The 55884-nt window shown below is 68.1% G+C and carries 51 protein-coding genes and 1 riboswitch (1 of these 52 only partly in view); of the genes, 25 read left to right on the forward strand and 26 right to left on the reverse strand.

Annotated elements, in window-relative coordinates; all coding sequences use genetic code 11:
• Positions 1-395: 395 nt before the first annotated feature.
• The 4 genes from AC5RWD_RS19135 (at position 396) to AC5RWD_RS19150 (ending at position 4643) form a co-directional block, all read left to right on the forward strand.
• Positions 396-1703, forward strand: coding sequence for a Re/Si-specific NAD(P)(+) transhydrogenase subunit alpha (locus tag AC5RWD_RS19135; protein WP_494021526.1), 1308 nt, complete (start codon positions 396-398; stop codon positions 1701-1703).
• Positions 1703-2068 (forward strand): NAD(P) transhydrogenase subunit alpha part 2, encoded by a 366-nt coding sequence (locus tag AC5RWD_RS19140; RefSeq protein WP_494021527.1) that lies wholly within the window; start codon positions 1703-1705, stop codon positions 2066-2068. The genes AC5RWD_RS19135 and AC5RWD_RS19140 overlap by 1 nt, the downstream gene beginning before the upstream one ends.
• Entirely contained in the window at positions 2065-3438 is a 1374-nt protein-coding gene (locus AC5RWD_RS19145) for an NAD(P)(+) transhydrogenase (Re/Si-specific) subunit beta (RefSeq protein ID WP_494021528.1), read from the forward strand. The genes AC5RWD_RS19140 and AC5RWD_RS19145 overlap by 4 nt, the downstream gene beginning before the upstream one ends.
• A gap of 149 nt (positions 3439-3587) precedes the next feature.
• Positions 3588-3758: riboswitch (cyclic di-AMP (ydaO/yuaA leader) on the forward strand.
• 3 nt (positions 3759-3761) lie between these two features.
• Positions 3762-4643, forward strand: coding sequence for a C40 family peptidase (locus AC5RWD_RS19150; protein ID WP_494021529.1), 882 nt, complete (start codon positions 3762-3764; stop codon positions 4641-4643).
• 91 nt (positions 4644-4734) lie between these two features.
• On the opposite strand, the gene AC5RWD_RS19155 is transcribed toward AC5RWD_RS19150, so the two are convergent.
• Positions 4735-5640: an ArgP/LysG family DNA-binding transcriptional regulator gene (locus AC5RWD_RS19155; protein WP_494021530.1), complete on the reverse strand. Its 906-nt coding sequence runs from the start codon at positions 5638-5640 to the stop codon at positions 4735-4737.
• A gap of 69 nt (positions 5641-5709) precedes the next feature.
• On the opposite strand from AC5RWD_RS19155, the gene AC5RWD_RS19160 reads away from it, so the two are divergent.
• The gene (locus AC5RWD_RS19160; RefSeq protein WP_494021531.1) at positions 5710-6315 is read left to right on the forward strand and encodes a LysE/ArgO family amino acid transporter; all 606 of its coding nucleotides are present in this window, start codon (positions 5710-5712) and stop codon (positions 6313-6315) included.
• A 12-nt stretch (positions 6316-6327) separates the two neighbouring features.
• On the opposite strand, the gene pdxR is transcribed toward AC5RWD_RS19160, so the two are convergent.
• Positions 6328-7767: a MocR-like pyridoxine biosynthesis transcription factor PdxR gene (gene pdxR / locus AC5RWD_RS19165; RefSeq protein ID WP_494021576.1), complete on the reverse strand. Its 1440-nt coding sequence runs from the start codon at positions 7765-7767 to the stop codon at positions 6328-6330.
• 72 nt (positions 7768-7839) lie between these two features.
• Here pdxR and AC5RWD_RS19170 point away from each other — a divergent pair, with 72 nt between their 5' ends.
• The 3 genes from AC5RWD_RS19170 (at position 7840) to AC5RWD_RS19180 (ending at position 11054) form a co-directional block, all read left to right on the forward strand.
• The gene (locus AC5RWD_RS19170; protein ID WP_494021532.1) at positions 7840-8739 is read left to right on the forward strand and encodes a dihydrodipicolinate synthase family protein; all 900 of its coding nucleotides are present in this window, start codon (positions 7840-7842) and stop codon (positions 8737-8739) included.
• Between the two features lie 11 nt (positions 8740-8750).
• Positions 8751-10040: an MFS transporter gene (locus AC5RWD_RS19175; protein ID WP_494021533.1), complete on the forward strand. Its 1290-nt coding sequence runs from the start codon at positions 8751-8753 to the stop codon at positions 10038-10040.
• A 96-nt stretch (positions 10041-10136) separates the two neighbouring features.
• Positions 10137-11054, forward strand: a complete 918-nt coding sequence (locus tag AC5RWD_RS19180) for a diacylglycerol/lipid kinase family protein (RefSeq protein ID WP_494021534.1) — start codon at positions 10137-10139, stop codon at positions 11052-11054.
• Between the two features lie 82 nt (positions 11055-11136).
• Here the strand turns inward: AC5RWD_RS19180 and AC5RWD_RS19185 are convergent, their stop codons facing one another.
• The 5 genes from AC5RWD_RS19185 to AC5RWD_RS19205 form a co-directional block, all read right to left on the reverse strand.
• On the reverse strand, positions 11137-11832 hold the full coding sequence (locus tag AC5RWD_RS19185; RefSeq protein ID WP_494021577.1) for a maleate cis-trans isomerase family protein: 696 nt from the start codon (positions 11830-11832) through the stop codon (positions 11137-11139).
• Between the two features lie 69 nt (positions 11833-11901).
• Positions 11902-13320 carry an amidohydrolase family protein gene (locus tag AC5RWD_RS19190; protein WP_494021535.1) on the reverse strand — a complete coding sequence of 473 codons (1419 nt, stop codon included), beginning with the start codon at positions 13318-13320 and terminating at the stop codon, positions 11902-11904.
• Positions 13321-13351: 31 nt separating this feature from the next.
• Positions 13352-14164, reverse strand: a complete 813-nt coding sequence (locus AC5RWD_RS19195) for an aspartate/glutamate racemase family protein (protein ID WP_494021536.1) — start codon at positions 14162-14164, stop codon at positions 13352-13354.
• Positions 14161-14844: a GntR family transcriptional regulator gene (locus AC5RWD_RS19200; protein ID WP_494021537.1), complete on the reverse strand. Its 684-nt coding sequence runs from the start codon at positions 14842-14844 to the stop codon at positions 14161-14163. Before AC5RWD_RS19200 ends, AC5RWD_RS19195 begins: the two co-directional genes overlap by 4 nt.
• A 67-nt stretch (positions 14845-14911) precedes the next feature.
• Positions 14912-16270 (reverse strand): MFS transporter, encoded by a 1359-nt coding sequence (locus AC5RWD_RS19205; RefSeq protein ID WP_494021538.1) that lies wholly within the window; start codon positions 16268-16270, stop codon positions 14912-14914.
• A gap of 293 nt (positions 16271-16563) precedes the next feature.
• On the opposite strand from AC5RWD_RS19205, the gene AC5RWD_RS19210 reads away from it, so the two are divergent.
• Positions 16564-17547 (forward strand): aldo/keto reductase, encoded by a 984-nt coding sequence (locus AC5RWD_RS19210; protein WP_494021539.1) that lies wholly within the window; start codon positions 16564-16566, stop codon positions 17545-17547.
• Here the strand turns inward: AC5RWD_RS19210 and AC5RWD_RS19215 are convergent.
• Positions 17529-18422: an amino acid-binding protein gene (locus AC5RWD_RS19215; protein ID WP_494021540.1), complete on the reverse strand. Its 894-nt coding sequence runs from the start codon at positions 18420-18422 to the stop codon at positions 17529-17531. The two genes, AC5RWD_RS19210 and AC5RWD_RS19215, sit on opposite strands and share 19 nt — an antisense overlap.
• A 244-nt stretch (positions 18423-18666) precedes the next feature.
• Here AC5RWD_RS19215 and AC5RWD_RS19220 point away from each other — a divergent pair, with 244 nt between their 5' ends.
• Together AC5RWD_RS19220 and AC5RWD_RS19225 are read left to right on the forward strand one after the other, a co-directional pair.
• Complete coding sequence (locus tag AC5RWD_RS19220) at positions 18667-19659, forward strand: SMP-30/gluconolactonase/LRE family protein (RefSeq protein WP_494021541.1); 993 nt, start codon at positions 18667-18669, stop codon at positions 19657-19659.
• Positions 19660-19799: 140 nt separating this feature from the next.
• On the forward strand, positions 19800-20876 hold the full coding sequence (locus AC5RWD_RS19225; protein WP_494021542.1) for an FUSC family protein: 1077 nt from the start codon (positions 19800-19802) through the stop codon (positions 20874-20876).
• 60 nt (positions 20877-20936) lie between these two features.
• Here the strand turns inward: AC5RWD_RS19225 and AC5RWD_RS19230 are convergent, their stop codons facing one another.
• Together AC5RWD_RS19230 and AC5RWD_RS19235 are read right to left on the reverse strand one after the other, a co-directional pair.
• Entirely contained in the window at positions 20937-21113 is a 177-nt protein-coding gene (locus tag AC5RWD_RS19230) for a hypothetical protein (RefSeq protein WP_494021543.1), read from the reverse strand.
• 12 nt (positions 21114-21125) lie between these two features.
• On the reverse strand, positions 21126-22487 hold the full coding sequence (locus AC5RWD_RS19235) for an MFS transporter (RefSeq protein ID WP_494021544.1): 1362 nt from the start codon (positions 22485-22487) through the stop codon (positions 21126-21128).
• Positions 22488-22684: 197 nt separating this feature from the next.
• Between AC5RWD_RS19235 and AC5RWD_RS19240 the strand changes: the two genes are divergently transcribed.
• The 3 genes from AC5RWD_RS19240 (at position 22685) to AC5RWD_RS19250 (ending at position 25843) form a co-directional block, all read left to right on the forward strand.
• Positions 22685-23434, forward strand: a complete 750-nt coding sequence (locus tag AC5RWD_RS19240) for an IclR family transcriptional regulator (RefSeq protein ID WP_494021545.1) — start codon at positions 22685-22687, stop codon at positions 23432-23434.
• 130 nt (positions 23435-23564) lie between these two features.
• Positions 23565-24749: a 4-hydroxybenzoate 3-monooxygenase gene (locus AC5RWD_RS19245; protein ID WP_494021546.1), complete on the forward strand. Its 1185-nt coding sequence runs from the start codon at positions 23565-23567 to the stop codon at positions 24747-24749.
• 62 nt (positions 24750-24811) lie between these two features.
• A complete protein-coding gene (locus AC5RWD_RS19250; RefSeq protein WP_494021547.1) occupies positions 24812-25843 on the forward strand; it encodes an FAD-dependent monooxygenase in 1032 nt (343 codons plus the stop codon).
• 15 nt (positions 25844-25858) lie between these two features.
• Here AC5RWD_RS19250 and AC5RWD_RS19255 read toward each other — a convergent pair whose 3' ends face one another.
• From AC5RWD_RS19255 to purB, 5 genes are all read right to left on the reverse strand, one after another.
• Positions 25859-26293, reverse strand: coding sequence for an acyl-CoA thioesterase (locus AC5RWD_RS19255; RefSeq protein ID WP_214852015.1), 435 nt, complete (start codon positions 26291-26293; stop codon positions 25859-25861).
• Positions 26294-26345: 52 nt separating this feature from the next.
• Positions 26346-26849 (reverse strand): GNAT family N-acetyltransferase, encoded by a 504-nt coding sequence (locus AC5RWD_RS19260; protein ID WP_494021548.1) that lies wholly within the window; start codon positions 26847-26849, stop codon positions 26346-26348.
• A 122-nt stretch (positions 26850-26971) separates the two neighbouring features.
• Positions 26972-31915, reverse strand: a complete 4944-nt coding sequence (locus tag AC5RWD_RS19265; protein WP_494021549.1) for an NAD-glutamate dehydrogenase — start codon at positions 31913-31915, stop codon at positions 26972-26974.
• 120 nt (positions 31916-32035) lie between these two features.
• Positions 32036-32701: a histidine phosphatase family protein gene (locus AC5RWD_RS19270; RefSeq protein ID WP_494021550.1), complete on the reverse strand. Its 666-nt coding sequence runs from the start codon at positions 32699-32701 to the stop codon at positions 32036-32038.
• Positions 32702-32830: 129 nt separating this feature from the next.
• Positions 32831-34273 (reverse strand): adenylosuccinate lyase, encoded by a 1443-nt coding sequence (purB, locus tag AC5RWD_RS19275; protein WP_494021551.1) that lies wholly within the window; start codon positions 34271-34273, stop codon positions 32831-32833.
• Positions 34274-34478: 205 nt separating this feature from the next.
• Here purB and AC5RWD_RS19280 point away from each other — a divergent pair, with 205 nt between their 5' ends.
• A complete protein-coding gene (locus tag AC5RWD_RS19280) occupies positions 34479-34802 on the forward strand; it encodes a hypothetical protein (RefSeq protein ID WP_494021552.1) in 324 nt (107 codons plus the stop codon).
• Positions 34803-36315: 1513 nt separating this feature from the next.
• Here the strand turns inward: AC5RWD_RS19280 and AC5RWD_RS19285 are convergent.
• Entirely contained in the window at positions 36316-36744 is a 429-nt protein-coding gene (locus tag AC5RWD_RS19285; protein WP_494021553.1) for a phage holin family protein, read from the reverse strand.
• Positions 36745-36803: 59 nt separating this feature from the next.
• Here AC5RWD_RS19285 and hisC point away from each other — a divergent pair, with 59 nt between their 5' ends.
• From hisC to AC5RWD_RS19310, 5 genes are all read left to right on the forward strand, one after another.
• Positions 36804-37922, forward strand: a complete 1119-nt coding sequence (gene hisC / locus AC5RWD_RS19290; protein ID WP_494021554.1) for a histidinol-phosphate transaminase — start codon at positions 36804-36806, stop codon at positions 37920-37922.
• A gap of 148 nt (positions 37923-38070) precedes the next feature.
• Positions 38071-39297 carry a pyruvate dehydrogenase (acetyl-transferring) E1 component subunit alpha gene (pdhA, locus tag AC5RWD_RS19295; protein WP_494021555.1) on the forward strand — a complete coding sequence of 409 codons (1227 nt, stop codon included), beginning with the start codon at positions 38071-38073 and terminating at the stop codon, positions 39295-39297.
• Positions 39297-40277: an alpha-ketoacid dehydrogenase subunit beta gene (locus AC5RWD_RS19300; protein ID WP_003805652.1), complete on the forward strand. Its 981-nt coding sequence runs from the start codon at positions 39297-39299 to the stop codon at positions 40275-40277. Before pdhA ends, AC5RWD_RS19300 begins: the two co-directional genes overlap by 1 nt.
• 90 nt (positions 40278-40367) lie before the next feature.
• A complete protein-coding gene (locus tag AC5RWD_RS19305) occupies positions 40368-41903 on the forward strand; it encodes a dihydrolipoamide acetyltransferase family protein (RefSeq protein WP_494021556.1) in 1536 nt (511 codons plus the stop codon).
• 96 nt (positions 41904-41999) lie between these two features.
• Complete coding sequence (locus AC5RWD_RS19310) at positions 42000-42629, forward strand: phosphatase PAP2 family protein (RefSeq protein WP_494021557.1); 630 nt, start codon at positions 42000-42002, stop codon at positions 42627-42629.
• Positions 42630-42676: 47 nt separating this feature from the next.
• Here AC5RWD_RS19310 and AC5RWD_RS19315 read toward each other — a convergent pair whose 3' ends face one another.
• The 3 genes from AC5RWD_RS19315 to AC5RWD_RS19325 form a co-directional block, all read right to left on the reverse strand.
• Positions 42677-43018, reverse strand: coding sequence for a hypothetical protein (locus AC5RWD_RS19315; RefSeq protein ID WP_494021558.1), 342 nt, complete (start codon positions 43016-43018; stop codon positions 42677-42679).
• A gap of 148 nt (positions 43019-43166) precedes the next feature.
• Complete coding sequence (locus AC5RWD_RS19320) at positions 43167-43598, reverse strand: universal stress protein (RefSeq protein WP_494021559.1); 432 nt, start codon at positions 43596-43598, stop codon at positions 43167-43169.
• 55 nt (positions 43599-43653) lie between these two features.
• Positions 43654-44949, reverse strand: coding sequence for an aminotransferase-like domain-containing protein (locus tag AC5RWD_RS19325; protein WP_494021560.1), 1296 nt, complete (start codon positions 44947-44949; stop codon positions 43654-43656).
• Positions 44950-45075: 126 nt separating this feature from the next.
• Between AC5RWD_RS19325 and AC5RWD_RS19330 the strand changes: the two genes are divergently transcribed.
• Positions 45076-45984 (forward strand): isocitrate lyase/PEP mutase family protein, encoded by a 909-nt coding sequence (locus AC5RWD_RS19330; protein WP_494021561.1) that lies wholly within the window; start codon positions 45076-45078, stop codon positions 45982-45984.
• Positions 45985-46011: 27 nt separating this feature from the next.
• Here AC5RWD_RS19330 and AC5RWD_RS19335 read toward each other — a convergent pair whose 3' ends face one another.
• Both AC5RWD_RS19335 and AC5RWD_RS19340 read right to left on the reverse strand, forming a co-directional pair.
• Positions 46012-46809: a GerMN domain-containing protein gene (locus AC5RWD_RS19335; RefSeq protein ID WP_494021562.1), complete on the reverse strand. Its 798-nt coding sequence runs from the start codon at positions 46807-46809 to the stop codon at positions 46012-46014.
• Between the two features lie 368 nt (positions 46810-47177).
• Complete coding sequence (locus AC5RWD_RS19340) at positions 47178-47744, reverse strand: NAD(P)H-dependent oxidoreductase (RefSeq protein ID WP_494021563.1); 567 nt, start codon at positions 47742-47744, stop codon at positions 47178-47180.
• A 124-nt stretch (positions 47745-47868) separates the two neighbouring features.
• Between AC5RWD_RS19340 and AC5RWD_RS19345 the strand changes: the two genes are divergently transcribed.
• Positions 47869-48501, forward strand: a complete 633-nt coding sequence (locus AC5RWD_RS19345; RefSeq protein WP_494021564.1) for a TetR/AcrR family transcriptional regulator — start codon at positions 47869-47871, stop codon at positions 48499-48501.
• A gap of 67 nt (positions 48502-48568) precedes the next feature.
• The gene (locus tag AC5RWD_RS19350; RefSeq protein ID WP_494021565.1) at positions 48569-49633 is read left to right on the forward strand and encodes a Gfo/Idh/MocA family protein; all 1065 of its coding nucleotides are present in this window, start codon (positions 48569-48571) and stop codon (positions 49631-49633) included.
• Positions 49634-49700: 67 nt separating this feature from the next.
• Here the strand turns inward: AC5RWD_RS19350 and ald are convergent, their stop codons facing one another.
• Entirely contained in the window at positions 49701-50819 is a 1119-nt protein-coding gene (gene ald, locus AC5RWD_RS19355) for an alanine dehydrogenase (protein ID WP_494021566.1), read from the reverse strand.
• Positions 50820-51052: 233 nt separating this feature from the next.
• On the opposite strand from ald, the gene AC5RWD_RS19360 reads away from it, so the two are divergent.
• Positions 51053-52270, forward strand: a complete 1218-nt coding sequence (locus tag AC5RWD_RS19360) for a PucR family transcriptional regulator (protein WP_494021567.1) — start codon at positions 51053-51055, stop codon at positions 52268-52270.
• 18 nt (positions 52271-52288) lie between these two features.
• On the opposite strand, the gene AC5RWD_RS19365 is transcribed toward AC5RWD_RS19360, so the two are convergent.
• From AC5RWD_RS19365 to AC5RWD_RS19375, 3 genes are all read right to left on the reverse strand, one after another.
• Complete coding sequence (locus AC5RWD_RS19365) at positions 52289-52588, reverse strand: hypothetical protein (RefSeq protein ID WP_494021568.1); 300 nt, start codon at positions 52586-52588, stop codon at positions 52289-52291.
• Positions 52589-52666: 78 nt separating this feature from the next.
• Positions 52667-52999 carry a hypothetical protein gene (locus AC5RWD_RS19370; RefSeq protein ID WP_494021569.1) on the reverse strand — a complete coding sequence of 111 codons (333 nt, stop codon included), beginning with the start codon at positions 52997-52999 and terminating at the stop codon, positions 52667-52669.
• A 327-nt stretch (positions 53000-53326) separates the two neighbouring features.
• Entirely contained in the window at positions 53327-53761 is a 435-nt protein-coding gene (locus tag AC5RWD_RS19375) for a helix-turn-helix domain-containing protein (RefSeq protein WP_494021570.1), read from the reverse strand.
• 48 nt (positions 53762-53809) lie between these two features.
• Here AC5RWD_RS19375 and AC5RWD_RS19380 point away from each other — a divergent pair, with 48 nt between their 5' ends.
• Positions 53810-54646: an alpha/beta fold hydrolase gene (locus AC5RWD_RS19380; protein ID WP_494021571.1), complete on the forward strand. Its 837-nt coding sequence runs from the start codon at positions 53810-53812 to the stop codon at positions 54644-54646.
• A gap of 145 nt (positions 54647-54791) precedes the next feature.
• On the opposite strand, the gene ptsP is transcribed toward AC5RWD_RS19380, so the two are convergent.
• On the reverse strand, positions 54792-55884 hold the 3' portion of the coding sequence (gene ptsP / locus AC5RWD_RS19385) for a phosphoenolpyruvate--protein phosphotransferase (RefSeq protein ID WP_494021572.1). The gene runs 593 nt beyond the window's last position; 1093 of the gene's 1686 nt are visible here — the last part of the coding sequence; its start codon lies off the right edge, out of view — the gene reads right to left on this strand; its stop codon occupies positions 54792-54794.

Consider the following 55884-nt stretch of genomic DNA (forward strand, 5'->3'; position numbering starts at 1 on the left):
GTCAACAGAGCAAGGCTGCGGTCAACCGCATCCAATCCGGAAGGAAGACTCTGAAGCGCGTTGGCACCCACAGACACCAGCCCGCCGGCACCGGGCCCTACGGACCGGTGTGCGGTGGATCCCCCAACGGCTTTCATGATCCCATTCTGGTTTGGGGGTCTGACATTATTAGCTGCTGCCGGCGACCAATCCCAAAGTTTTTCGGCGACGTTCTAGGCGACGTTCTAAAGGGGCAGTCCGAGCCATCGAAGCGAACTCGACGGGTCACCCTCCCGCCACGCGGTCTTGGGCCATAGACTCTAGCCAACTACGTGCAGCAGCGCCGCTCCGTGAACCGCCCGAAAGGGAACCGAGGGAGCAGAAGCGCCGCTGCACCCGTTGGAAGGACGTGGCGGGTGAAGCTGGGCATAGCGCGGGAGCGCCGGGAAGGCGAACGGCGGGTCGCTGCGACGCCGGAAACCGTAAAGCAGCTGGCCGGACTGGGCCTGGAGGTGCTGGTCGAATCCCGGGCCGGCGTCTCCGCCGGGCATGCCGACGATGAATACCGCCAGGCAGGCGCCCGCATCGTCGACGACCTCGATCCCGCCGGGCTGGATATCCTCGCCCACGTCCGCCCGCTGGAACTCCCGACGGCGACAGCCCTGAAGCCGGGCGCCGTCACCGTGGGTCTGGCCTCGCCCTCGTCCGAACTCGCCACCGTCAGGGCACTCGCCGAACGCGGGGTCACGTCCTTCGCGCTGGAACTCGTGCCGCGCATCTCCCGGGCCCAGTCCATGGACGCCCTCTCATCGCAGGCCCTTGTAGCCGGCTACCGCTGCGTCCTCGAAGCTGCCATCCGCCTGCCCCGCTTCTTCCCGCTGTACATGACAGCTGCTGGAACTGTCCCGCCCGCGCGGGTGCTGGTGCTCGGCGTCGGCGTAGCCGGGCTGCAGGCGATCGGAACGGCGAAGCGGCTCGGCGCCCGCGTCTCCGCCAACGACATCCGGCCCTCCTCCGCCGAGGAAGTCACGTCCATGGGCGGCACCTTCATCAAACTGGACCTGGAGACGGCCGAGGCGGCCGGCGGGTACGCCCGTGAGCTCAGCGCCGACCGAGGCGCCCTGCAGCGCCAGCTGCTGGCTCCGCACGTCGCCGATGCCGACGTGCTGATCACGACGGCGGCGGTTCCCGGCCGGCATGCCCCGCTCCTGGTGACCCGGGAGATGGTGCAGGGGATGCGCCCCGGATCGGTCGTCGTCGACCTCGCCGCGGAGTCAGGCGGCAACGTCGAGGGGTCCGTCCCCGGCCGGGACATCCATGTCCCCACCGCCGACGGCAAGGGGACCGTCACCGTCGTCGGCCTCAAGGACGCGCCGTCCGCCATGCCCACTGACGCCTCCCGGCTCTACGCGAAGAACGTGGCCAACCTGCTCGCCCTGATGACGCGGGACGGGACGGTGGCCCCGGATTTCGACGACGACGTAATAGCTGGTGCCTGCCTGACGCACGACGGCGTGGTGCGGCACCCGCCAACAGCCGACGCACTCGCGGCGCTCGCCGGAAACGACGCGCCGGGCAGCGCACAGGAGGGCGCGCCAGACGGCGGGCAGGACAACGCGCCGGGCGGCACAGAGGAAGATGCTGCCAATGAGGCAGACAGCGACCTTGCAGACCAGATGGCGAATGACCCGGTGAAGGCGTCGGAAAACGAAGGGGTGGTCTGATGGACGGCATCAGCCTGCTGACGATCACAGTGCTTGCGGTGTTTGTCGGCTTCGAAGTGGTGTCGAAGGTCTCCAGCACGCTGCACACGCCGCTGATGTCCGGCGCGAATGCGATCCACGGGATCATCCTGGTGGGCGCCATCATCGTCGCCGGCCAGGCGACGCACCCCTGGGTCCTTGCGGTGGCGCTGTTGGCGGTGGTTCTTGCGACGGCGAACCTGGTGGGCGGCTTCGTCGTGACGGACCGCATGCTTGAGATGTTCCGCGGCCGCAAGCCGGAGAGGCCGGTCAAGCCGGTGACGGGAGCTCCAGGGCAGAGCGTCCCGCAGAGTGAGACCCCGGAGAATACGGAGGCCACGCGGTGACCCTCCTCGACCCCAACGTCACCGCCCTGCTCTACCTCGCGGCCGCCGTCTTCTTCATCCTGGCGCTGAAGGGCCTGAATTCCCCGCGAACTGCCCGCCGCGGCAACCTCATCGGCGCCTTCGGTGCGCTGGTCGCCGTCGTGACGGTCTTTTTCTCAACCCGGCTGGACAACGTTCCCCTGATCCTCGGCGCCATCGCCGTCGGTTCCGGTGTGGCCGCCCCCGTGGCCCGGCGCGTCAAGATGACCCAGATGCCCCAGCTCGTCGCCCTCTTCAACGGGGTGGGCGGCGGCGCCGCCGGCCTCGTGGCGCTGCTGGAACTGCCGCATGCGGAGAATGCCTGGGTGCGCGTCGCCGTCGTTTTCACCCTGCTGGTGGGGGCGGTGTCCTTCGCCGGCTCAGCCGTGACGTTCGCGAAGCTGCAGGAGCTCATGACCACCCGGCCCGTGGTGTTTCCCGGCCTGCCGGTGCTCATGGGGGCGGTACTGCTGGCAGCCGTCGGTGCGGCGGCCGCCGTTGTGATGGGCGGCTCGCTCGTCCTGGCGCTGCTGCTCCTGCTGCTGGGCCTGGTGGCAGGCGTGCTGCTGGTGCTGCCGGTGGGCGGCGCCGACGTGCCGATCGTCATATCGCTGCTCAACGCGTTCACCGGCCTCGCCGTTGCCGCATCCGGGCTGGTGCTGGGCAACGTGCTGCTGGTGGTGGCGGGCACGCTGGTGGGGGCGTCAGGCACCATCCTCACCCGGGCGATGGCCGCGGCCATGGGCCGCAGCGTGGCCGGCATCCTGTTCGGCGCGTTCAAGGGAGGTTCGACGGCGGGATCCACCGCCGTGAGCGACCGTCCGGTCCGTTCGTCCAGCCCTGAGGACGTGGCAGTGCTGCTGGGCTACGCGCAGCGGGTGATCATCGTGCCGGGCTACGGGCTGGCCGTCGCGCAGGGACAGCACACAGCGGCAGAGCTGGCCCAGGCCCTGGAATCCCGGGGAATCCGGGTGGACTTCGCCATCCACCCCGTGGCGGGACGCATGCCGGGGCACATGAACGTACTCCTCGCCGAGGCCAATGTGCCCTACGAATCGCTCAAGGAAATGGGCGAGATCAACTCCGAGTTCCGCACCGCCGACGTCGCGTTGGTGGTGGGCGCGAACGACGTCGTCAACCCCGCCGCCAAGACCACCGCCGGTTCGCCCATCTACGGGATGCCGATCCTCGAGGTGGCGGACGCGCGTCAGGTGGTGTTCCTCAAACGCTCCATGCGGCCCGGGTTCGCCGGGATTGAGAACGACCTCATGTTTGAGCCCCAGACCACGCTGCTGTTCGGCGACGCGAAGGAGTCCCTGACGAAGGTGCTTGGCGCGGTGAAGGCCCTGTAGGGTGCTGGCTCTGCACCCCTTTCCTGCACTTTTCAGGAACGGTGCCGTTACCTAAATGTGACTTTGGTGCGTGGATGCGATAACCTCGGCCGGTGCCTTGGTTCCAATCAGGGCATTCCCGGGCAGAATGCCGAGCCCTGCCGCTGACCGGGATCCGTTCGCTATAACCGACAGGCAGGGACGGGGGAACCACCTTAGTACCGGCCTTGCGCGTCAAGGCCTTGGGGTTAAGTCCAGCGCTGCGCCTATTTGGCGGGCAGGACCGGGTGACTCCCATCCGAACCCGACAGCTCACCCCGCAGGCATGGGAGAGGCAATCCACCATGTCACGTAAGTCCACATCCGCGCGCCATCGCGCTACCCCCACGACGTCCATCGCCCTGCAGGGCCTGTCGTATTCCCTGAAGTCCAACGCTGCGTCGGTTGCCAAGCCGGCGGCTGCCGCCGCCGTCGCTTCCGGTCTCCTCTTCGGCGCCGGGGCACCCGCCCACGCAGGTGCCTACGCACCCGAGACGCCGGCTGGTCCGGCCGCTACCGCCCAGTCCGTCGCCAGCCAGGCGATCGCTGCCCCTGCCGCACCGGCAGTCCCGGCCCCGGCTGTTGCCGGTGCCTCGCACACCGTCGAGCCCGGCGACACCCTTGGTGCCATCGCAGCACGCCACGGTGTCAGCCTCGATGCACTTCTCGCAGAGAACGGCCTGTCCCTGGCTTCGGTTATTTACCCCGGCGACCAGATCTTCATCCCGGGGCCGGGCGCAGCCGCAGCTCCCGCGGTACCTGCGGCTCCGGCAGCACCCGCCGCGCCGGCAGCTCCTGCCGCGCCGACCGGCATGGGAATCTACAACGCCTCCGCGTCGATCACGCCGGCAGCATCAGCCGCTCCGGCAGCCAGCGGCGTGGGTGCAGCCATTGTGGCTTCGGCCCGGGCGCAGCTCGGTGCCACCCAGGACTGCACCATCCTGGTGGAACAGGCTCTGCGGTCCGTCGGCAAGTCCGTCGGCGATCTCGCGCCTGCGCAGTTCCACCAGTACGGCACTCCGGTTTCCGCCCCTCAGCCCGGCGACCTGATGATCAGCGCCGGACACGTCGGTGTCTACATCGGCGGCGGTCAGGCCATCAGCAGCGGCATGAACGGTGTCAACGAGACCATCGTGCACCCGGCCTCCTGGCTCACCGGCTCCACCTACGTGCGGGTGAACGCGTAACAACGGGAAAACTCCACACAGCAGCGGCGGGTGCATCGGCACCCGCCGCTGCTGCGTTTGGCGGCTTTCGCAGCACCGCGGGCCGCAGTGCCTAATTTGGGTGCGGCGGCAGTGTTTGGGCGGCGCGGACGACGGCGTCAGTCACCTCTTCAAGGCCCGGTGACTCCAGCGTCCACACCTGCCAGTAGAGCCCAAGGTCCTCGCTCCACGAGGGGTCGAGCTCCACGAGAGAGTGTTCCGGGTCCTGCTGGTCCGGCACCATGCCCCAGCCAAGGCCCGCGTGGACCGATTCGACGTACTGGACTGAATCAGGAATGAAGAGCTGCGGGGGTGTGGCGTCCGGCGCGATGCGGGCGAGGACAGCGAGCTGGTGGGTGTCCTTCCGGTCGTACTGCATGACGGGCGCTGCGGCGAGGGCCTCCGGGGTGGGGCCGTCGGGGAACCAGCGGGCCACGAACTCGCGCGACGCCTTGGCCCGGTACACCATGGTGCCCAGCGGCCGGATGGTGCATCCCTGCACCGGCCGGGGATCCGCGGTGATGGCGCCAACGGCATCGCCCGACCGCAGGAGGTCGGCCGTGGCGTGCTCGTCGTCGCGCAGCAACTCAAGGGCAACGCGGCCGCCGCGCGCAATTTCCCGGTAGGCCGCCGGCAGCCAGGTGGCGATGGAGTCCGCGTTGGCCACGATGGGAACCCGCAGCCGTTCGGCATGAGGCTGCCCGCCGTCGTCCCCCTCCGCGCGCCCCGTCCCCCGCAGGGCAAGGACCGCCTCGTCGGCGAGGAGCAGGAGCTGCCGCGCGGAACGGAGCAGCTGCTCGCCCGCCGGCGTAGGCCGGACCGGCTTGAGGCGCCGCACCAGAACGCTTCCCACGGAGCGTTCGAGTGCCTTGATCCGCTGGCTCACGGCTGAGGGGGTGAGCCGCAGTTCCCCCGCAGCGGCGTCGAAGGTCTCGTGGTCGACGACGGCGGCAAGCGCCCTGAGCTGATCCAGTTCCATGAAGATATTCTAATGGAACTATAGAAAAAGTGAATTGCTTTTCAGATTTCCGGCTCGTACCTTCGAAGAATGCTTTCCTTTCTGACCGGCCTCGGAGCTGGCCTCAGCCTCATCGTCGCCATCGGAGCGCAGAACGCATTTGTCCTGCGCCAGGGCCTCAAGCGCGAGGCCGTACTTCCGGTGGTCCTGGTGTGCCTCGCCAGCGATGCTGTCCTGATCCTGGCCGGGGTCGCCGGGATCGGCGCGCTCATCCAAGGCGCACCGGTGCTCCTCGCCGTCGTGCGGTGGTTCGGCGTCGCATTCCTTCTCGCGTACGGGGTTTTCGCCGCGCGGCGGGCAGTGCGGCCCGGGGCGCTCAAAGCGGTTGATTCCCCCGGCCGCGGAACCGTCTGGTCAGCTGTGCTCACCGCCGCCGCCATCACCTGGCTCAATCCCCACGTCTACCTCGACACGCTGGTGCTGCTGGGCTCGCTGGCCAACACCCACGGCGAACCAGGCAAGTGGCTGTTCGGGGCAGGGGCAGCCGCCGGCAGCGCACTCTGGTTTCCCCTCGTCGGCTACGGGGCACGCCGACTCAGCGGCTTTTTCGCGCGGCCGGTGTCGTGGCGCTTCCTCGACGGCGGTGTCGCCCTGCTCATGCTCACTCTGGCCGTCGTCCTCGCGACCGGACACTGACGCTCGCAACAGCTAAGGCGGGCCGCCGCCGATTCGATCCAGTAGCCCGGCGATGATGTCCAGCGCCCGGGCCAGCTGCAGATCGGTTGGCGCGCCATACCCGATGACCAGGCCGTTCTCCGGCGTCCGTTCTGCAAAATAGCTTGCCAGAGTCACCACCCGGACCCCCAGCCCCAGCGCTTCCCCGGCCAGGCGCTCGGCAGGAACATTAGCCTGGAGCCGGATGACGGCGTGCAGGCCGCCGTCCAGGGCCGCTAGCTGTACGTCTGTCCGGCCACCGAGGCGGTCGAGCAGCAGTTCACGGCGGTGGGCGTACTGGCGCCGTGCCCGGGCGATGTGCCGCGCGAGGCCTCCGCCGGCAATGTAGTTCGCCAAGGCAGACTGCATCACTCCGGGAACGGGCGTGCCGAGGTCAAGCCGCGCGTTCTTGAGGCGTTGCCCTGACGTGCCGCGCACCACGAGGTACCCGCATCGCAGCCACGGGCTCAGCGACTTGGAGAAGGTGCCCACCAAAACGACTTCGGCCGCGGAGGGCAGCGAGGCAAGGGCAGGCAGGGGCATCCTGCGGTGCCGGAACTCGCTGTCGTAGTCGTCCTCCAGGATGATCACGCGGTTGGCTTCGGCCCAGGCCAGCAGAGCCATCCGTTCCTTCACCGGCATCCGGCCGCCCAGGGGGTACTGGTGGCTGGGCGTCACCAGAATGGCGTCAGGATGGGGGCCGGGGGCCGCAAGCTGTGCCGCTTCCAGCCCGTCGTCGGAAACCGGAAGGGTTGCCACTGTGGCCCCGGCCGCGGAAAGCACGCGCCTGGCCGTGGGATAGCCGGGGTCCTCCATCAGGACGCGAGGCGGGCCGGCCGGGCAGCGGAGTGCTGCGACGATCAGCTGCAGGGCGTCACTGGTGCCCGCGGTGATGACGACGTCGTCAGCACTCACCGTCAGCCCGCGGGACGCGGCGAGGTGATCGGCCACGGCAGCGCGAAGGGCCGGGGTGCCAAGGGCGGCCGGAAGCTCAACCTCCACCGGCTCGGCCACGGCATTCCGCCAGGCGGCCCGCCAGTCGCGGTCACGGAACGGGGCGCCGGACGGCCGTCCGGGTGTGAGGTCGATCGTTGCGGTTTGCTCCATGCCTGATGCCGCCTGGGTGCCTTCGAACGCCATGCCGCGGCCGTCGGAGCGTACCGCCACACGGGTACCGCCGGAACCCCGGCTTTCCAGGTACCCCTCGCCAGCAAGCTGCTCGTAGGCGCGGACCACCACTCCGCGGGAGACGCCCAGTCCGGCGGCAAGGCGCCGCGACGCCGGGAGCGTGTGCTCCGGCCGCAGGGTCCCGTCCAGGATGGCTTCCCGCAGCCGGCCCACCAGTTGGGCGGCGAGCGGAACGCGGCTCTGGTGGTCAAGGACCAGCGGCAGTTCGGCTTCGATTTGGTCCTCCTGAATCGTGGATTCTTGGATCTATGCTAGGACCAATCCGGCTGTGAGCATGAAGGGAGAAACCAAAACTGACCTGAAGAGAGGACACCTTCCATGTTTGAAGGCCTTTGTGCGTTTCCCCTGACTCCGCTCGCTGGGGAGAGCGTCCACGAAGCCGCACTGGTGCGGCTGGTCGCCCGGTGCGCCGACGCGGGAGCGGACTCCATCGGTGTGCTGGGCTCGACGGGCATTTACACTTATCTGCTGCGCGAGGAACGCCGCCAGGTGGTGGAGGCGGCCGTTGAAGCCGCGCAGGGGACTCCCGTGGTGGCAGGTGTCGGTGCCCTGCGCACCCGTGACGTGCTGGACTGCGTCGACGATGCCCAGGCTGCGGGCGCCTCGGGCCTGCTGTTGGCGCCGGTGTCGTATCAGCGGTTGACCGAAGAAGAGGTCTACGGCCTCTACCGCGAGGTTTCGTCCGCATCCGATCTGCCGATCGCCGTCTACGACAACCCGGCCACCACGGGGTTCACCTTCTCGGATGAACTCCACGGCCGGATCGCTGAACTTCCCGGCATTGCGTCGATCAAGTTCCCGCCCCCTTCGCCGGGGCAGGCCCGCGGCCGCATCGCCCGGCTGCGGGCGGCAGTTCCTGGGGGCGTCACCCTGGGCATCAGCGGTGACTGGTCCGCAGCAGAGGCACTGCTCGCCGGTTGCGAGGTTTGGTATTCGGTCATCGCCGGGCTGTTTCCCAAAGCCGCCAGGGTGATCGTAGATCTTGCCCAGGCCCGCCAACCGTCCGGCCAGGGCGATCTGGCGCTGGAAGCATCTGCCGCGCTGGAGCCCGTGTGGGAGCTCTTCCGCGCGTACGGGAGCCTGCGGGTCGCTGCCACGATGGCCGAAGTGCTGGGCTTCGCGGAGGTGCCCTCCCTGCCCCGCCCACTGAAAAGCCTGGACGGTGAGGGCCGCAGCCGGGTCGAGGAAGCCCTGCGGCTCAGCGGCCTGGGCGCCTGAGCAGGTACGGCATGGGCAGCCTCGACCGCGGTACGGCGGAGCAGGAAGCACGGGTGGAGCAAGAAGCACGGGCGGAGCAGGACGGACAGGCGGATCAGGCAGCGCCGACGAAACAGGCCCCGGCCCGGGCCGGAGGATTGGGCCGCTACGTTGTGGCGGCGACGCTGGCACGCACGGCGGACGGCGGAGCCGTAGTTGCGATCGTACTCATGGTCACAGCAAGCGGGGCGCCGGGCTGGCTGGCCGGCCTGCTCGGTGCCTGCATCACGGCCCCGCACCTGCTGGGGCCGCTGATGGCACGGCGCCTGGATTCCTGCCGCGACGGCCGCGTCCTGATTGCTGGGGCATGCGTCGTCCATGGCGCTACCCTGGCGGCCGCGGTGCTGCTGTATCCGCTGACGTGGCCCGCGGTGACGGGTATTCTGCTGGTGCTGTCGGGGCTGGTCGGGCCGCTGCTGACCGGCGGCATCAGCAGCCGCCTTCCGGCGATCGCCCGCCCGGACCAGGCCAGCCAGCGCCGTGCCCAGGGCTGGGATGTGGCCACCTACGGAATCGGCGGGACCATCGGCCCGAGCGTCGTGGCCGCTGTCTCGGCCTGGGCCGGGCCCACTGCGGCCGCGCTGATCCTGGCGGCGGCCACCTTCGTTTCAGCCGCCGTCGTCCGGTTGCTGCCCTATGCTCCTCCCGCAGCAGTGGCAGCCGAGGTTCCTGGACCGGCCCAGACCCTGAGGCTCATGGCTGACACGGGCCGCCTTCGGAGGATGCTGTACTTGACCATCACGGTGGCGTTCGCCGTTGCGGCGCTGCCCATCGCGGCCGTCGCCTCCACCGCCATGTTCCAAGTACAACCGGCAGCCGCCGGTGTTCTGACGGCCGCGTACGGGCTGGGCGGCCTGGCCGGTTCGGCCGGAGTGATGTGCCGTCCGCTGCGGGGCGACGCCGACCGGCTGGTGACGCGCCTCGCGGGATTCGTCGCCGCGGCGCTGGCCGTCGCGGCCCTGTCCGGCTCCTTCGCGCCTGCCGTCGCGGCATACGCAGCCGCCGGGGTCACGAACTCGTACTTCTTCGCGGCAACCCTCGCCGCCCGCAGCGAGTTTGCCCCGCCGCAGGTCCGTGGCCAAGTGTTCGTTTGGGTTGGTGCCCTCAAAATTGCCGCCGGGTCCGCCGGAACAGCCGCGGCCGGCGTCGTCATCACAGGGGAGCCGCAGCTTCCGCTGTTCCTTGCCGCCGCACTCATCCTGGTCAGTGCAGGGGCGTCGGTCCTGGACCGTCACCGCGCCATCAGGACGACGGCGGCCTGAAGAAGGCGGGCTGAGGTTCGTGCCCATATCCCGGGAACACGGTTACGATTTGAGTTCCGGGGCTTTCGGGCCCGCCCGCAGCAGCCGAAGGACACCATGACAGCCCAAAATGCTTCATCGCCGCCACGGGCCGCCGTGATCGTCAATCCCGCCAAGGCTGTTGGCGCGGACCTCCGCGCCTCGCTGGTCCGGCTGTGCGACACGCAGGGCTGGGCCGAGCCGCTGTGGCTGGAAACCACGGTTGAAGACCCGGGCGTGGGCCAGGCCCGCGAGGCACTGGAAGCGGGGGTCGACGTCGTCATTGCCGCCGGAGGCGACGGTACGGTGCGGTGCGTTGCCGAGGTGCTGGCCGGCACCGAAACGCCGATGGGGCTGGTGCCGCTGGGAACGGGAAACCTGCTGGCCCGCAACATGGGCGTGGACATCTCGGACCCGGTCTCCGCCGCCTACGACGTTCTGAACGGCACCGACCGCACCATCGACGTCGCCAGAAGCACCTTTGACGGGTCCGACGACGAGAATGTCTTCCTGGTGATGGCCGGCGTCGGCTACGACGCCGCGATCATGGCGGACACGGTGGACGCGCTGAAGGACCGAATGGGCTGGCTCGCCTACGTCGAAGCCGGGATCCGCAAGCTCCCGGGTAAGCCGGTCCGGGCCACCATCAAGGTGGACGGCAAGCACCCGGTCAAGCGCCGAATCCGCAGTGTCATGGCCGGCAACTGCGGCAGGATCATGGGCGGCATCGAGATATTTCCGGAGGCGAAGGTCGACGACGGCGTCCTGGACCTGCTGATCCTCGCCCCCCGCGGGCGTTTCGGCTGGCTGGGCGTCGCGGCGGGCATCTTCGGGCGGAAGAAGAACCAGAAGGAATCCGCCGAGTATTTCCAGGGCAAGAGGGTCGAGGTCGCTTTGGACCATCAGGAGGAGTTCCAGCTCGACGGTGACCACGTGGGCCCCGTCAGGCAGCTGTCCATCTGGGTGGAACCCGGGGCGCTCAAGATCCGGATGTAGACCCGATCCGGGTTAGATCCCTTCCGGAGGGAGAGCGCCCCGGGCCTGGGGTGCCCGGACCTGTCCTATCTGGACAGGCGCGTCAGTCCCCGAGGAGCCGGCCCCACCTTGGTGCGAGCAAGGGGGAGCCGGCAAGTTTCAGGCAGTGCCACAGCGTCACGGCAACCGAATCCAGCACCGGGACGCCCGTCCCCGCCTCGATCTCTGCAGCGATGTTGGCGCCGTACAGGTTGGTGCACAGGTAGATCAGCGCATCCGGAGCGTCGGCCGCGAGCTCCAGGGAACCGGGACGCATTTCATCGTCGGTGACCCGGCCGAAGGATTCGTTGTCGCTCAGGCCCAGGCAGCGGTGGCTGACGGTCTTGATGCCGTCCCGCTCGTAGGACTTGATGATGGCCTCGTTGACGTCCTCCGTGTACGGCGTGAACAGCCCGATCCGCTCGGTGCCGAAGGACCGGAACGCTTCAAGGTACGCGAGCGTGGAGCTCGTGGCGGGGATGCCGGTGGCGTCGGTAATTTCAAGGACGAGGTCGCGGTCGTGCGCGGACCCCAGCCACGATCCGGAGGTGCCGTTCCAGGCAATCACGTCCACGTCCGCCGTCGCCAGCAGCCTGGCGGCCTCGCGCATGACGGCGGGGTCGAACTGCCTGTCCGATGAATCGTCCAGCGCGATCCGGGTGACCGGGATCCGGGTGAAGTGGATGGTGACGTCGGTGCGGTCGCCCAGGATGCGGTAGCTCTGCGGTTCCAGGCACGTGTTGGAGGACGGCACGATCATGCCGATCCGGGTGGGGCGTACAGCCGGGGTCGGACGGTCAGGTGAAGTCTGGCGGTTCAACGGGTGCTCCTAGAGGGTCGCGGCGGACAGGTCGGCGGAGGCAAGGTGTTCCCGGAACCCGTTCCGGGAAATGAAGCGGCCCACGGCGCCGGGATCGTGGAAGCCCTCCCGGTCCAGCACCACGCGGCCGACGGAAACCACGACGGCGGGCCAGCCGGCCAGCGAGCGGCCGTCGAAAGGCGAGAAGTCGGTTCCCATGTGCAGCGCGCCGCCGTCCACCGTCCTGTGTTCGGCGGGATCGAAGAGCACGAGGTCGGCGTCGAAGCCCTCGGCGATGGAGCCCTTGCCGGGCAGGGCGTTGATGCGCGCCGGTCCGGCGGAGAAGACCTCCACGAAGTCCTCCACGCTGCTGCCGGCTTCAGCCATCGCCGTGAACGTGACGGGCATACGGGTTTCCACGCCCGGGAGCCCGTGCGGCATGGCGCGGACGTCGTCGGTGCGTTCCCGCTTCTGGGTCAGGTCGTAGCAGGAATGGTCCGAGGAGACGGTGTGGATGGCGCCGCCGGCCAGCCGTTCTTTGAGGGCCGCGACCGTTTCGGGGCTGCGCATCGGCGGGCAGCAGGCATACCACTCCGGGAAGGCCGAGCCGTATACGGTGTCATCGAGCGTGAGGTAGTGCGGGCACGTTTCCGAGTAAGCCTGCTGGCCGTCGGCGCGGGCCTCGGTGACCAGGTCTACCGCCCCGGGCGTGGACTGGTGGACAAAGTACACCGGGGCCTTCGTGTACTCGGCCATGGCCAGGGTCTCCCTGACAGAGATTTCCTCGGCAAGTTCGGGGCGCGTGCGGTGCAGGTGCCCGATGCCGATCCTGCCGTCGTCGGCGTGCTGCGCCGTGCAGTCCGCGATGATGGGGTCGTGTTCGGCGTGGATGTAGGTGAGGCCGTCCAGCCGGACCATTTCGCGCATCACCTTCAGGATGGTGTCGCCGTCCGCCATGGTGGTTCCGCGGTTGGTGGTGTACATCTTCACGGAGCGGACGCCCTCGGCGGCGAGCTGTTCGAGCTGCCACGGCACGGTCTCGTCCCAGCTGATCACGGACCCGTGCAGTGCCACGTCGCAGCGGGACTCCTGCGACAGTTTCTTCTTGTTGAGCACGGCCGCCAGCGGGGTTTCGCGGGCGTCACGGGGGATGCCGAAGTCGATGATGGTGGTGGTGCCGCCCCACAGGGCAGCGGTAGAGGTGGTCCGGTAGTCGTCCAGGGTGCGGAACCGGCCGGTCACCTGCGCCACGTGGCAGTGTCCGTCCACGCCGCCGGGGATCACCAGCTGGCCGGTGGCGTCGATGGTGCGTTCGGCTTCGGGTGCGGGTTCCGTGGCGTCGACGAGCTGGCTGATCCTGCCGTCCACCACCACGATGTGGGCGGACCGGCGGCCAAAACTGTTGACTACGGTGCCGTTGGCGATGACGAGTTGGGGGATGCGGGACATCGTTGTCCTCCTGACTGGAAAGCTGATGGGATTAGTTGTGCGTGGGAGCCGCGGCGTTTTCTGCCGCCTGGGCGGCCGCCAGGGCGGCGTTGAGAATTTCGGACAGGCCCCGGCGGGCCTTCAGCGGTGGCGGGGCGAACGCGCCGGCCCGGTGCAGGCCGGACTGCAGTTCCACGATGGCCTCGGCCATCCGGATGCCGGCGGAGATGCCGTCCACCACCGGCACCGGGATCTGCCCGCGGAGTTCGCGGGCCAGCCCCGCGAGGGGCGCGCCGGCGAGGATGACGACGTCGGCCCCGTCCTCTGCGACGGCCTGCCGGCTGAGTGCCAGGAGGGTTTCCTTGAAGTCCTGCTGCACGGAGCCGATGCCGTTCAGGGTTTCGTTGATGGAGCGGATGGACGCCAGCCGTCCGCCGAGGCCGAAGTGTTCCACGCAGTCCCGGTACCACGGCCGGATCCGGTCCGAGATGGCGATGATGGAGAACCGGTGCCCCTGCAGCGCGGCGGCGCAGAGGGCGGCCTCGGTGATGCCGATGACCGGTACGTCGGCCAGTTCCTTCAGGGCCGGCATCCCCGGATCCCCGAAAGCCGCCACCACGACGGCATCGATGGGATCGCCGTCGATGGAATCGGCGCCGCCGCCTGTGGGGGTGTGTTCGGCGATGATTTCGGCGACGGCCCCCGCCGCGATGAGCGACTCAAAGCGGGTTTCGATGTACTCCACCCCGTGGCCGGCCGTGCGGACCACCAGACTGGTGCCGGGGGAGGCGGAACGCCGGGCCTCGGACTCGATCAGGGCAGTGACGTCATCGCTGATGTTGGGGTTGATGACAAGGAGTTTCATTTTTTCTTCCGGTGAAGGGCGGGTTCTGTTTTCTGGAAGTCGTCGGGGAACTGTTCACGGTATTTGCCGATGTGTGACGCCGACTGCGCGGCTGCCCGGTCGGGGTCCCCGCTGGCGATGGCGTCGTAGAGTTCCCGGTGTTCCTGGATCAGTTCCGGCAGGTCGCTGACGTGGCGGAACAGCCAGTGCATGCGGCCCTGCAGCGGTTCAAGGGCGGACTTGAGAAAGTTGTTGTCGGCGATGGCGGTGATCGCGTCGTGGAATTCGCTGTTGGCACGGTGGGCCTCCATGACGGCGCCCTTGGCGAGGTGTCTGTCGGCCTCGTCCAAGAGCCCTTTCAGGCGGCGGAGGTCCTCGGCCGTGGCGCGGGTGGCTGCGAGGCGGCAGGCCAGCACCTCCAGCGACTGCCGGACATCGAAGAGGTCCTCGACGTCCTTTGCGCTGAGGGTGCTGACTTCCGCGCCCCGGGCCCCGCGGTCACTGATGAGCCCTTCCTGGCGGAGCATCCGCAGCGCCTCCCGGACGGGAAGCCGGGAAACATTGAACTCGGCTGCCAGGTCGCGTTCCACCAGCCGGGTGCCGGGAACGTAATGCCCCTCGAAAATCCTGGTGCGAAGCGTGTCCCGGACGGCCTCGCGGAGAGGGCGTTCCTTGTCCTGGGTCTCGTCTGCGGTAAGCATGTTGCTCCATTCGGATTCTTGGTGACTTTGCGTTCCCGGCCGGCGGGAGAGGGGCTTGCTGCCCAGCTTAGACAGGCAGGCGCTTGTTGTAGTTGAGGGTGAGCACGGAGGCCCCCATGATGATGGCGGATCCCACGAAGTAGAGCAGCGCCCAGGTGTAGGAACCGGTGGCGCCCACGATCAGGCCGACGGCAATCGGCGTGACAAACCCGGAGATGTTGCCGCTGAAGTTCATGGCCCCGCCGAGGACGCCGGCGTTGGTGCGGCCACCCAGGATGGACGGGATGCTCCAGAACAGGCCCACCCAGCGGAGGAAGAACATCACCACGGAGAGAAGAACGACGGCGGTGGTCGGGTCGGCGACGACGGTCACCCCGACGAGTCCGCCCACCACCACGACGCTGGAGGTACCCAGCAGGGTCCGCATGACGCGGTTGGCGGAGGCGCCGGAGGCGCGCCACTTGTCGGCAATGGTGCCGCCCAGGATCTCGCCGACGAACCCGGCCCCGAAGATCACGAAGGTGGACCAGCCGATGGTCTTCAGGTCGAAGCCCTTGGCCTGGGCCAGGTACAGCGGGCCCCAGGTAAGCAGGCCGTAGAACACGCCGTTGAAGCCCAGCCAGCCAAAGCACATGGCCCAGAAGGAGCGGAACTTCAGGTACGGGAGCAGGGCGCGCTTGCCCTTGCTGCCGTCCATCTCGGCTTCGGCATCCTCCTCGGCGTGGGAGGCCTCGATGTATTCGGCCTCCGCCGCGTTGACGCCGCGGTGCTGCCGGGGGTTGTCCCGGACGTACCACCAGACTGCGATGCCCATGAGCACGGTGGCGGCGCCGGCGATGACGAAGGATGTCCGCCAGCTGCCGGTAGCCGCAATGAGCCCGGCGATGAGGATGCCGCCCAGTCCGGCGCCGAGTGGTGCGCCGGCATCCAGGATAGTGGCGCCGCGGCCGCGCTCCGACTTGTGCATCCAGATGGCGTTCAACTTGCCGCCTGCTGGCATGACGCCGGCCTCGGTGACGCCGATACCCAGGCGGGCGATGAACATGCTGAGGAAGCCGCCGGCCATGCCCGAGGCAGCCGTGGCGGCACCCCAGCCCACGCAGGACGCGGTCATGACCTTGCGCGGACCGAACTTGTCGATCAGCAGGCCGACCGGGATCTGCATCAGGGCGTAGGTCCAGAAGAACGCGGAGAGCAGGAGGCCCACGAGCTCGGGGGCGAGGTTGAATTCCTTTTGGATGATGGGGAGCGCCACCGAGATGGAGCCCCGGTCGATGTAGTTGACGGCGACCAGGACGAGGAGCAGCAGGAAGAGCTTCCAGCGGACGTTGGTGCGCCGTTGCACGCCGTCTTTGCCGGGCTTCGTGCCGCGGGAATCGGTGGATGAGGCCTGGGATGTCACTGCTTCAGTATCTGGGAGAGACACAGCTTCTCCTTTGCGGGAAGGGTGCGGACAGGGAAGGGGGATGAGTGTGTAAGGGCGGTGCGGCCGCGGTTGGCGGGGATCTCCGGAAGGGCGGGTTGTTGGGATGACGCCGCGGATCAGTCCTGCCATTTTGGGATCCCGTTTTGGGATCCCAAACTCAAGGTAAGGAGTGGCGTGGGACACTGTCAAGGGTTTTCGGAAAAGATGGCCATGGCCCACGAAAAAACCGATTGTGACCGCGGCCGACGGCAAGAGACGGCAAGACACCGACAGACATCGAAAGGAAGTACCGAGTGAAAACTGTCCGACTTGGAAACTCCGGGCTGGAAATCAGCGCCGTTGTCCTGGGCATGATGAGCTACGGCGATCCGGGCAAGGGGTCGCACGAGTGGAGCGTGGGCCTCGAGGAAGCCAGGCCCTTCGTCCGGCGGGCGTACGAGGCCGGCATCACCACCTTTGACACGGCGAATGTGTATTCAGCCGGCTCCAGCGAGGAGATCACCGGCACCCTGCTCAAGGAACTGGCGCCCCGTGAGGAGGTCCAGATCGCCACCAAGGTCCATGGCCGGATGCGCCAGGCCCGCAACGGGGCCGGCCTCAGCCGCGCCGCGATCATGCACGAGATCGACGCGTCTCTCACCCGGCTTGGCACCGACTACGTGGACCTGTACCAGATCCACCGCTATGACCCGGTGACTCCCGTCGAGGAGACAATGGAGGCCCTGCATGATGTGGTGAAGGCCGGAAAGGCCCGCTACATCGGGGCGTCAAGCATGTGGGCCTGGCAGTTCGCCCGCATGCAGCATGTGGCGGAACTGCACGGCTGGACCAAATTCGTGTCCATGCAGGACCAGTACAACCTCCTCGAACGGGAGGAAGAACGGGAAATGCACCCGTTCTGCCAGGCCACCGGTGTGGGCGTCATCCCCTGGAGCCCGCTGGCGCGCGGAAACCTGACCCGGCCGTGGGGTGCTGCCGGATCCGGGACCCGGCAGGACACGGACGAGTTCGGCAAGGGACTGTACAGGCAGGACGAGGACGCGAACAAGGCCATCGTCGATGCAGTCGCCGCGGTGGCGGACGAACGCGGCGTGCCGATGGCGCAGATCGCCCTGGCCTGGAGCGCAGGCAAGTCCGCCGTCACCGCCCCCATCATCGGGGCGACGAAGGAACGCCATATCGACGACGCCGCTGCCGCCGTCGAGCTTGATCTGACCGAGTCGGAGATCCGCCGCCTCGAGGAGAGCTACACGCCCCGCTACCCCTCCGGGTTCTGACCGACCCGCAGAGGCTCCCTCAGCGCCAGGATTTCGGCGAGCTCCGCGAGCCGGTGGGCGCGGGCCGACTCAGCGGGCGTGAACGGTTCGCCGGGACGGAAAAAGGTGATGGGTCCGTGCCAGGCGGTGGGGATCTTCAGGACGGTGCCGGCGTCGTTCGTGGCACCGCCGTGGCGGGCTGACTCGCTGCCGGGGTCCAGGATCCTTGCGGACAGCAGTTCCGCCACGGCTAGCGGGAGCTCCCCGGGCGTGGCGGCGATCCGCGTGGCCAGGCTCAGGGCCTTGGTCTGCCCGTCGGCCATGGCCAGGGCGGTGGTGGGCCAGACCTGCGTGCTCCGTCCGCCGCCGTCCGCCAGGGCCTCCAGCAGCTGGCGCTCGCTGACCTCGCCAGGGGCGGAGAGGACGAATTCATCCATCACCCCGCCCCGGACCGGATGGACATGGATGCCCAGGATGTTGGTGTCCAGCAGCGCCAGGGACCTGGTGATCCGCTTGAGGGAGCCGGGCTCGTCGCGGAGTACCGTCCGGGCACGCCACAGCGCCGGCGCCGTGCCCAGCCGACGCCGGTGCCGCAGCGCGGGCGCGTGGAGCCACCGCCGCAGGATCCGCGCGGCGGACGGCTCGGCCACCCAGATCACCAGGACCGTGGCCGTCAGCGTCAGGACCAGCACCTTGGCCACGTAGGGCAGATGTGTCTGCACCACCAGCGCGTGCACCAGCAGTTCGATGGGGAGCATGACGGCCACATTGGCCACAGTGAGGCGTGTCTTGGTGGGCTCGGGCATCTGCCCGCAGACTTCGCAGCTGAGTTCAGCAGCGGCGGGGGTCGGCTTGTGACGGTTCCACACGGGGGACTTCGGCGCCTGGGGCTTCATGGTCCCAGCCTGCCCGGCCGCTGTTTCCGGCGGGTTGCCCCCGCGTTCCGATCCCGCGAAACATCCCCGAGGCTGGAGTTTTTGTCCAGATAACGGCCTCTGATGGGGCTTTTGCGGGCAATATCTGGACAAAAACTCGGGGCTGATGAAGGGCTATGGCCACCCACCGGCGCCGTCCCTACACTGAAGGGACCAGCGTGCGGAGCTCCCGTACAACGGCCTGCTCGCACGGAAGAGTCGACTCGTGGAGAGCACCGCCATGCCCATCAGCACCAGTTCAGGCCATACACGCCGCCGCGCCGCCGCAGGGTTCCTCGCCCTCGCCGCGTTCCTGGTCCCCGCGCCGGTCGCCTCGGCCGGAGAGGCCCGGGCAGGGCAGTCCAGTTCGGAGGATGTCGCCCCGGTCATCCTGCTGGACGGGGCCAGGGGTGCCGAAGGCATCGCGGCCGCCGGCAGCACCAAATTCTTCGCCGGCGACCTGGTCACCGGGGACATCTACCGCGGTGACATCCGCAAAGACAAGGCAACCAGGTTCATTGATGCACCCGACGGCAGGGTGGCCGTGGGCATGAAAGCGGACCGGCACAACGATCTGCTGTTTGTGGCCGGCGGCGCCAGCGGCCAGGCCTATGTGTACGACACCGACACGGGTAAGACGGTCAGGACCTACCAGCTGACCAAGAAGGAAGCCTTCATCAACGACGTGGCACTCACCGACCACGGCGCCTGGTTCACCAACTCGCGGCAGGCTGAGCTGTACTTCATCCCGGTGGACGACGACGGCGAGCTTGGCACCCTGCGGACGCTGACCCTGAAGGGCCCCGCGGCGGACACCAGCAAGCAGTTCAACCTCAACGGCATCGCCTACTCCCGCGACGCCCGCCGCCTGGTGGTGGCCCACACGGGCAACCAGGCGCTCTACACGGTCAGCCCCCGGACCGGCGCCAGCACCGAGATCATCGGCGTGAAGGTTCCCAACGTTGACGGCGTCCTGGTCAAGGGCGACACCGTCTGGGCCGTTCAAAACTTCTCCAACCAGATCAGCAGGCTGCGGGTGAACTTCCACGAATCAACGGCAAGACTGCGGGAGGTCATCACCAGCCCGGACTTCAACATTCCGACGACGGCCGCACTCTTCGATGACACCCTCGCCGCCGTCAACGCCAAGTTTGGCGTGCCGAACGCCAAGACCTTCGAAGTGGTCACGGTGGACGCACGCACCAACGCCACGAAGTAGGAAGCGGCCGGGGAGACGAACGCAACAGGGCGGCAGGCGGCCTCCGCGGGAAAGGCGGGGGCCGCCCCCGTTAAACTGGTAAGCGGATGCCAGCGCCGCCGTCGTCAGTTCCCGACTGCAACGAAAGGCGCGATTCCCCCGTGAAGCTGCTGGCCGAGATGTTCACCCTTGCCCCGGCAAACAAGGACCATCATGTCGCCATGCGGTGCGCCGTGGGCGTGTTCGTGCCCCTGATCACCCTGGTGCTGCTGGGCCGACTGGACCTGGCGATCTTTGCCTCCTTCGGCGCGTTCACCGGCATCTATGGCCGTGGCGAGCTGCACCGCAAGCGGTTCTTCATCCAGGTCCGGGCGGGTGCGCTCATGCTCCTGGTGATCCTCCTGGCCACGCTGACCGCGCGGGTCGTGCACGCGGGCGGACTGTCCCAGGAGGCGGGCATCTGGCTGCAGGTCCTGGCCACCACCCTCGTGGCCGGCGGCTGTTCACTGGTGATCGCCCGGTGGCGGCACCGGCCAGCCGGCTCGCTGTTCCACATCTTCGCGTTCGCCGCGATCGCGTCCATCCCCAACCAGCCGCCGCTGTGGCAGTGCATGCTGGTGTCCGTCGCGACGACGCTTTTCTGCCTGGCCGTGGGGCTGTCCTCCCGCGTGCTGCGGAGCCACCGGACGCCGTGGGACATGCCTCCGCCCGTCCGGCTTACCGCTGAGGAGAAGCGTGCGGCCGGGCTGGAGGCCGTGGGCTACCTGGTGGCCGCGGGGCTCGCCGGCACCCTTGCCACCCTGGTGGGCCAGCTGCTCGGCTTCGGGCACAACTACTGGGCCATGGTGGCGGCAGTCGTTCCGCTGGTGGGACGCACCACCCGGCACCGCATTGCCCGCGGCATCCAGAGGATCATCGGCACCGTGCTGGGCCTCATCCTGCTGGCGGGCGTCCTGCTGCTGCAGCCCGTCCCGTGGCAGACGGTCCTGGTGATCGCCATCTGCCAGTTCGGCGCCGAACTTTTCATTGCCCGGAACTACGTGCTGGCCCAGGTCTTCGTGACGCCGCTGGCGCTGACCTCCACGCTGCTGGTCTCGCCTGCCGCGCCCGGGATCCTGCTCCGGGACAGGATCGTGGAGACCGTGATCGGCGCGGCAGTGGGAATCGCCGTGGTGCTCGCCCCCGCCGCGTGGGCCCGGCTTTCGCGGCGGACTTCGGCGGGGGCGCCGGCGCGGTAAGACGGGTCTCACCCCCGAGCGCTCAGCAGCACTATCAGCAACGGCCCGTTCAACCACCGCTCATTCGGCCACCAGGAGCGCCTGGGGCGCGGCCTGCTTCATCCTGGTCTGCAGCCACCGGATCTCCAGCTCCGAGTCGCCCTCGCACTGCTCCACGACGCCCTGGAGTTCCTTGTCCCGGCCACCCTTGGCGGCCTGCCCCACCATCATCCAGGTGACGTCGATGTGGCTGACCAAGTATGGGGCTGTTTAGGAACGCCCGACGCCGGACGGTTGGCCGGGTGCGGGGGCGATCGCGTGGGGGACGGTCACCAGGGCCAGCACGCCGAGCACCGCGGCGCCGGCAAAGACGTAGAAGCCCCACGGGTACGCGATGCCGGCAGCCACCAGTGTCCCCGTGACCGCCGGTCCCATGATGGCGCCGAGCCGTCCCACGCCCGCAGCAAAACCGAGGGCTGTGCCGCGGAGCCGGGCCGGGAAGAGCTGGCTGACCCACGCGTAAACGAGCACCTGCGAGCTGAAGACGAACACGCCGGTCACGAACACGGCGGCGTTGAGCAGGAATTCGCTCTGGATCTTGATGCTGAGGACGGCGAGGAAGAGGGCGGACAGGCCGAACCAGAGGAGCACGATCTTCTTGGTGCCGTGCTTGTCGGCCAGGATGCCGGCCACGATCAGGCCCACCACGGCGCCGACGTTGAGCACCAGCAGCAGCACCAGGCCCGTGCTGACCGTGTACCCGGCGGAGGACATGAGCTGCGGCAGCCAGGTGTTCAGGCCGTACACCAGCAGCAGTCCCATGAACGACGCCACCGCGATGCCCAGGGCGACCAGCGGATACGGCTTGCGGGTGAGATCCCGGAAACTGGCCCGCTCGCCAGCCGGGTCTTCAGCCAGGAGCGACGCCGGCGCGGCCTCGGGCTCTGCCGCAGGCACGGCGATGTGCCGGTGCGTCCGGGCGGCGCCGGCCTGCAAGCCTTCTGCGGCTTCACCTTCTGCTCCCCGGGCTATGGTGCCCTGTCCGGCATGGACCGCAGGCAGGGTCTCGGGCAACCGGAACCACAGGAACGGAACCAGCGCGAAACCGGCAAGTCCTCCCACCACGAACATAATGCGCCAGTCCGGCACCACCAGGATGGCCAGGAATGCGGTGGCCACGGCACCCACGTGGTAGCCGGTCATGGTCCTGGTGGTGGACTTTCCCGCAGTTCCGGCGGGGGCATAGTCGTTCATGTAGGCCAGTGCTGCCGGCAGGCAGGCGCCGAGGCCGACGCCGGCGAGGAGCCGGAAGACCCCGAACATGGCGACGTTGGGCGCAAAAACCACGGCGATGGTGAACAAGGAGAACCAGGCGACGCACGCAACCAGCAGCCGGCGGCGTCCAAAGCGGTCGGAGAGCGGTGCGATGAAGAGCGCGCCGATGCCCACACCCACCAGGGAGATGGTGGCAGCATAGGTGGCGCCCACGGCATCGAAGCCAAGATCCTGCGTCTTGATCAGGGTGGGAATCACGGTGCCCAGCACCACCAGGTCGAAGCCGTCCAGCACCATGGCCAGCCAGCAGAGCCAGACGGGCCACTGGGAGCGGCGGGCAACAGGGAGCGTTGACATGGGAACCTCATCGTTCGGGTTTGGAGAACTGTTCAAATAGTGGGCTGCTGAGGCCGGCCGCTTGGACTTTCCGCCCAGCGGCGGCGCCGGCGAGCCGCGGCCGCCTGCGGACCGCGGGGACGAATCGATATGAGAGTTGTATCACCGCCGGGTGTAATGTGGGACAACCCAAACCATTCAATGGAAGCAGGGGCGCGATGGCCAATTCAGTGTCCGGGGACTCGGTGGTGGACCGCGTTGTGCGCGTCATCGCGGCATTCCCGGCCGGCGTCACCGTCCTGACGCTGTCCGAGCTGGCGGAGCGCGCTGACCTGCCACTGACCACAGCCCACCGCCTGGTGCGGCAGTTGGCTAAGCACGGGCTCCTGGAAGCCAGCCCCGGCGGCTCGGTGCGCCTGGGCCTGCGGCTGTGGGAGCTGGTGAACCGCAATTCGCCTACGCTGGCCCTGCGCCAGGCAGCCATGCCCTTCATGGAGGACATCCAGCATGTGCTGAATCAGAATGTGAACCTCGCGGTGCTGGACGGTTGGGAAGCGCTCTTTGTTGAGCGGCTGTCGCGCCGCGGATCCGTGGCCAACCGGGCCCAGATCGCTGGCCGGATGGCAGTCCACGTGTCGTCCGCCGGACTGGCCCTGATGTCGCACCAGCCAAAGCACGTCCAGGCCGAATACCTGGACCAGTTCGCAGACCCCGCCGGAAAAATTGGCCGTGACGAGGTGCGTGCCTTGCTGGCCGAGGCCGCGAACCAGGGCTTCGCCGAACTGGCGGGCGTGATCGATCCCGACACCTGGGGTATTGCTGTTCCCGTGCTGGACGGCCAGAAACGGGCGGTGGCAGCCATCGGCGTCGTGGTTCCCCTACGGGAAATGCGTATGCAGGCGCTGGTGCCGGCGCTCCAAACGGCGGCGCGCGGCATCGCCCGGCGGCTCAGCGAGGGTGCCGGATAGGATTTCGGGGAGCGACTGCTTCCATTCAGCGGAATTGTTGTAACGCCCACCACACTCTCCGGCGCACACTGTTAGCCAGCAACCACCTTCCGCCCGGACCCCCGGGCCACGCAACGGAGCGAGGAACACCATGGCACGACAGATCATCACCACCCAGGTGGCCATCCTGGGCGCGGGCCCTGCGGGGCTCATGCTGTCCCACCTGCTGGCCAAAGCCGGAATTGAATCCACCGTGATCGAGATCCGCAGCCGCCAGGAAATTTCGGAGACAGTCCGCGCTGGCATCCTGGAGCACGGCACGGTGAACATGCTCGTCGACGGCGGTGTGTCCGACCGCGTGCTGCGCGAAGGAGACCGGCACGACGGCATTGAGCTGCGGTTCAACGGCGAAAGCCACCGCATTGACTTCAAGGACCTCGTGGGCGAGTCCGTCTGGCTCTACCCGCAGACCGACGTCTTCATGGACCTCGCCGCGCGCCGGGAGGCCGATGGCGGGGACGTCCGCTACAGCGCCACCGAAACGACCATCCACGACATCGAGGACAAGCCCAAGGTCTGGTTCACGGATGCGGACGGCACGGAGTACGAGCTCCAGGCTGACTTCATCACCGGTGCCGACGGCTCGCGCAGCCACTGCCGCTTCCAGATCCCCGAGGCGCACCGCAAGTGGTACTTTCACGAGTACCCGTTCGCCTGGTTCGGCATTCTCGCCGAGGCGCCGCGCAGTTCCGACGAGCTGATCTACGCCAACTCCGAGAACGGCTTTGCCCTCATCAGCCAGCGCACCGAAACCGTGCAGCGTATGTACTTCCAGTGTGACCCCAAGGAAAACGTGGCCGACTGGAACGATGACCGGATCTGGGCGGAGTTCCGCGGCCGGGTCAACGGCAACGGCTTCGAGCTGAAGGAAGGCCCGGTCATCGACAAGATGGTCCTGCCGTTCCGCAGCTTCGTGCACACGCCCATGCGGCACGGAAAGCTGTTCCTCGCCGGCGACGCCGCGCACACCGTCCCGCCGACCGGCGCCAAGGGCCTCAACCTGGCGATTCACGACGTGAAGGTGCTGTTCGAGGGACTGGACAGCTACTACAACAGCGGCTCCACGGCCCTCCTGGACTCGTACAGCGACCGCGCCCTGGACCGCGTGTGGAAGGCCCAGCAGTTCTCCTACTGGATGACCACCATGCTGCACACCCCTGCCGATGCCGGCGACTTCGCCCGGGCCCGTCAGCTGGGTGAGCTGAACTCCGTCGTGTCCTCGCGGCACGGCAAGGCGTACCTCGCCGAGGCCTACACGGGCTGGCCGTCCGCCTAAGTCCCCGGGCCGGTGTGCGGCCCGCACACCCGGCCGCCCGTCGTCGGGCTTACCATCGGTCCATGGAAGCCATAACCATCATCGGCGGCGGCATTGCCGGCCTCGCGCTCGCGGCCGGCCTGGATCCGGAGCAATTCGACGTGACCGTCCACGAACAGCGGCCCGGTGTGCCGGCGGTGGAGACCTCGCTGGCCATGTGGCCGGAGGCCCAGGCAGCGCTGGCGGTCCTGGGGGTCCTGCCGCAGATCAGGGAGGCGGGCACGGCCTTCGGCGGGATGGCCCTGCGCGACGCCGCCGGCACGGCCCTGGTGGCACCCGAGGTCCGCGGGGTCCTGGGCGTCTCCCGGGCGGATCTCATCCGGATCCTCGAAGCCGCCGTGCCCGCTTCCGTGCGCCGCGTCGAGGGCAGGGTGGACCACATCCCCGTTACCGGACCGCTGGCGTCAGGCCTGCTCGTGGGGGCCGACGGCGTCCACAGCGTGGTCCGCCGCTCCTTCTGGGGCGCGAGGTCGCAGGCACGGCTCACACCGTACCTGGCCTTGCGCGGCGTCCTGCCCGTGCCCGTCCAGGACGACGCCGGCGGGGAATACTGGGGACGCGGACAGCTGTTCGGCATCACGCCCGCGTCCGGCGGGAGGACGTACTGGTATGCCTCGTTCCGCTCGGACCTGGGGCCGGCAGGCGTCGACACGGCCGAAGCACTGAACCAGGCCAGGGAGCGCTTCGCCGGAAGCGCACCCGCCGTCCGGGCCGTGCTGGAGCAGGCCACCCCGGACGCCACGCTGGCGCAGCGGATCTGGACCACGCCCAACCTCGGCAGCTTTGTGCGGCCGGTCGCTGTCCTGGCGGGCGACGCTGCCCACGGCATGACGCCCAACCTTGGCCGCGGCGCCTGCGAGGCGCTCGTGGACGCCGTCACGCTGGCCGAACTCCTCAATGCCCGGCCAATGGAGGAAGCGCTCAAGGCCTACAACCGGCAGCGCGCCCTCAAGACCCAGCTGCTGCGGCTGGCCTCCTCCGCCATGGCGGGCGTGGCCCTCACCGAACGGGCGCAGCCGCTGCGCGACGGGCTCCTCAGGCTGGCTTCCCGTTAGTGCGACGGCGGCGCGCTAGTCCTGCTGCAGCGTTTCCGTGAGGTGGTGCGTGGGGATGCGGTCGCGGTCATAGGTGATTTCCGTGTAGCCGTGCGGCTCCGGCTTGCCAGTGGAACTGAGGTTCACGAACACAATCTCCTCAATGGTGAGGATGCTCTGCCGGGTGATCATGTTGCGCACCTCTGCGCGCATGGTCAGCGACGTGCGGCCAAAGCGCGTGGCGGTCAGGCCCATCTCAATCAGGTCGCCCTGGACCGCGGAGCTGACGAAGTTGATTTCGGAGATGTACTTGGTCACGGCGCGGCCGTTGCCCAGCTGGAGGATGGCGTAGATCGCGGCCTCCTCGTCGATCCACTTCAGCAGGCTGCCGCCGAACAGGGTGCCGTTGGCGTTGAGGTCCTCAGGCCGCACCCACTTGCGCGTGCGGAACGTAATGTCTTTGGTTTCCATAGCGCGAGATTAGCCGACGGCGGGCCGCCCACCTGAGTGTGACGGCAACCGCTCAGGCCATGGCGGTGTGCGCTGCGCTGTGGCTATCGATCTGCTTGGCGAAGCAGTACGAGTGCTCGACGCCGATGTACGGGCCGAAATTTGCCACCGGATCGAATCCGGAGTTCGCGTAGAAGTTGCGGCCGTCAGTCTGCACCGAGCCGGCCTCCGCCGTGATCCGGGTAATCCCCAAGGCAAAGGCCTCCGCCTCCAGGGCGGCCAGGATGGAACTGGCCACGCCGGAGCCGCGGGTGTAGGGGAGAACGTAGAGGCGCTTGATCTCTGCCGTTTCGGCATCGAGCAGCCGCAGGCCGCCGCAGCCCACCGGCTGGCCGGACCCCTTGTCGTAGGCCACGAGGAACACGGCCGTATCCACTTCCGACGGCTTTGGCCCCGGCTCATGGTCGGCGCATCCGAACCGGGCATCAAGTTCGGCCTGCTGGGCGGCCCGCAAGTCTGCGCCCACAGGGTTGGACCAGCTGACTTTCCGGATGTTGAGCCGGGGGTTGGTCTGCATCTGAGCCTCGATTCGCCGAAGGGGTGATGCACATCAAGGCTAGAAGCGCGCCGTTACCGCGGTGTTTCCTGCCGGTAAGCGCCGTGGGAACACTTGGCGTTGCCGTGTTACGGCCGGCCTTCCTATGGCCGCACCAGCGTCCGCAGGAGCTTCAGGGCCACCGAGATGGACGCGATGTTGACTTGCCCCGGCCTGGTCACCTCGGCGAACGTGTCCTTGATCCGGGCCAACTGCTCCTGGTGTCCCCGCTCCCAGGCCACAATGCGTCCAATCGGGTCGGGGGCAGCCGGATCGGTGTCCCGGGTGTGCTGCATGACCGACACCGTCATGTCCGCCACGGCGGAATAGACGTCGTCCCGCAGGGCTGCCCGGGCGAGGGCTTCCCACCGGTTCTGCCGGGGCAGATCGGTGATCCGCAGCAGCAGGCTGGCGGCACCGATGCGCTGGAACACCGTGTAGTACAAATCAACGATCGTGGCCAGGGGCTCCTGGATCTGTTCCGATACCAGCGAGATGTCCAGCAGTCCGAAGCTTTCCAGCAAGTCCGAAGCCCGCCTGCCCAGGTCGCGCGGCAGCCCCACCTGGTCCCAGTGGGACAGGCGGTCCTGCACGCGGTCCAGGTCGGAGCCGCGAAGGTAGTCCGCAGTGCGGGTCCGGAACATCTCCAGTGTTGGCGAGATCCGTGCCAGAGACTCCGCGACGGGACGGTCCCGGTGGTCGTGGGTCACGTACCAACGCGTGGCCCGGTCGAGCACCCGGCGCATGTGCAGTGCCACCTCGGCAGCATGCTCGGTGGGGAACTCGGGCGGAAGGGCGGCGATCCGGTCCACGATCCACGGCAGGTCGTAGACCTCGCGTGCCACCACGAAGGCCTTCGCCACGGCCGCAGGGGTGGCGGTTGTTTCCTCGATGGCGCGGAAGGCGAAGGTGATGCCGCCCAGATTGATCATGTCGTTCGCCACCACGGTGCAGATGATCTCGCGGCGCAGCGGGTGCATGTCCAGTTCGGCGCCGAAGCGCTCTGACAGCTGGCGCGGGAAGTAGCTGCGGAGCACGCCGCGGAACCACGGGTCATCGGCGAGGTCGCTTGCCACGAGGTCCGCGGCCAGCTCGATCTTGGCATAGGCGGCCAGCACGGACAGCTCCGGAGCGGTCAGACCGTGGCCGGAACGGAGCCGGTCATGGAGCTCCTCGGTGCCGGGCAGCGCCTCGATGGTCCTGTCAAGGTCCGCAACGGTTTCCAGCCAGTCCATGGCCCGTTCGAAGCCGGGGCTCCAGTTGGACACGAGGTGCCGGTCGTTGAGCAGGAGCACATTCTGGTCGGTGTTGTTCTTGAGGACCAGCCGGGCGACTTCATCCGTGAGTGAATGCAGGAAGCCGGTCCGTTCCGCGGCCTCCATGCGGCCGGCGGCGATCATCCGGTCAACGAAGATCTTGATGTTGACTTCGTGATCCGAGCAGTCCACCCCGGCCGAGTTGTCAATCGCATCGGTGTTGAGCAGGACCCCTCCCAGCGCTGCCTCGATGCGTCCGCGCTGGGTCAGTCCCAGGTTGCCGCCTTCGGCGACCACCCTCGCCCGCAGCTCGGACCCGTTGACCCTGATGGGGTCGTTGGCCTTGTCCCCGACGTCGGCGTTTGTTTCGCCCGTTGCCTTCACATAGGTGCCGATCCCGCCGTTGTACAGGAGATCCACCGGCGCCCGAAGGATGGCCTGCAGGAGTTCCTGCGGCGCCAGTTCGGTGGCGCCGCGTTCCAGCCCCAGGACGCGCCGAACGGGTTCCGTCACCATGATCGACTTGGCCTGCCGGGAGTAAACGCTGCCGCCTTCGCTGATGAGCGAGGCGTCATAGTCGGCCCAGGATGAACGGGGCAGTCCGAGCAGGCGCCGGCGTTCAGTGAAGGAGGTCGCCGCGTCCGGGTCGGGGTCCAGGAAGATGTGCCGGTGGTCGAAGGCAGCCACCAGGCGGATGTGGCGGGAGAGCAGCATGCCGTTCCCGAAGACGTCGCCGCTCATGTCGCCGATGCCCGCCACGGTGAAGTCATCGTTCCCGATGTCCACGCCCAGCTCCCGGAAGTGCTCCTTCACGGACTCCCAGGCACCTCGGGCCGTGATGCCCATCTGCTTGTGGTCGTAGCCCACCGAGCCGCCTGAGGCGAAGGCATCACCGAGCCAGAACCCGTATTCAGCGGCGAGGAGGTTGGCGGTGTCCGAGAAGGAAGCTGTCCCTTTGTCGGCGGCCACCACCAGGTAGTAGTCGTCGCCGTCGTGGCGGACCACGCGCTCCGGCGGGACCGTTGCAGCTCCGCCGGTTTTTCCGACGGCGGGTTGGACCAGGTTGTCGGTCAGGTCCAGCAGGCCGCGGATGAAGATGCGGTAGCATTCCTGGCCTTCGGCCAGCCAGGCCGCCCGGTCAACGGCCGGGTCCGGCAGCCGCTTGGGATAGAAGCCGCCCTTGGCCCCGGTTGGCACGATGACCGAGTTTTTGACCACCTGCGCCTTCACCAGGCCGAGGATCTCGGTGCGGAAGTCCTCACGCCGGTCGGACCAGCGCAACCCGCCACGGGCCAGTGCACCGAAGCGGAGGTGAACGCCTTCCACGCGAGGCGAATACACCCATATCTCGTACTTTGGCCGCGGCAGGGGCGAACTGTGGATGGCCGCGGGGTTGAGCTTGATGCTCAGGTGCGACTTGGCCTGGTAGTAATTGGTGCGCAGGGTCGCTTCCACAAGGTTCATGAACGTCCGCAGCAGCCGGTCGGCGTCCAACACGGGGACGTCATCGATGGCGGCCAGAAGTTCCTGCCGAGCCGCGGCGGTGTTGTGGAGCCGCTCACTGGTGGTCAGCTCCGGATCGAACTTGGCCGCAAACAGCTCCAGCAGGGCGCGCGTCGCCCGGACGTTGGCCAGCAGCGTTTCGGCGATGAAGCCGTAGGAATTGGTGGTGCCCAGTTGCTGCAGGTACCTGGCATAGCTGCGCAGAATGACAACCTGCTGCCACGGTACCCCTTCACGGATCACGAGGGCATCAAAGCTGTCGGACTCGATGTCTCCCCGCATGGCTGCCGAAAAGGAATCGGCCAGCAGCGCGCCCACCTGCGCGGGGACCACGCCGTCGGGATACTTCACGCCCAGGTCATACAGGTGCAGTTCGCGGCCGCCGCGGCGCAGGCCGAAGGGCCGCTGGTCCAGGACCTCCACACCCAGGTTGTGGAAGAACGGCAGGAACGTCGTGAGGCTGCGGGGCCGGGTGAGGTAGAGCCTGATTCGGGTGCTGCCGGTCGCGGTGGGGGAGGCGCCGGCAAGGGAGGCAGCAGCGGGGGTGGCGCCGTCGGGCCCGGCATCGGCGGCCACGGGCAGGATATAGACGGTCAGGGCGGGGTCGTCCGGGTCCCGGCCGCCCCGCCCATCCAGGTCAAACTCCTCGAACTTGCCGATGTCCCCGATGGCATCCTCCGCGCTGTATTCCGCGCGGTAGCTGGCCGGAAAGGCGCCTGACCAGAGTGCCGTGAGCCTGGCCGCCTCGGGGCCGGGAAAGTGGTCCCTGAGTGCTTCGTCGAGTCCCTCGGTCCAGGAGCGCGTGGCCTGCAGCACCCGCTGTTCCAGCGCAGTGGCATCGACGTCCGGTCTGGCGCCGCGGGCCAGCAGGATCCGGAAAAAGACACGGGCCATGGGGGAGTCTCCCAGCCGCACCTCGAACTCGATGTCCTGTGGCCGGAAGGTCTGGCGGAGAACATGCTCGATCCTGAGCCGGACGGCGGTGTTGTAGCGCCGCCGCGGCAGGAACACCAGGGCATGAACAAAGCGTCCCGGACTGTCCGGGCGAAGGAACAGCCGGGTCCGGCGGCGTTGCTGCACGTCAAGGATGTCAGCGGCCAGCCTGGTCAAATCATCGACGCTGATCGAGAACAGCTCGTCGCGGGGAAATGACTCCAGGACCGCCAGCACGTCCTTGCCCCGCTGAGACCGTGGTGCGGACTCGAGGCGTCCCAGCACTGCTGCCAGCTTGTGGCGGATCACCGGAATCCGGCGCACCGACTGGCTTGAAGCACCCGGCGTGAAGAGACCCACGAAGCGCCGGTCGCCAGTCACCGCGCCTGCGGCATCGAAAACCGGGAGCCGCAGTTCGTCCAGGTAGGAGGCACGCAGCACGCTCGAATGGAGGTCACACGTGGTCAGTGTGAAAACCCCTCCGCCCCGGGGCCCGTTCCACGGTGCGGTTCCGCTGCCGTCCGCAAGGGGACGGCGCAGCAGTCCCAGCGCATTGACCGGCCGTTCTGCTGCCCGGGACGACGCCGGCAGGCGGCGTTCCGGATGGACCTGGCGTTCCGCATAACCCAGGAAGGTGAAGTTGCCGTCCGCCAGCCACCGCAGCAGGTCGCGTACCTGGTCCGGCGGCGGAGTGGATGACACCGGAAAACTGTCCACCGAGCCGATCGCTTCGGTCACCGCGTCCTGTATGGCCGGGGAGTCGTCCGCAGCCGCCCGGACATCGTCCAGCACCCGGTGGAGGTTGGCGGTCAGTTCGTCGACGTTTGATTGCTCCGGGAGCCTGTCGATTTCCACGGCCACCCAGGTCTCGGTGGCCGCCCGGACGTCCGGTGACCCGCCTGGTTCGCCGCCCGCGGTCGGAGCTGACGGCCGGGCTTCATGTGCCGCATCGGGAACAGCCAGCCCCGACCTCGAAGGTCCGTGCCGCAGGTCCAGCAGCCGATGGGTCCGTGAGTCCCGCTGCACCTCGAACGTGGGGTGCACCAGCAGGCGGATCACCGCGTCCTCACGCGTCAGCTCCGCTGTAATCGAGTGGACCAGGAACGGCATGTCGTCCGCGACCACCGCCACGACCGTGGCGTCGAGCTCGTTCAAGACCCCGACGGCGGCGTGCCCCGGGGCGCGCTCCGCCGCGACGGAAAGGTGGTAGATGGCCCGCTCCCGGAGAACGTCGCGGCTGTAATCGCCGATGTCTTCCCCGGACACGTGCTCGTAGTAGTCAGTCAGGAACGATTCGCCGGGCAGGAAGGGGCCGTCCCCGCGGTCCCCGCCCCGCGGCACCGTTTCTTGTGCCATGGCAGTGCGCCTCCACCGTGCGGGACACCGCCGCAAGTCGCGGTTGCCGGTCCTGTCCCGACGCCTGCTTTCATGATGGCCACGCCGGCTGGTGCCCGTCCAGTATGTCGGGCCGCAGACCTAGTCTGTGGCTTTTCCCATCGGGTCCTCGGCTGTGGGATCGGCCAGGGCAAGGCCGCCCACCGGGCTGGCATCCCAGTGAATCAGGTTCCAGCCGTCGTCGGGATCGCCTTCCAGCGCCACGATGCCGGTGTTGGCGAGGACGTGGCGGGCGGCGAATTCCATATCGATGTTGTCCGCGCGATGCGCTGCCCAGACGCGGATCGCGGCGCCGTGGCTCACCACGGCGGTAGCGCCGGCGTCGGCGGCTTCTGCGGCCACCTTGGCGATGGCCGCGTCATAGCGTCCGAAAAACTCGTGGCCGTTGGGTCCGGCGGGCATCCGGCGGTCGAAGTCGCCGTCGGCCCAGGCGAAGACGGTGCTCATGTACCGCCGATGCGACTCGTGGTCCGTCAGCTTCTCCAGGGCGCCCGCTTCGATCTCGTGGATGCCGTCCAGGATCTCCACGTCGAGGCCCAGCTCCCGGCCCAGCGGTTTGGCCGTGATCTGGGTCCGCAGCAATGTGGAGGCGTACAGGGCGCTGATCGGCTCATTCACCAGGGCCCGCGGCAGGGCCTCAGCCTGGCGCTCGCCCAGCTCGGTGAGGCCGGGGCCCGGATGGGCGGTGTCCAGCTGACCCAGCACGTTCCCGGGAGTTTCGCCGTGGCGGATGAGCAGGAGTTTCATGGTTTCGCGGTCCTTGTCATCGTCGGGAAGGCGGCACGAGCCGCGTTGGGCGGGATCGGCCGATTCTTGCGGAAGCCGCCGGAAACGGAAGCGGTGCCGTGCAGCAAAAGCCCGGCACCGCCGTCGTACTTACTTGAGGTGGTCCACCAGCTGGTCCGCAATCCCGGTGTACTTGCCGGGGGTCAGGGCGAGCAGCCGCGCCTCGGCCTCTGCGGAGAGGCCCAGGCCCTGGACGAACTCCTGCATCCGGGCGGCGTCCACGCGCTGGCCGCGGGTGAGGTCCTTGAGCCGCTCGTACGGGTTCTCCATGCCTTCGACGCCGGCAATCGCCTCCGCGCGCATCACCATCTGGATGGCTTCGCCCAGAACTTCCCAGTTGGTGTCGAGGTCCTCGGCCAGCACGCTCTCCGCGACGTCCAGCCGCTCCAGGCCCTTGGCCACGTTGGAAATGGCCAGCAGGGAGTGGCCGAAGGCCACGCCGATGTTGCGCTGGCTGGAGGAGTCCGTGAGGTCGCGCTGCCAGCGGGAGGTGACCAGAGTGGAACCCAGCACGTCCAGGAGCCCGGAGGAGATCTCCAGGTTGGCCTCTGCGTTTTCGAAGCGGATCGGGTTGACCTTGTGCGGCATCGTGGAGGAGCCGGTGGCGCCTGCCACGGGAATCTGCGCGAAGTAGCCGATCGAGATGTAGCTCCAGATGTCCGTGCAGACGTTGTGCAGGATCCGGTTGAAGCGGGCAACGTCGGCGTACAGCTCGGCCTGCCAGTCGTGGCTTTCAATCTGGGTGGTCAGCGGGTTCCAGGTCAGTCCCAGCTTTTCCACGAACGACTTCGCGACCTGCTGCCAGTCGGCGCCCGGGACGGAGGCCACGTGGGCGGCGTACGTGCCGGTGGCGCCGTTGATCTTGCCGAGGTATTCGGTCCTGGCGATGCGCTCCAGCTGCCTGTTCAGACGGTGCGCAATGACGGCGAGTTCCTTGCCCAGGGTGGTGGGCGTGGCGGGCTGGCCGTGCGTGCGGGACAGCATCGGAACGGCGCGGTTGTCTTCGGCCATCTTGCCGATCTGGGCCACGAGGGCCCGGGCGGCGGGCAGCCACACGTCCTCCACAGCACCCTTCACGCCCAGGGCGTAGGACAGGTTGTTGATGTCCTCGGAGGTGCAGCCGAAGTGCACCATGGCGGTGAGGTTCTCGATCCCGATGGCGGGCAGGCGGCGGCCGATGTAGTACTCCACGGCCTTCACGTCGTGGACGGTGACGGCTTCGATTTCGGCCAGCTCGGCGACGGAGGAGGCATCGAATTCGGTGACGATGGCCCGCAGCTGCTGCTGCTGGTCCTCTGTCAGGGGGCCGGCGCCCGGGAGGACGTTGTCCCCGGTCAGGTGGATAAGCCACTCCACCTCGACCGCGACGCGGTCGCGGTTGAGGGCTGCCTCGGACAGGTAGTCAACGAGGGGTGCGACGGCGGACTTGTAGCGGCCGTCCAGCGGGCCGAGCGCGATTTGTTCCCCTGACGCGGCGAGGGCGAGGCGTCCGGAGGGCGTACGGGTGTCAGCTGTGGCGGCAGTTTCAGGCATGACCTGATTCTTTCATGAAGTTCTGTGCCCGCTGAAGCACGGGATTCCGTGTGACTTCTCCTCCACAGCCCCGCCTCCACGCACTTCTCCACATGGACGACGCCGACTGTTCTGTTGGCGGGGGAGGGCACCCTAACGTCGTGGGCAGGAAGCGAGGAAGGGCCGGACGCACGGGCGCCGGCCTACGGGGATGGGGGGTATCCGGATGAGCGCCAGCAGCAGGGCCGTGGGCTTCAGCGTCACAGCGGCCGACGCCGCGGCGTGTGCGTCGCGCAGTTTCGAAGTCCAGCTGCTGGCCGGGCGGATGGAAGCCTGCGCGGAGGAGATCGAAGCCGTCCGGGCCAGGCTCTCGCAGCTCCAGCTCATGGACTGGCAGTCGCCTGCCGGGCTGGCTTACCGGGCCAAGCTCAGGGTGCAGGCTACTGCCCTGGGCGGGGCGCGGGAAAAGGTGCTTGCCGCTGCCCTTGCCCTGCGCCGGCATTCAGTGCGCGTCGCCGAGTCCGCCCTCCCCGCCGCCGGCGGCTACTGATGGCCGGGGTCATGGCCGCGCCGGGCGGAGGCGGCGGGCAGCTCCGTCCCGCCGAACCGGCCTCCAATGATGTCCTCTCCGTGCGCGGCGGAGTAGGCGGAATCTCCTTCCAGCTGGAGGAACTGGAGACGGGGGCGCGGGAGCTGGACGTGCTCGCCCGGGATTTGGCGGCTGTGGAACTTGGAATCTCGAGGGTCTGGGAGGAACTGGGAAACTACCAGCGGGATGACCCCTTTAGCGGTGCCGAGGCCCTGACCGCCGTCTGGGCAGGGCAGCGCTCCGCGGCGGCCGTGCGGGAGGAGCTGGAGCGCCTGGCCGGCGGCGTGCGCGCCTGCCAGCTCGAGTACAGCGCCGCCGAGGGCGCGAATCTGCTCTGGACGAAGCTCCATCTGGACTCGCCGTGGCTGGCGGGGCGGCAGTTTCTCGACCTTGTTCTGTCAGGTGACGGGCGCCCGAACACGGCAGCCACCGAGGCGGTCGTCTCGAGCGACCCCGTGGCTGTGGGCGTCCTCCTCGCGGCGCTCCTGGGAGTGCGGCTGAGTCCCGTGGACCCCGCCGTGAAGCTGGCACTGGCCGCCGGGATGGCGGGCTCGCGTGTCCCAACCCTTGCCCGGATGCTGCTGGACCGTGTTCTGCCGGAACTCAGGCCGCGGCCCGTCAGGGCACTCAGGCAGGGCTCCACGGACATCGCCCTGGATGCCTCCCCGGCAGGCCTCCTTGCCCGGGCAGGTGAGGTGGAAGACGCCGGACCGGGCCACATCGAGATCATCCAGACAACCAGCGGCGGACAGGACGCGTTCATCGTGATCATTCCCGGAACCCAGCCCGGCAACACCGGCGGTCCCAACCCGTTCGACGAGGCCGGCATCGGCGAATCACTGGGGTACGGTTCCGAGTACACGGCCGCAGCCATCCGGACGGCCCTGCGCCAGGCCGGGGCGGAAGTCGGGGACCAGGTGGTGGCCGTGGGCTACAGCCAGGGCGGAATCCATGCAATGAACCTCAGCCAGGACAAGGCGTTCCTGGCCGAGTACAACCTTAAGTACGTGCTGACCGCGGGATCGCCGGTGGGGGCAATAACCCCGGAACCCGGCGTCAGCAGCCTGCACCTGGAGCACCGGCAGGACTGGGTTCCGGGCAGCGAAGGCCTTCCCAACCCGGACACCCGGGACCGCGTGACAGTAACGCTGAACGGAGTGGTCAGGACACCTGCCGGTGAGGACGCAGGTCTTGGCCCCGGGCACAGGCTCTCCAACTATGAGGCAGGAGCCCGGGCAATTTCCGCGAGCCCGGATCCTTCGCTGGTGGCGTCCTCCGCCGCGCTTGCTGGAGTGGTGGGCGCGGGAGGAACCGCCAGGGCCACCCGGTTCCAGCTGGTCCGCGCACCAAAGCCGCCCGCGGCTGCCCTCCAGCCCTCACTGCCCGGCCTGGGCAGGGCAGTCCTTCCCGTCGGCGCTGGTGTCAGCGGGCTCAGGTGTCGGCGGGAGTGCGGGTGTCAGCGGTGCCGCACGTGTCAGCGGTGGCGGGCGCCGGGGAGCCGGTCTGCCACCAGCGAAATGACGGTGATGATGATGGCGGCCAGTACGGCGGTCCAGAAGAACGAATCGATCGTAAAGTGTACGGGCGTGTGGCCGCTGATCCAGGAGGTGAGGTAGAGCATCGCGGCGTTGATCACCACCGTGAACAGCCCCAGCGTCAGGATGGTGATGGGCAAGGAGAGGAAGCTGACCACCGGCCGCACGAAGGCATTGACCAGGCCGAAAATCAGCCCGACGAACAGGTACGCCAGGACAATGCCGGCGGCGTCGGTTCCCTGGTTCACCCCGGTCTTGGCCACGGCTTCCGTGGTGGCGGTGGTGGAGATATCCAAGCCGGGCAGAAGCCAGCTGGCAATCCACAGCGCCAGCCCATTAATGATCACGCGCATGATGAAAGACCGCATGCGCCCATGCTGTCACACCGCCAGGTCAGGCAGGCAGTCCGGGGCATAGGCTAGGTGGCATGACTTCATCAGAGACTATGGCGGGGGGCCTGAGGCCACGGCCGGTGGTTGACCGGCTGCCCCGCTACGCTGCCGGCAAGCCGCCTGTCGCCGTCGACGGCCTCGAAAGCTACAAGCTGTCGTCCAATGAGAACCCGCTGCCGCCCATCCCGGCCGTGGTGGAGGCCATTGCCGCCCAGACCGACTTCAACCGCTACCCCGATCCGCTCAGCACCAAGCTGCGCACGGAGCTCGCCGGCTTCCTGGACGTCCCGGCCGAGGACATCGTCACTGGTGCCGGCAGCCTCGGCGCGCTCACCCAGCTGCTAGCCGCGTTCGCCGGCCAGAACGACGACGGCAAGCCGGACGAAGTGATCTACGCGTGGCGGTCCTTTGAGGCCTATCCCATCTGCGTCGGGCTGGCCGGGGCAGAGAGCGTCCGCATCCCCGTGACGGCTGACGGGCGCCATGACCTCGACGCCATGGCCGCAGCCGTCACCGCGCGAACACGGGTGATCCTGCTCTGCACCCCCAACAACCCCACCGGCCCCATCCTGACCGCCGACGAAACGGAGCGGTTCATCAGGTCCGTGCCTTCGGACGTTGTGGTGGTCATCGACGAGGCCTACCAGGAGTTCGTCCGGGCAGAAGACGCCGTTGACGGCATCCGGATGTACCGCAAGTACCCCAATGTGGTGGTGCTGAGGACGTTCTCCAAGGCGCACGGCCTCGCCGGCCTCCGCGTCGGCTACAGCGTTGCGCAGCCCCAGCTCACCCAGCACCTGCGCGTCGCCGCCACCCCGTTCGCGGTCTCGCAGATCGCCGAACAGGCCGCGGTGGTGTCACTGCAGAATTTTGACCAGGTTGTAGAAAGGGTACAAAGCCTGGTGGAGGAGCGGGACCGCGTGACAGCAGGTCTCCGGGACCTCGGCTGGTTCGTCCCGGACGCGCAGGGGAACTTTGTCTGGCTGGATCTGGGCGAGAACAGCGCGGAGTTTGCCCAGCTCGCCGGGGAACGGGCGCTGTCTGTGCGCGCCTTCGGCAACGAGGGCGTCCGGGTCAGCATCGGCGAAGTGGAAGCGAACACGCGTTTCCTGCAACTCTGTGCGGACTACACAAAACCGCCACGCCGTTCCTAGCGCTTAACAAACAGCCGGCGCTACCTACGCCGGATAAAGTAAGGAACAGTAAGCCAAATATATATGCCTCGCCGGGAATGCATTCCTGCTGAGGCATATATCCCAGCGACATTGCAACGCATCCGGATGCGGCAGGCAAGGAGACGGTATGGGCGCAACACATCTGCCCTCCACCGAGTTCGATGGTACGGAACTGGACGACCAGCTCGAGGCCCAGGCCGAGGCTGCCTTGGGCGTGCCTCCGGCTGAAATGGTCCAGCTTCTGAGCCCGGATGGCACGCTGGGCGCGGACCCTGTGTTCTCCGAGTATGCCGAGCGTCTGGATGCGGAAACGCTCCGGGGTTTCTATGCGGACATGGCGGCCATCCGTCGGTTTGACCAGGAAGCCACGGCCCTGCAGCGGCAGGGCCAGCTGGCGCTGTGGGTTCCGCTGACGGGCCAGGAGGCCGCCCAGATCGGATCGGGGCGGGCCAGCCAGCCGCAGGACTACATCTTCCCCACCTACCGCGAGCACGGCGTCGCCCTGACCCGCAACGTGGACCTGGCCGAACTGCTGAAGCAGTTCCGGGGAGTCTCCAACGGCGGCTGGAACCCCAAGGACACCAACTTCCACCTGTACACGCTGGTGCTGGCTGCGCAGACGCCGCACGCCGTCGGATATGCCATGGGCATCCAGCGCGACCAGCGGCTGGCAGAGGCTCAGGGCGTGGAAGGCTCAGCCGAACCGAAGGCCGCCGTCATGGTTTACTTCGGCGACGGCGCGAGCTCCGAGGGTGATGTCCACGAGTCCATGGTCTTTGCCTCCTCGTACAACGCCCCGGTGGTGTTCTTCTGCCAGAACAACCACTGGGCCATCTCCGTGCCCACCGCAGTGCAGACCCGCATCCCGCTCTCCAACCGGGCCAAGGGCTACGGCTTCCCGGGCATCCGCGTCGATGGCAACGACGTCATCGCTGTCCACGCCGTCACCGAATGGGCGCTCGAACACGCGCGCCAGGGCAACGGCCCGGTCCTGATCGAGGCGTTCACCTACCGCGTGGGAGCCCACACAACAGCCGACGATCCCACGAAGTACCGCGAGTCCTCAGAAGAGGCCCTGTGGCGCGAAAAGGACCCGCTGGACCGCCTGGAGAAGTACCTCCGCGCCGAGGGCATGGCCGACGAGGCGTTCTTCGCCAAGGTTGCCGCCGACGGCGACGAACTCGCCGCCTACATCCGCAAGTCCACGTACGAGTCGGACGCCCCGGACATCAGGACCGCCTTTGCCAACACCTACGTGGAGGCGCATCCGCTCGTGGCCGAGGAACTGGCGTGGTTCGAAGAGTACAGCGCGGGCTTTGCCGGCGAGGACGAGGGAGAAGGGGCAGGCCGCTGATGACCACCATGACCATTGCCAAGGCCATCAACGAAGGCCTGCGCGCCACGCTCAGCAACAACCCCAAATCGCTCCTCATGGGCGAGGACATCGGCCCTCTCGGCGGCGTCTACCGCGTCACCGACGGACTGATCGGCGAGTTCGGGCCCGACCGCGTGGTGGACACCCCGCTTGCAGAATCCGGCATCATCGGCACCGCGATCGGCCTGGCGCTGCGCGGTTACCTCCCCGTTGCAGAGATCCAGTTCGACGGGTTCGTCTTCCCCGGCTTCAACCAGATCACCACGCAGCTGGCCAAAATGCATTCGCGCAGCAACGGCAATCTCACCGTGCCCGTGGTCATCCGCATCCCCTACGGCGGCGGCATCGGCTCCATCGAGCACCACTCGGAATCGCCGGAGGCGCTGTTCGCGCACACCCCCGGCCTGCGCATCATCACCCCGTCCAACCCCCACGACGCCTACTGGATGATCCAGCAGGCCGTGAACTGCCAGGACCCGGTGATCGTCTTTGAACCTAAGCGCCGCTACTGGCTTAAGGGTGAGGTCGACACCGAATCGGCCGGTCCGGCCGAAGACCCGTTCAAGGCCCACGTGGTCCGGGAGGGAACCGACGCCACCGTGGTGGTCTACGGTCCGCTCGTCCCCGTGGCCCTTGCCGCCGCGAATGCGGCGGCTGAGGACGGCCGCAGCATTGAGGTGATCGACCTGCGCTCCATCTCGCCGATCGACTTCGACGCCATCGAGGCCTCGGTCAAGAAAACGGGCCGGCTGGTGGTGGCGCACGAGGCTCCCACCTTTGGCGGCATCGGCGGCGAAATCGCTGCCCGCATCAGCGAACGGGCCTTCCTGTCGCTGGAGGCGCCGGTCATCCGGGTGGGCGGCTTCCACATGCCCTACCCCGTGGCAAAGATCGAAGAGGACTACCTCCCGGACATCGACCGCATCCTTGAGGCGCTGGACCGCACCTTCGCGTACTAACGCCGTTGGGCGCCAGCGCCTGCCGTCTTTTTCGCCTACAGTTACCTCCGCACCTCCCGGAGCGACCCAGCTTTCGAACCCGAGGATCCCATGACGCTTAACAAGTTCAACCTCCCCGACGTCGGTGAGGGCCTGACCGAGGCAGAGATCGTTTCGTGGAAGGTCAAGCCCGGCGACGCGGTGGCCATCAACGACGTCCTGTGCGAGATCGAGACCGCCAAGTCCCTCGTGGAACTCCCGTCCCCGTTCGCCGGTACGGTCACCGAACTGCTGGTTCCGGAAGGCGCGACGGTCGACGTCGGGACGGCAATTATCAGCGTGTCTGACACCATGGCCGGCGATCCGACGCCGGCCGACGCGCCGCTGCCCCCGGTCCCGGACGCCGGGCCGGCGCCGATGTACGGAAAGCTGAGGGACGACGGCGAAGCCGGCGTCAGCGGTCTTGCTGCCGGTCCCCTGGTGGGTTCCGGTCCGAAGGCCGACGCCGTGAAGCGGCGGCCCCGCAAGACGGGGCACGTCATTCCGCCAGACGCAATGCACGGTGCTCCGGAGGTTGAGCCTGTCCAGCCCCGGTCTGCCGAGGAAGTACTCTCGGACGGTCCGGCCAGCGCCGGCACGGTGGCCGTCGGCACACTCGCCGGCCCTGCCGTGACGAGGCGGCCCGAGTGGACTCCAGCAATCGAGGCCGACAAGCCGACGCTTGGCGGCGCCATTTCCGGCCTCATGAACAGGGTCCTGGCCAAGCCGCCGGTGCGCAAGATCGCCCGCGACCTGGGCATTGACCTTGCCGACGTCGTGGCCACGGGGGCCCGCGGCGAGGTCACGCGCGAGGACCTGGTCAGCTACCAGGCGCAACGCGACGCCGAAGTGGACAAGGCGGACACCTTCTGGGGGACGTCAGGCCGCCCGCAGGAGCAGCGGATCGAGCGAATCCCGGTCAAGGGCGTCCGCAAGGCCACCGCGAAGGCCATGGTGGAGTCGGCGTTCTCCGCGCCGCACGTGAGCATCTTCGTGGACGTGGACGCCAGCCGCACCATGGAATTCGTCAAGCGGCTCAAGGCTTCGCGCGACTTCGAGGGCATCAAGGTCTCCCCGCTGCTGATCCTGGCGAAGGCAGTCATCTGGGCGGCGGCGCGGAACCCGAGCGTGAACGCCACCTGGGTGGACAACCCGGAGGGCAGTGACTCCGCTGAAATCCACGTCAAGCACTTCATGAACCTGGGCATTGCCGCGGCCACGCCCCGCGGCCTGATGGTGCCCAACATCAAGAACGCCCAGGACCTGTCCCTCAAGGAACTGGCGCTGGCCCTCAACGAGCTCGCCACCACCGCGCGTGCCGGCAAGACCCAGCCCGCGCAGATGCAGGGCGGCACCCTGACAGTCACCAACATCGGCGCACTCGGCATCGACACTGGAACGCCCATCATCAACCCCGGCGAGGTGGCCATCGTGGCGTTCGGCACCATCAAGCAAAAGCCGTGGGTCCTTGACGGCGAGGTCATTCCGCGCTGGATCACCACGCTCGGTGGATCCTTCGATCACCGCGTCGTGGACGGCGACCTTTCCGCCCGCTTCATGGCCGACGTCGCTGCCATCCTGGAGGAGCCTGCGCTGCTGCTCGACTGACCCGCGATACTGGTCCGCCTGCTCGACTGACGGGCCCCCGGAGGGGTACCCTCCGGGGAAAGGGGGGATGGACCGGACAGCAGGGACGGGGTTCCCATGGGTGAGGATCGCGGGATTGTCAGCATCCGCCTGAAGAACCGCGTGGCCCGGGTCATCACCGAGGCCCTTCAGCCGCCCATCACCGTGGCGCTGCTTCTCCTGCTCAGCCCGGCAATGGAACCCGGCTTTCCGGGCACGGTCTGGTTCGGCGCCGTGGCGGTGCTGTTTGTGTGCGTGCTGCCGCTGGCCGCCGTCGTTATTCTGGTCCGGCTGGGCAAGGTGACGGACCACCACGTTAGCGACCGCAGGCAACGCGCACCGGTGCTTGCCATGACAGTGGTGTCGCTGCTCGCCGGGCTGGCGGTGCTGCGGGCCATCAACGCGCCGTACAGCGTCATTGTGGTGGTGTTGGCGATAGTGGGCGGCGTGGTGGTGCTCGCCGTCATCAGCCTGTTCTGGAAAATCAGCGGCCACGCCGGGGCCATCGCGCTGACGACGGTCATTACTGTGCTGATCCTGGGCGTTCCGTGGATTCCGCTGCTGCTGCTGATTCCTGCTGTCGGCTGGTCCAGGGTGGTGCTGCGCGCCCACACGGTGGCTCAGGTTGTTGCCGGCGCCCTGGTGGGCGGCGGAGTCACCGCCGGGCTGTGGTGGCTGCTGCGTGAGGTCCTGGTCCGGATCGGCTGACGCCGCGGACTGATCCCGGTGACCGGCGCCCGGCGGCAGAGGCTGGCCTAGTAGGCGGCGTAGGAGTTGGCCAGCAGCTGGGCCATGGCCGGATCGGCGGACATGCCTGCCATGCTTACCGCGGCGGCCAGCATGACGCCGCAGACGGCGGCGATGCCGCTGCTCACGAGGGTGAGGAACTTCCAGTCCTCACGCAGGACGCTCTTGAGCGTGTCCGGCAGCTGCAGGTCCGGGGAGATGAGGTTGGGGGCGCTGTCCACGGAGCCGTCGTCGAGGAGGGCGATGACGCGTCCGGCGGAGCGGTCCACGCGCATGGCGCTGATGTGGTTGCCGTGGCGGGCAAGGAGGATGTCGTGGCCGACGAGGTGGCGGCGCTGGAGTGTAAGCACAGTGTTCCCCTGAAAGGTAGATTTGGGTTTGGCCGCACCATCGGGGGCACCTCCAATTTTATCTTTCAGGGCATGCCGGATTGCCGGAAACCGGGGTGAGACTGCCCACCAGCCCGGGTGATCCGCGTCAAGTCAGGCCCGCACTGCGCTAGTCGGCGCCGTAGGTATTCGCGATGTAGACGTCGCAGGACGCGCTGTGGGCTACGCTGTTCGCCACACTGCCCAGCACGCGCCCGATGCCCTGCATGCGGCGGTTTCCCACCACGATCATGCTTGCGTCGAGCCGGTCCGCCTCCTTGACCAGGGCTTCGGCGGGTTTGCCCCGCGCGGAGGAATAGGTGACCTGGAGCTCGCCGCCCGCCAGCGCCGCGGCCACATCCCGGGCCACCTTTTCGGCTTCCCCGGCGTCGGACACGATCCACCGGTCACTGCCGCTGCCGAAGACTTCGGTCCGGTCCGTATCGAACGCAGACACGACGTGGAGCCTGGCGCCCAGCGCCGCGGCCAGGTCCCGCGCCACCTCCGCTGCCTTCCGCGCGGTGCCGCTTCCGTCCACGCCCACAACAATTGTTCCCGCCATGGCTTTGCCTCCTTGGTGTCGTGACTAATCCGTTGTTCCTTTTCGCGGCCGCAGCTCAGGCCAGCGCGTCTATGGCTTCCTGCAGCACCGGAGCCAGGCGTCGCACGCCCTCCTCGATGGCCTCCGGCGGAACGGCGCTGAACGCCAGGCGGAGTTTGTTCGACGGGGAGTCCGAGTGCGTGAAGGCCGCGCCCGGAATGAAGACGACGCCGGCGTCAATGGCCTTGCGGAGCAGGGGGTAGGTGTCCACGCCCTCCGGCAGCGTCACCCACACGAAGAAACCGCCCTGCGGCCGGGTCCAGCTGAGCCCCCCGGGCATGTGCGCCGCCAGGGCCGCCAGCATCGCATGGCAGCGCTCGGCATACAGCCCGCGGTACGTCTCGATCTGGCCCTTCCAGTCGTAGTCCCGGAGATAGGCCGAGACGAGCATCTGGTTCAGCGTGGGCGGGCAGAGCGTTACTGCCTCGGAGGCGAGGTAGTAGCGGCGCTGCAGGTGGGCGGGAACCAGGGCCCAGCCGATGCGCAATCCCGGGGCAAAGATCTTCGAGAACGAGCCCATGTAGATGACGTCGTCGGGGTTGCCTGCACGCAGGGGGGCCAGCGGCTCGCCGTCGAACCGGAGCAGGCCGTAAGGGTTGTCTTCCAGAACCAGGATGTTGGCGCGGCGGCAGATGTCCACGATCTGCTGCCGGCGGTCCTGCGCCAGCGTGATGCCGGATGGGTTGTTGAAGTTGGGGATGGTGTAGAGGAACTTGATGTTTTTCCCCGCGGTCTGGAGCGCCGCGATCCTGGCCTCAAGAAGCTCAGGCACGAGGCCGTCATCGTCCATGGGGACGGCCTCCACCTGGACCTGGTAGGCCTCGAACGTGTTCAGCGCCCCCACGTAGGTGGGTTCCTCCACGAGGACCACGTCGCCGGGGTTGCAGAACACCTTGGTGGCAACGTCCTGGGCGGACTGCGAACCGGCCGTGATTACCACGTTCTCCGGCTTGGCGTCCATGATGCCTTCGGCGGCCATGACTTCGCAGATCTGCGTGCGCAGCTCCTCGGTGCCCTGGCCCCCGCCATACTGAAGTGCGGTCAGGCCGTCCTCGGCGATGATCCGGGCGGCCGTTTCGGCGAGCTTTTCAAGGGGCAGGGACTGCAGGTAGGGGCTGCCGCCGGCCAGCGAGACCAAGCCCGGCCGCATGGAGATGTCGAAAACATCCCGGACGGCGGACTGCTTGATGTTTGCGGCGCGCTCGGAGAAGAGTTCGTCGTGGCGGTGGGCTGATGTCGCGGCCCGCTCGATGGCGTCGATGGCTTCGGCGGGTAGGACGGCTGCGGCGGCGTCGAGTGTCTCGTGGGTCACACTCCCAGAGTACAGCCTTTGGTTGCTGATTAGGCAACAGCTGTTGACCGGGAATCCGGGCGTGATTTCTGAACTGGTGCCGGAGAGCCGCTTTACCTTCGGTAGGGCAGGGCATGGAATGGAGCCATGACGTCACTTGAGCCTGCGCCCGCACTGTCCCAGCCCGCCAAGGCCAACGCCTTCCGCCAGATGCACGCCGGCGGAGCCGTTCCGCTGGTGCTGGTGAATGTGTGGGATGCCGCCTCGGCCCGGCTTGTGGAGAAAGCCGGGGCGCGCGCCATTGCCACCTCGAGCTCGGCCATCTCGTGGAGCCTGGGGTTTCCGGACGGCAGCCACGTCCCGCCGGGCCTGGCCTTCGCCGCGCTGCGCAGGATTGCCGCGGCCACGAGCCTTCCGGTCACGGCGGATATCGAAGCGGGTTACGCGGGTGCGGACGGCGCCTTCGATGACGGCCTGCTCCGGCAGACTGTCACGGCGGTGCTGGAGGCCGGCGCGGTGGGCGTGAATATCGAAGACTCCGGCGGCACGTCCCTCACGGCCGTGGACGAGCAGGCCCGCAGGATCAGCCTGGTCCGCGGCATCGCGGCGGAGTCCGGCGTGCACCTCTTCATCAATGCCCGCACGGACACGTACCTTTCCGGGCAGTTCGGTGACTCCGCCTTCGAGGAAACGCTGGAGCGCGCCGGGGGCTACCTCGCTGCGGGGGCCGACGGGATCTTCGTTCCCGGCGTGACGGACCTCCATGTCCTGCATGAACTCAGCAGGCGGATACCGGCGCCGCTCAATGCGCTTGCCGGCGTCGGATCGGCGTCAGTGGGCGAACTGCACGACGCCGGTGTGCGGCGGGTCAGCATCGGCGGCAATGCAGCGAAGGCGGCCTACGCAACGGTTTCCCGGGTGGCAGCCGAAATCCTGGGCGACGGCAACTGGTCCGAACTCGCCGGCTCGCCGAGTCACGCTGAAATGGATGCCCTGTTCTCCGGGAACGCCGGCTCGCCTGGGGAGCCCGGCTCGCCCGGGACGCCGGGTGGCTAGGGACGCCGGGTGCCTCGTGGTCCGGACCTAGCGGAGGCCCAGAACGTCGGCGAGCGGCACCCCGTTGACGTAGATTTCTGCCCGGACGGCATCCACGGCCGTGACGGCTGTGTGGGTGAGCTGGGCTTCGATCCGCGGAAGATCGCAGACACCGCCGGGCTGCACCGCGCCGGTCAGGTTCACCACCACGGTGGTGCCGTCGAGGTAGCCGGAGACGTATTGGAGCGAGGACGCGGACAGTGCGTTGTACAGGCCGCTCGCAGGCGGCGCGCCCGGACCTGACAGCAGCCTGCCCATGGCGGCCTGCAGTGGCTCACTGATGGTGGAGTCGGTGTTGTGCACTGCCACCAGGCTGTCGTTGCAGCCGAAGCGGACGCCGGACCGGCCGCCGTCGTCGAGGGCCACATAGTAGACCGCAGTGCCGGCGCCTGGAGCTGCGCCCGTGCCGATGCCGGGCGACGTGGCCCCCGGCGCCGCGGGACCGGCTGCGGTGGAACCGGCTGTGGGGCCCGGGGAAGCGGGTCCGGCTGCGGCTCCTGAAGCGGGCGCGGGCTGTTGCCCGGTTCCTCCCGGCAGCTGTGCGTGCGTGTCCGGTCCCTCGACGCCGGTTCCGAGTCCGCCGGACGGAAGGCCGCCGGACCCTGAACCGCCGCCCTGGGCGCCGGCAGTCGGGCCGCCGGTGTTTGGGCCTGCGGGCGGAGAAGCCGAGCCGGCCGAGGGAGCAGGTTCGGAAGCCCCGGCCGCTGTTCCCTGGCCTGTTGTGCCGGAGGCTCCCAGACCGGATCCTGATGCGGTGGGCTCGCCGCCTTCCCCGGGCGGGCTCACCGGAGGTGCCGGACGCGGTGCGGGGGCCGCCGCAGGGGCGGTTCCGGGGTCGTAAACATTTGGGAGGGGAGCACAGGAGGCGAGCCACAAGGGAAGCGTCAGGCAGAAGGCGGCAACCGCCGTCGTCAGCGGTCTGACTCCCCAGCTCGACTTCATGACTGCACCGCACTCCCTGCCCCGGCACGTCCCGTACATCTACGTTACGGCGGGGCGGCGGGGCGGGGAACGATGCCCGGGTGTCAGTTTGGCCGCAGCTCAGTCACGGATTGGTTGCGGTGTGCCCCGGCTGGCGGCCGGCACGCAGAGCCTGGAAACAGTGCACGCCCCCGGCCATTGGATGGCCGGGGGCGTGCGAAGGGAGGAGCTGCTTAAGCAGCTGCACCGGCAGGCTCGACGGCGGCAAGCGCGCCGAAGAGTTCCTTGATCTGCTCAACGACCTCGGCGTCGTCCTTCGGGTGGGTTTCCGCGAAGCGGACCATCGAGCCGGGGACGGCGAGCTTGGCGTCCTCCAGGACTCGGGCCCCGGCAATGCCGACAGCCTTGCGGGCCTCGTCCTGGGCCCAGACGCCGCCGAACTGGCCAAAGGCGGTGCCGACGACGGCAGTGGGCTTACCGGCGAGGGCGCCGGCGCCGAACGGGCGGGACAGCCAGTCGATGGCGTTCTTCAGCGAGGCGGGCATGGTGCCGTTGTGCTCTGGGGTGACCAGCAGCAGGGCATCCGCCTGGCTGGCTGCCTCGCGCAGGGCGGCGGCGGCTGCCGGGATCTGGCCTTCGACGTCGATGTCCTCGTTGTAAAACGGGATGTTGCCCAGGCTCTCGTGGATCAGGATCTCAATGCCTTCGGGGGCGTTCAGCTGGATGGCTTCGGCGAGCTTGCGGTTGTGGGAGTCGGCGCGCAGGCTTCCCACCAGGGCGAGTACGGTGCTCTTGGACATGTGAACTCCTTGGGTCTTGCCGCGGAACGCTCCGCGGCGACTGGATGTTGGAGGCGTTTGATGCCTTCATCCAGACTAAACGGACTACGGTCCGGATATTATTCCCGGGTCTAGAATGCTTGGTGTGAGCCTCATCCCAATTCGCTCCGGGTCCTCATCCGGCCCTGGATCATCGCCCGGCTCCGGAGCGGAACGCAGCGATGCTGCCCGGAACCGGGAACTGCTCCTGTGCGCTGCCCGGCAGCTAGTGGAGGAGTGCGGCGCCGACGGCGTGACCATGGACAAGCTGGCGGAGCGCGCAGGCGTGGGCAAGGGGACGGTGTTCCGCCGCTTCGGCAGCCGCGCCGGGCTCATGATGACCCTGCTCAGCGATGCCGAGGCCGAATTCCAGGGCCGCTTCATGTTCGGGCCGCCGCCGCTTGGTCCCGGGGCGCCGCCGCTGGAGCGGCTGATCGCCTTCGGTGCCGAGCGCATCCGCTACGTCCTGGAATACGGTGAGCTCGCCAGGGCCGCCCAGGCGTCCCTGCACAACAGGTTCGAGGCCCCCGCTGCCGTCTTGTGGCACCGGCACCTTGAACACCTGCTGCGCTCGGCGGGTTTTGAGGCGGACCCGTGGCTGATGGCCATGTCCCTCAGCGCTACCCTTGACCCCGAACGGCTGCTGCACGCCGTCCGCGTGCAGCACGTTTCGCCGGAGCGGCTGGAGGAGTCCTGGCGCGAGCTCGTCACCCGCGTCGCCGGAGGCCCGGCGGGTTGAACGGCTGAAAGCCGAACCGGCTGGACCGGGAGCTTGCGGGCGCTGGGCCACGGGGTAGCGTGGCACCATGAGCATCGATTCCTCCGTGTCCCCCACTCCCATCCGTACCGCCGTGGTGGGCTTTGGCCTCTCCGGCCGGGTTTTCCATGCGCCGCTGGTTGCGGCGGACCCCAGCTACTCGCTGGATGTGATCGCAACCTCTGATCCTGGCCGGCAGGCGGCCGCCGCCGGGCAGTATCCCGGCGTGAAAACAGTGCCCGACGGCGATGCCGTCCTTGCGCTGGCCCCTGACCTTGACCTTGTGGTGCTGGGGACGCCGCCGGCCACCCACTATCCGCTGGCGAAGGCCGCGCTGGAGGCCGGACTCGACGTCGTCGTCGACAAGCCGTTCGCCGTGACGAGCGGGCAGGGGCAGGAGCTGATCGCGCTCGCGGAGCGGCTGGGGCGGGTGCTGACGGTGTTCCAGAACCGGCGCTGGGACGGGGACTACCTCACGGTCAAGGCCCTGCTGGAGGGCGGGGTGCTGGGCGAGGTGACGCGGTTCGAGTCACGCTTTGAACGGTGGTCGCCCGAAGTTTCGAAGGCCTGGAAGGCGGAGGCCACGGCGGCTGACGGCGGCGGTGTCCTGTTCGACCTCGGAACCCACCTCCTGGACCAGGCGCTGCAGCTCTTCGGCCCGGGCACGGTGGTCCATGCCGAGCTCCTGGCCCGGCGCCCGGGTGAGAAGACGGATGACGACTGTTTCGTGGTCCTGCGGCACGGGAGCGGCGTGCTCAGCCACCACTGGATGAACATGCTCTGCGCCCAGCAGGGCCCGCGCTACCGGGTCCTCGGCACCGGCGGCGCCTACACCAAGCACGGCGTGGACCCGCAGGAGCCGTACATTGTCGCGGGAGGGAGCCCGCTGGATTCGGAGTACGGTGTGGAGTCCCCCGAATGGGCCGGGCAGCTGGGCCGCGACGGGCACCTTGACCGGCTGCCCACCGAACGCGGGAACTACCCAGAGTTCTACCGGATCCTCGCAGCCAAGATTTCCGACGGCGGCGCCGCCTCGGCCCTGCCCGTCCCGGTTGATCCGGCCGGCCCGGTCGAAGTCCTCAAGCTGATAGAACAGGCCCGGGCGCTTGCTTAAATGAAGCCGCTGGTTGAGCTTGCCGAAACCAAGGCGCGGTTTCGACAAGCTCAACCGGCGGAATGCCTTACGCGGAGACCAGCTCGTGCCAGTCCGCTACGAGGGGCAGGTTGTGCGCCTCGGAGACGGAGTGGTGTGCCACGTGGCCTGCGGCGATGTTCAGGCCCGCCGCGAGGGCGGGATCCTTCTCGAAGGCGGCCTTCACGCCGAGGTTTGCCAGGGCCACGCCGTAGCGGAGCGTGACGTTGGTCAGCGCGTAGGTGGAGGTGTTTGGGACCGCGCCGGGCATGTTGGCCACGCAGTAGAAGATCGTGTTGTGGACCTTGTACGTGGGTTCCTGGTGCGTGGTGGGGCGGGTGTCCTCGAAGCAGCCGCCCTGGTCCACGGCGATGTCCACGAGCACGGAGCCGGGCTTCATCCGGGCCACGAGTTCGTTGGTCACCAGCTTGGGGGCCTTGGCGCCGGGAATGAGGACTGAGCCGATCACCAGGTCGGCGTCCACCACGGACTTCTCGATCTCGTACTTGTTGGACGCCACGGTCTTGAGGCGGCCCTGGTACTGGGCGTCGAGTTCGCGCAGCCGGTTGATGTTGATGTCCAGGATGGTGACGTCGGCGCCGAGGCCCAGCGCCATGGCGGCTGCGTTGGTGCCGGCGACGCCTGCGCCCAGGACCACAACCTTGGCGGGGCGGACGCCGGGTACGCCGCCGAGCAGTACCCCCTTGCCGCCGGCGGGTGCCATCAGGGAGGTCGCGCCGACCTGGACGGAGAGCCGCCCGGCCACCTCGGACATGGGGGCGAGCAGGGGCAGGGTGCGGCCTTCCTGGACCGTCTCGTAGGCGATGGCGGTGACGCCGGAGTTGACGAGGGCCTGCGTGAGTTCGGGCTCGGCGGCCAGGTGCAGGTAGGTGAAGAGGATCAGGCCCTTGCGGAACCGGTGGTACTCAGCCTTGATGGGTTCCTTGACCTTCATCACCATGTCCGCGCGGGACCAGACCTCATCGGCGTCGGCGATGATTTCGGCGCCCGCAATGGCGTATTCCTCGTCAGTGATTCCGGAGCCCAGGCCCGCGCCGCGCTCCACCAGGACCGTGTGGCCGTGGGTGCGGAATTCGTGAACGCCGGCAGCCGTGATGGCGACGCGGAATTCGTTGTTCTTGATCTCTTTGGGGACACCGATGATCATTTTTTGGGCTCCAGATCCGATGGCTGTTACGCCGGAATGTGTGGGGAAGTTGTGATTCCAGAATAGATCCGGCTGTGAGGCGCACTACAGGAACCCGTAGCCCAGCCCGGAGAAAAACCGCGTGTTTCCGTGGTTTTTCGTGGCGGAAGCTCGACTAATGTCGACCTCCAAGGCGTCAAGTGTCGCCTGATGTCCGTTCGCCCGGGACCCCCTGCGGGACGTAGTCTGTGACCATGCAGCAGGATGTGGAACAGCTCGTCGAACGGGTGGCCCTTAAGCTGGGCCGCGGGCTTTCCCTGGAGGACCTCGATGGCCTTTTGCTCGCCTACAGCTCCAACCAGTCGCACGCGGACCGGGTCCGGGTTAACTTCCTGCTCAGCAAGCGGGTGCCGCTGGACGTCAAGAACTGGCAGCTCTCGCACGGCATCGCCACCGCGGTACGGCCTGTGGTGGTGCCCGCCAACGAGGAGCTGGGCATGCTCGGGCGAGTCTGCGTCCCGCTGCTGGTCCGTGGGTTCCGGGTGGGTTACCTGTGGGTGCAGCTGGACGTGGAAGACCAAAGCGCGACGGCGATCCTCGCCGAACTGCCCGGCGTCCGGGACGAATTGGACGTGCTGTCCGGACTCCTGCTGGACTCCAACACCGCGGAATCCGAGTTCAGGCGCAGCCGCGAACGGGAGTTCCTGGCAGCCTGCGCCGGGGAACCCAATGCCGTTGCCGCTGTGGCGGGATGGAAGGAAGTGCAGGACCGCGGGCCGTGGCAGCTGGTCACGGTCCTTGATGCCGACGGCTGGATGGCCGGTCCGGATCCGATTGCCTCGACGCTCATCCACCGCGCCGCGGCACTTCAGGCCACCATCGGCGTGGACGCCGTCCTGTTCAGCGCCGGCGCGGAGACGCATTCGGTGGTCCTCTTCCGGGAGTCCACGGGGCGCGCCAGCCAGGCCCAGGTTCTGGTGCATTACCAGTTGGAGCTTGCGAAGCGTTCCGGGAGGTCCGTGGAGCGGGTCATCCTGGGGACCAGTGAGGGATTCAGCCGCACCAAGGACCTGGCCGAAGCCTACCGGCAGTCAAAGGTGGCTGCCTTGGCTGCGGCGGTTGATCCGCGGCTCGGCGAGCTGGTGGATTGCCGGGGCACGGGGGTGTACCAGCTGCTGGCATCGGCCGGCGGCGGGGCCGGCGTCTGGAGCGACGCAAGTTCGGTGAATTTCCGGGCCCTTGAGGACCATGACCGGAATGGGGAGCTGCTGCCCGTGCTGGAGCTGCTCTACGACAACGACGGTTCCGTCCAGGACGTCGCCGAAAAACTGCACCTGCACCGCAGCAGCATCTACAACCGGCTGGGCCGCATCCGTCAGCTGCTGGGTGTCGATCCGCTCAAGGGGATGGTGCGGCTGGAGCTGCATGCCGCCCTGAAGGCACGGCGCTGGGCATCAAGGCCACGGATCTGAGGCCCGGGTCGGAACTGGCTACGCGGCGTTGCCTTCGCCGCTGGGCAACTGCTCGGCCGTCCGTTCAGCCGGACGCTCCGTTGCCCGCTCGGCGGTCCGTTCCAGCGCGGCGCCATCGGGAAGGTGTTGCGGGAGTCCTTGGAGCCCCGTGCGGAGCCTGGCCACGCGGCTCTGGACCCACAGGGATACTGCCACGAAGACCACGCAGCTGGAGGTAAAAACGGCGGTGTTGTTCAGGCCCATGATGATTCCCAGGGCAGCCGCCACACCCATTGCGGCGACGCCCGCCACGATGTGCAACCCCCTGAATCTGACCACGAATAAAGAGTAACCCCGTGCGCCAGCCGGAAACCCTGGTTCCGTGGGATCGTTGCTTGATCCTTATCACCCCGTCATTTAGTCCCGGAGAGTGACCAGCTTCCAGGGCAGGCGTGCGGGGTTGTCGGGCGAAACGTCCACTGAGATGTCGGCCCGTGCCATGTCCTCTTCGAGGAAGAGGGTGCCCGTGGCGATGCGTGCGTTGTTGGACGCGATGACGCGCCCGTTGGGCCCCAGCAGCACCACCACCGGCTCGCGGAGCTGGAGGGCACGGAGGAAGATTCCTTCGAGGATCGCGAGGGTCAGGTCGCACCCCAGGATCTGGGTGCCCCGCGCGGTGGGCGCCGGAATGCAGAGCGTGATGATGTTGACGTTGATGCCGCCGAAGTCAACGTAGGGTCCGACGGCCACGGGCTGTCCGCTGGCGGACGGGATGGTGAACCAGTCGCGGGTTGTGTAGTCGTAAAGTTCAGCGAGTCCGGGTTAAGGTCATGGCTGACGAAACGGGGTTCGCCTGTCCGCTGCGTCCGCCACCATTCCAGCCAGTGGGTTGCTTCCCGGAGGCTTCCCGGTGCGTAGGCAATGCCGGCGCCGCCGCACTTTCCATTCGCAGGCCTCCTGCCTTCCGTGGCTCCAAAGTCACCGGCAGCGATGCCCGGAGCATCGGGCCCGCGCTTTTCCGATTACCTTCAATCTGCATGTTTGCGGTTTTCTGCCACTGCCCTCCCGGGCGAAACGCTACTTGCCGGTTTCGCCGCCGGAGGTCCCGCCGTCGGCAGCCTCCCCGGCCGCGTCAGTTGCCGCCTGCTTCTTTTTCTGCCCCTCCAGCCAGGCCATGATGGCGGCCAGCCGGATGCGGCGGTGCGTGCCGCGGTATTCCACGGGGATCTCGCCGCGGTCGGTCATGTTCCGCAGGTAGGTGTGGGAGATGCCGGCCAACTCGGCCGCCTGCGAGGTGGTCAGCATTTCCTCCACGCTGCTGACGGTCACCGCTTCGCCGCGGCTGAACCTGGCCAGGAGGTCAACGACGGCGTCCCTCGCCTGGGGCGGAAGCCGGTGGACGGTTCCGTCCACGAAGACGGTGATGTCAGTGCCGCCGTCGAGCGCGCGCTGCAGCGCCAGCGCGTCGTCGGCAGGAAGGGCGGGGGCCACCCTGGGAGCAATCAGTGCCATGGCAGAAGCCTAGCCGCTGCGGAACTGTAAGCCGGGTATGCTCGGCGGATGAGACTTGCCGGTGGAGTTGCTGTGACGGCGAACGGTTTGACGGGCCGACTATACACATCGAACGCGCCTTCGGCCGCGGACCAGCCGGCCTACGTGCTGCTCCACGGCATCGGCGTCTCCCACCGCTACCTCGCCAGGCTGCACGTGGAACTGGCCCAGGGCCCGGAGGGGAACAGCCAGCCGGAGGGGACCGCCGACCGGGGCGCTGCCGTCTATACCTTCGACCTGCCGGGCTTCGGGGACACGCCGCGTCCTGGCCGGCAGGTGACGGTGGGCGAATACTCTGCTTTTGTCGCCGCCGTCCTGGCGGATTATGGAGTCGAGTCCTGCATAGTGGTGGGCCACTCCATGGGTGCACAGTTTGCGGTGGAGTTGTCGCTCCAGGCGCCCGCGCTGGTAATCCGGACAGTGCTGATGGGCCCGGTGGTGGATTCGGAGCGCAGGAGTGCCGCCTGGCATGTGCTGGCGCTGACGCGGGATGCACTGTTCAGCGAGCCGCCAACCACTAACGCCGTGGTTTTCACCGATTATTTCCGGGCGGGAATGCGGTGGTATCTGACCGAACTGCCCGTGATGATGGAGTACCCGCTGGACCTGCGGTTGCGGGGCGTGGGGCAGCCTGTGCTTGTGCTGCGCGGCGGAAGGGACCCGATCGCCCGCCGGCCGTGGTGCGAACTCCTGTCCGGGCAGGCGCCCGACGGTGCGTTTGCCGAGGTGCGCGGGCGCGGGCACGTCGTTCAGGAGACCGCTACCGAGGATGTTGCCCGGATCATCCGGTTCTGGGCCGGGACGGCGGCCGAGGGATCTACGGCGGCAGGCGGAGCCACGGCCTGACACCCGAACGGGTCGGCGGGCAGCCGAAAGGGTCAGCGGGGGGCGCCAACCCAAGCAGCAGGCAGGCACCCGGATTTCCGGGGTGCCTGCCTGCTTCAGCCGTCTCCCTGCAGGCCGCCGGCGGCCGGGCCGGCGGCTTTCCAGGCTACAGTCCGAGCTCCTCCAGGACGGGCAGCTTCTCCCGGACCCAGGCCCGTGCTTCCACGGCACTCGGCGCAGACAGGGCCAGCTTGGCCAGTTCCTGGGCCTCCGCCAGCGTGACAGTCTTCAGGACGGCGGCCACCGCAGCCAGTGAGCGGGCGGTCATGGACAGTGTGGTGACGCCCAGACCGGTCAGCACGACGGCGAGGGCAGGGTCCGCCGCGGCCTCGCCGCAGACGCCCACCGGCTTGTTGTGACCCTCTGCCCTGGAGCCCTCAACGGTCAGGCCCACGAGGCGCAGTACGGCAGGCTGCCACGGCGTATTCAGCCCGGCGAGGGGGCCCAGCTGGCGGTCGGCGGCCATGGCGTACTGGGTGAGGTCGTTGGTTCCCAGGCTGGCGAAGGCAACTTCGCGCAGGATGGTGTCGGCCGTGAGGGCGGCGGACGGAACCTCCACCATCACGCCCGGCGTCTTGATGCCGGCCTCGGCGCACATGGTGGCAAAGCGGGCGGCTTCCTCGGCTGTCGAAATCATCGGAGCCATGACCCAGACGTCGGCCTCGGACTCCTTGTCGGCCTTCGCGATCGCCTCCAACTGCCGGTCCAGGACGCCCGGAGTGGTGAAGTCGGTGCGGTAGCCGCGCACGCCCAGCGCCGGGTTGGGTTCGGTGGAGTCTGTGAGGAAGGGGAGGGGTTTGTCCGCGCCGGCATCCAGGGTGCGGAGCACCACCTTCTTGCCGGGGAAGGCATCGAACACGCCCTTGTACGCGGCGGCCTGTTCCTCGACGGTGGGCTCGACGTCCCGCTCAAGGAAGCAGAATTCCGTGCGGAACAGCCCCACGCCCTGGGCTCCGAGCTTGGCCGCGGCCTGGGCGTCCTTGGCCCCGCCCACATTGGCGAGGAGGGGCACCAGGTGGCCGTCGGCTGTCGAACCCGTTCCGCTGAACTCGGCCAGGAGGGACGCCGTGGCGGCCCAGGCTTCGGCGGCCGCGCGCAGCGAGTCATCGGGGTTGGCCGTGATGGAACCGGCGGCGCCGTCGACGTAAACCTCGGTGCCGTCCGGCAGTTCGTCGACGCCGACGGCGGCCACGACGGCG

The sequence above is a fragment of the Arthrobacter sp. CMU6 genome (assembly GCF_059090205.1).

Coding starts and splice junctions, on each gene's coding strand:
- AC5RWD_RS19140 (WP_494021527.1), top strand. CDS start 1,703: ATGGACGGCATCAGCCTGCTGACGATCACAGTGCTTGCGGTGTTTGTC.
- AC5RWD_RS19150 (WP_494021529.1), top strand. CDS start 3,762: ATGTCACGTAAGTCCACATCCGCGCGCCATCGCGCTACCCCCACGACG.
- AC5RWD_RS19155 (WP_494021530.1), bottom strand. CDS start 5,640: ATGGAACTGGATCAGCTCAGGGCGCTTGCCGCCGTCGTCGACCACGAG.
- AC5RWD_RS19160 (WP_494021531.1), top strand. CDS start 5,710: ATGCTTTCCTTTCTGACCGGCCTCGGAGCTGGCCTCAGCCTCATCGTC.
- AC5RWD_RS19170 (WP_494021532.1), top strand. CDS start 7,840: ATGTTTGAAGGCCTTTGTGCGTTTCCCCTGACTCCGCTCGCTGGGGAG.
- AC5RWD_RS19175 (WP_494021533.1), top strand. CDS start 8,751: ATGGGCAGCCTCGACCGCGGTACGGCGGAGCAGGAAGCACGGGTGGAG.
- AC5RWD_RS19180 (WP_494021534.1), top strand. CDS start 10,137: ATGACAGCCCAAAATGCTTCATCGCCGCCACGGGCCGCCGTGATCGTC.
- AC5RWD_RS19185 (WP_494021577.1), bottom strand. CDS start 11,832: ATGATCGTGCCGTCCTCCAACACGTGCCTGGAACCGCAGAGCTACCGC.
- AC5RWD_RS19190 (WP_494021535.1), bottom strand. CDS start 13,320: ATGTCCCGCATCCCCCAACTCGTCATCGCCAACGGCACCGTAGTCAAC.
- AC5RWD_RS19195 (WP_494021536.1), bottom strand. CDS start 14,164: ATGAAACTCCTTGTCATCAACCCCAACATCAGCGATGACGTCACTGCC.
- AC5RWD_RS19200 (WP_494021537.1), bottom strand. CDS start 14,844: ATGCTTACCGCAGACGAGACCCAGGACAAGGAACGCCCTCTCCGCGAG.
- AC5RWD_RS19215 (WP_494021540.1), bottom strand. CDS start 18,422: ATGAAGCCCCAGGCGCCGAAGTCCCCCGTGTGGAACCGTCACAAGCCG.
- AC5RWD_RS19235 (WP_494021544.1), bottom strand. CDS start 22,487: ATGTCAACGCTCCCTGTTGCCCGCCGCTCCCAGTGGCCCGTCTGGCTC.
- AC5RWD_RS19240 (WP_494021545.1), top strand. CDS start 22,685: ATGGCCAATTCAGTGTCCGGGGACTCGGTGGTGGACCGCGTTGTGCGC.
- AC5RWD_RS19245 (WP_494021546.1), top strand. CDS start 23,565: ATGGCACGACAGATCATCACCACCCAGGTGGCCATCCTGGGCGCGGGC.
- AC5RWD_RS19250 (WP_494021547.1), top strand. CDS start 24,812: ATGGAAGCCATAACCATCATCGGCGGCGGCATTGCCGGCCTCGCGCTC.
- AC5RWD_RS19255 (WP_214852015.1), bottom strand. CDS start 26,293: ATGGAAACCAAAGACATTACGTTCCGCACGCGCAAGTGGGTGCGGCCT.
- AC5RWD_RS19260 (WP_494021548.1), bottom strand. CDS start 26,849: ATGCAGACCAACCCCCGGCTCAACATCCGGAAAGTCAGCTGGTCCAAC.
- AC5RWD_RS19265 (WP_494021549.1), bottom strand. CDS start 31,915: ATGGCACAAGAAACGGTGCCGCGGGGCGGGGACCGCGGGGACGGCCCC.
- AC5RWD_RS19270 (WP_494021550.1), bottom strand. CDS start 32,701: ATGAAACTCCTGCTCATCCGCCACGGCGAAACTCCCGGGAACGTGCTG.
- purB (WP_494021551.1), bottom strand. CDS start 34,273: ATGCCTGAAACTGCCGCCACAGCTGACACCCGTACGCCCTCCGGACGC.
- AC5RWD_RS19280 (WP_494021552.1), top strand. CDS start 34,479: ATGAGCGCCAGCAGCAGGGCCGTGGGCTTCAGCGTCACAGCGGCCGAC.
- AC5RWD_RS19285 (WP_494021553.1), bottom strand. CDS start 36,744: ATGCGGTCTTTCATCATGCGCGTGATCATTAATGGGCTGGCGCTGTGG.
- hisC (WP_494021554.1), top strand. CDS start 36,804: ATGACTTCATCAGAGACTATGGCGGGGGGCCTGAGGCCACGGCCGGTG.
- pdhA (WP_494021555.1), top strand. CDS start 38,071: ATGGGCGCAACACATCTGCCCTCCACCGAGTTCGATGGTACGGAACTG.
- AC5RWD_RS19300 (WP_003805652.1), top strand. CDS start 39,297: ATGACCACCATGACCATTGCCAAGGCCATCAACGAAGGCCTGCGCGCC.
- AC5RWD_RS19305 (WP_494021556.1), top strand. CDS start 40,368: ATGACGCTTAACAAGTTCAACCTCCCCGACGTCGGTGAGGGCCTGACC.
- AC5RWD_RS19310 (WP_494021557.1), top strand. CDS start 42,000: ATGGGTGAGGATCGCGGGATTGTCAGCATCCGCCTGAAGAACCGCGTG.
- AC5RWD_RS19320 (WP_494021559.1), bottom strand. CDS start 43,598: ATGGCGGGAACAATTGTTGTGGGCGTGGACGGAAGCGGCACCGCGCGG.
- AC5RWD_RS19330 (WP_494021561.1), top strand. CDS start 45,076: ATGACGTCACTTGAGCCTGCGCCCGCACTGTCCCAGCCCGCCAAGGCC.
- AC5RWD_RS19340 (WP_494021563.1), bottom strand. CDS start 47,744: ATGTCCAAGAGCACCGTACTCGCCCTGGTGGGAAGCCTGCGCGCCGAC.
- AC5RWD_RS19350 (WP_494021565.1), top strand. CDS start 48,569: ATGAGCATCGATTCCTCCGTGTCCCCCACTCCCATCCGTACCGCCGTG.
- ald (WP_494021566.1), bottom strand. CDS start 50,819: ATGATCATCGGTGTCCCCAAAGAGATCAAGAACAACGAATTCCGCGTC.
- AC5RWD_RS19360 (WP_494021567.1), top strand. CDS start 51,053: ATGCAGCAGGATGTGGAACAGCTCGTCGAACGGGTGGCCCTTAAGCTG.
- AC5RWD_RS19375 (WP_494021570.1), bottom strand. CDS start 53,761: ATGGCACTGATTGCTCCCAGGGTGGCCCCCGCCCTTCCTGCCGACGAC.
- AC5RWD_RS19380 (WP_494021571.1), top strand. CDS start 53,810: ATGAGACTTGCCGGTGGAGTTGCTGTGACGGCGAACGGTTTGACGGGC.